The sequence below is a fragment of the Paractinoplanes hotanensis genome (genome assembly GCF_023717965.1).
Lineage (GTDB): Bacteria > Actinomycetota > Actinomycetes > Mycobacteriales > Micromonosporaceae > Actinoplanes > Actinoplanes polyasparticus.
This window is the reverse complement of sequence record NZ_JAMQOL010000034.1, coordinates 1-54,699: the sequence shown is the minus strand read 5'-3', so window position 1 is coordinate 54,699 and position 54,699 is coordinate 1. Positions and strand designations below refer to the sequence as shown.

Genomic DNA, 54,699 nt, shown 5'->3' with positions numbered 1-54,699 from the left:
GCGGCAGCGACCCGGCCCACCTGGCGGTCACGCCCGACGGCCGGCACCTGCTGGTCGCCAACTACGGCACCGGTTCGGTCGCCGTCTTCCCGCTCGACGACGAGGGCGCCCCGGGCGAGCATTCCGATTTGCTCGATTTGAAGGGCAGCGGGCCGGTGGCCGACCGCCAGGCCGGGCCGCACGCCCACATGGTGTTCCCCGTCCGCGACGAGGTGCTGATCGCCGACCTCGGCTCCGACAAGGTCTGGCGCGCCCGCCTCGACCCGGTCCTGGGCCGTCTGACGCTGCTCGGAGCGGCCGTCGCCGCCGAACCCGGCACCGGCCCGCGTCACGTGCGCTTCTCGCCCGACGGCGCCCTGTTCGTCGTCGGCGAGCTGAGCGGCGACCTCACCTGGTGGCGCCCGTCGGCCGACGGCTCGCTGGCCCCGGCCGGCCGGGCCGCGACCACCGCGGCAACCGGCGAGAACTATCCGTCCGAGATCGTGGTGCGCCCCGACGGCCGGTTCGTCTACGTCGCCAACCGGGGAGCGAACACGATCGCCACCTTCACCTGGGACGGTGAGACGGCCGCCCTGGTGGCCGAGACGCCCACGGAAGGTGACTGGCCACGCCACATGATCCTGACTGGGGATCACCTCTACGTAACCAATCAGCGATCACAGAGCGTGACGACGCTCCGGATCGACGCCGAGACCGGAGTGCCCGTGCCGCAGGGTGCGCCCATGGCTGAGCCCACGCCGACCAGCCTGCTGCGCTGGAGCGTCATCGGGCGCAGCTGAGGCACGGAAGGGCATTGATGCCTGTCTGGGTACGGCGGTGCGCAATTCGGGCACGAGCCGCAACTGATCGAGATGACATCACTACGGTTGGTCACGCAAGATGCCAAGAATCCCAATCCGAGTAACTTTCGACCGAACGTATATGGCGTTCGGGTTCGGCGATGCGCACTATAGAGCGCGTGTCTGGCCGCCATCGTAGAAACTTCAGTCTCAGGGGAGCGGGCGTCGTCGGAGCTGCGATGGCGATCGTTGTCGTCATGGGTGGGTCCTATTACGGATACCAGCAGCTCGCGGACGACGGTTGCACCGGTTCGATCCGGTTGACCCTCGCGGCGACCAGTGAGGTCGCCCCCTCCATCGACCAGGTAGCGCAGCGTTGGGTGCAGGAAGGCGCGAACGTCGACGGCACCTGTGTCGCCGTGACGGTCTCCGACGTCAACTCCTCCACCATGGCCGCCGCCGTCGCCGGTGAACACAAGGTGGTCCTGGCCGGTGTGGGCACAGCGCCCGAGGCCGTCAAGGTTCCGGACATCTGGGTTCCGGACTCCTCGACCTGGCTGCTGCGCCTGAAGTCCGAGGCGCCCGGCTTCGTGCCCTCCGACAGCAAGCCGATCGCGCAGAGCCCGATCGTGCTCGCCATGCCCAAGCCGGTTGCCGAGCAGGTGGGCTGGCCCAACAAGAAGATGGGCTGGGCCCAGCTGCTGCAGCTCATGCAGACCAGCACGACCCTGAACACCGGCATCGCCAACCCGACGCTCGACTCGACCGGCCTGGCCGGGCTGCTGGCGATCGGCCAGGCGGCCGGCGCCGGCGAGAAGGCGCAGGCGGCCAAGGTCAAGGCGATGCAGGCCCTCGCGGGCAGCGCCTCGGCCCTGCGCGACGAGCTGATCCAGCGGTTCCCGCGGTCGAACGACCCCAACGACATCGGCACCAGCCTCAGCGCGGCGCCGGTCTCCGAGGAGAACGTGGTCTCCTACAACGCCGCCAAGCCGCCGGTGCCGCTGGTCGCGCTCTACCTCGACCCGAGCCCGATGCCGCTCGACTACCCGTACGCGATCATGCCCGAGGTCGACCTGCAGAAGCAGAAGGCCGCCGCGGGCCTGCGCACCCAGCTCGCCAGCGCCACGTTCAAGAACGCTCTCGGCGCGGCCGGCCTCCGCTCGCCCGACGGCTCGTTCGGCGCCGGCTTCGCCCGTCCGCTGGGCGCTCCCGACGCCTCGCCGCCGGCCAGCAACACGGTCGGTGGCACGGGTGACAACGGCGGCACGGCCGCGGCCGGCTTCGACGCCAGCGCGCTGAGCCAGGTCATCGGCAGCTGGAACGCCATCACCCAGCCCGGCCGGGTGCTCGCGGTCTTCGACGTCTCGGGCTCGATGAACACCAAGGTGCCGACGGCCAACAACCAGAGCCGTGCGGCGGTGACCCGCCGGGCGGCGGCGGCCGGTCTGTCGATGTTCAGCGACAAATGGGCCGTCGGCGTTTGGCTGTTCTCCACCGAGATGGTCGGCAAGCGGCCGTGGAAGCAGATCGTGCCGATCAGCCCGCTCGCCTCGAGCCGCACCACCTTGCAGGAGTCGATCGGCCAGATCGTGCCCAAGGAGGACGGCAACACCGGCCTCTACGACACGGTGCTCGACGCCTACAAGGAGGTGAAGAGGACGTGGCAGCCCGGCAAGGTCAACTCCGTCATCCTCTTCACCGACGGTAAGAACGAGAACGACGACGGCATCAAGATCGAGAAGCTGCTCAGCGAGCTGAAGCGGCTGAACGATGCCCGCAAGCCCGTCCGCCTCGTCATCATCGGCATCGGCGACCAGGTCAGCGAGACCGAGCTCCAGACGATCGTGAAGGCGACCCCCGCGGGCGGCGTCTTCGTCACGAAGGACCCGGCGAAGATGAGCTCGATCTTCGTCGAGGCGATCGGCCGGCGCACCGGCGCCACCGGCGGCTGACCCACCGCGTACGAGAGAAGGCCGTCACCCCGCGCGGGTGGCGGCCTTTTCCGTGTCGCCTCACCTGCCGTGTGAAGTGGTGCCTCACCCGCATGGGAGTGGCGCCTCACATGCCGTGGAAGTCGAGGCAGACGGCGATCGCGTCGTCCTCGAGGTCGGCGTCGCCCACGAAGGCCCGCAGGTCGCCCAGCAGCGACCGCACGGCCTGCAGCGGGGCCAGGGACTGCGTACGGCGGACGAAGCGGGCCAGAGCCGCATCCCCGTACCGCCCGGTCGCCGTGACCGCGTCGTAGACGCCGTCACTGGCGAGCATGAGCCGGTCGCCGGGCTCCATGCGGAAGCTCTGCACCTGGTAGTCCGTCTCGTCGAACATGCCGAGCGGGAACTCCTTGCGCAGCTTCTGCTCGTGCACCGCGCCGTCGCGCAGCAGCAGCAACCGGGGCGAACCCGCGTCGACGACGGTCACCTCGCCGGTTGTCAGGTCGAGCTCGAGCAGCAGGGCCGACACGTGCGCGTGGCCCCGGTGCTCGGCATAGATCGCCTGGTCGGCCAGTGCCGCCTGGTCGTCGAGGGAGATGCCGCCCCGGCGGGCGTTGCGCAGCGCGAAGGTGGCGAGCGAGGTGAGCAGGGCCGCCGACACGCCCTCGCCCATGCCGTTGAGCACGCTCAGCGAGAGCCTGCCGTCCTGATCGGCCCAGTCGAAGCTGTCGCCGCGCACCGCGTACGACGGTTCGAGCTGCCCGGCCAGGCCGAACGCGGGCCGGCTGCGGCTGCGCGCGGGCAGCAGCTCCCACTGCATCTCGGCGGCCAGGGTGAGCCGGCGGGTGCGGGCCACCGCCTGATAGCGGTCGGTGCCGTCGGACGCCGCCTGAAGCTCGTGGGCCAGCGCCACGGCGACCTCGATCAGCTCGCCGGCGGCCTCGGGGTCGCCGGGTGCCGGCTCGCAGGCCAGCACGCCGATGCGTTCGCCGCGCGACGAGACCGGAAGAAACATCACATCTTTCTCTTGGACCGCGGTCTGATGGTCGAAGCAGCGCCAGGCGGGATCGCCGGGATGGGTGCGCGGGTGGTCGCCGAAGATCGGCACGAGAGCCGCCAACCGGTAATCGACCAGGTACAACTCGGTGCGCAAGAGCCCGTACTGCGCGGCCAGAGCCTCGGCCAGACGCTCCGGAACGGCATCGGCGGCGGCGTCGGTGAGAATCCGCCGGAGCACCAGTAGCCTGTCGATCAATGGCGACCTCCTCGAACAGACCTGCCCGTACGAGTAGTCTCTCCTGCACCATGGCCGTTCACCATGGGCCGGATGGGCCGGACCCGATGCAGACCGCGGCGATCGACGACGCCGCGAAATCCTTGCTGCTCGCGTGGGACGCGGCTCGCGAGCAGGTGACGCCGCGCATCTCCTCGGTCCAATTGAACGCGTTGCTGGCCGTCGAGCGGGCCGAAGGCATCAATCTGGGCGGCCTCGCCGCCGAACTCGGCATGCTGCTCTCCTCGGCCAGCCGCCTGTGTGACCGCCTGGTCGCCTCGGGCATGGTCGAGCGGGTGCCCGGCCGGGCCGACCGGCGCGAGATCGCTCTCTACCTCACTCCCTCCTCCCGCACGCTGCTGGGCGAGCTGCGCCGCATCCGGCGTCGCGCGCTCACCGGCGTGCTCGAGAAGATGTCGGCCGGCGGCCGGGCGGCCCTGCTGCGCGGGCTGAGCGAGTTCTCGGCCGCGGCCGGCGAGAACGGCGAGTCCGCTTCGGCTCAGACGGCCTGAGCAGGTCGTGAGCGGGCCAGCCAGCTCGCCGGGTCGTCGCGTACGCTGCCGATCACCACGTCGGCCGCCCCGCGCATGGCCGCGTCCGGGCCCAGCGTGGCTGCCCGCAGCGCCACCGGGGCCAGGCCGGCTGTGAGCACCCGGCGGCGCAGCTCGGCGTCGATGCCGTCACGCAGCCGATCGAACTCGGGCGCGTAGCCGCCGCCCAGCACGATCACGCCGAGGTCGAGCAGATTGACCACGGCCGACAGTGCGATACCGAGGGCGGCGGCGGCCAGGTCAGGGTCGGCCGCGACCGCCTCCTGGCCCGCGTACTGCTCCAGGCAGCCGTTGGCGCCGCAGCGGCAGGGCCGGCCGTCGGGATAGACGGTGACGTGCCCGATCTCGCCGCTCCAGCCGCGCCCGCCGCGGTAGAGCTCGCCGTCGAGCACGATGCCGGCGCCGATGCCGATCTCACCCGAGACGTACAGGAAGGTGGGGGTGCCGCCGTCGGTCCGCAGCTCGCCCAGCGCCGCCAGGTTGGCCTCGTTGTCGACGGTCAGCGGCAGGCCGAGGTTCAGCAGGGCCGGCACGTCGACGTCCTGCCAGCCCAGGTTGGGCGCCACCCGCACGAGGCCGTTCGCCGCGACCAGGCCGGGCACCGCCAGTGCGGCCCCCGCGAGTTCGATCCCGTCGGCGTCGGCCGCCGCGCGGGCCAGCGCGGCCAGCTCGCCCAGCGCGGCCAGGGCTTCCGCGGGCGGCAGCAGGCGCTGGTCGGCCCGGGTGACGAAGCGGTGGCGGACGACGCCGGTCAGGTCGACCACGCACGCGGCCAGGTAGTCGACGTTGATCTCGAGTCCGAGCCCGCCCGGGCCGTCGGGAGTGAGCGCCAGGCCGGCGGCGGGGCGGCCGGCGCCCGTACGCGGCGCCGGATCGAGCTCGGTCAGCAGGCGCCCGGCTATGAGGTCGTCGACCAGGGCCGACACCGTGGCCCGGGTGAGCCCGGTCGCGGCCGAGATGGCCGCCCGGGATGGGCGATCTGCGCTGTTCGCCACTGTCTGCAACACGAGCGCGAGATTGTGGGCTCGCACGCTCGATTGCCGGACGGGGCTGCGGGAAGCATTCATCAAGCGGCCGCTCACGGCCTTGACAATGCCACACGGCCGCCAAATAATTCAACTAATAAACAAATCCGAGCTGTTACGTGGAGGTAACCGTGCCGGTCCAACCCGCTCGTGAAGACAAGTTCTCCTTCGGCCTGTGGACCATCGGGTGGCAGGCCGTCGACGCGTTCGGCTCGGCCACCCGCCCGCCGCTCGACCCGATCGAAGCGGTGCACAAGCTGGCCGAGCTCGGCGCCTACGGCCTGACGTTCCACGACGACGACCTGGTGCCGTTCGGCTCCGACGCGTCGACCCGCGACGGCATCCTCGCCGGCTTCAAGAAGGCGCTGGAGGAGACCGGCATCGTGGTGCCGATGGTCACCACCAACACCTTCAGCCACCCGGTGTTCAAGGACGGCGCCTTCACCAGCAACGACCGCTCGGTCCGCCGCTACGCGCTGCGCAAGGTGCTGCGCCAGGTCGACCTCGCCGCCGAGCTGGGCGCCGAGACCTTCGTGCTCTGGGGTGGCCGCGAGGGCGCCGAGTACGACGCGGCCAAGGACATCAACGCCGCGCTCGACCGCTACCGCGAGGGCCTCAACCTGGTCGCCCAGTACTCCGAGGACAAGGGCTACGGCCTGCGCTTCGCGATCGAGCCCAAGCCGAACGAGCCCCGCGGCGACATCCTGCTGCCGACCCTGGGCCACGCCATCGCGTTCACCTACGAGCTCGAGCGGCCCGAGCTGTTCGGCATCAACCCCGAGGTCGGACACGAGCAGATGTCCAACCTCAACTTCACCCAGGGCATCGCCCAGGCGCTGTGGCAGAAGAAGCTCTTCCACATCGACCTCAACGGCCAGCACAGCGTCAAGTTCGACCAGGACCTGGTCTTCGGCCACGGCGACCTGCTCAACGCGTTCTCGCTGGTCGACCTGCTCGAGAACGGCCCGATCGGCGGCGGCCCCAAGTACGACGGCCCCCGCCACTTCGACTACAAGCCCTCCCGCACCGAGAACATCGACGGCGTCTGGGAGTCGGCCAAGGCCAACATGCGCATGTACCTGCTGCTCAAGGAGCGGGCGCAGGCGTTCCGGGCCGACCCGGTGGTGCAGGAGGCCCTGCGCGCCAGCAAGGTGCTCGAGCTCGAGACCCCGACCCTCAACCCGGGCGAGACCTACCAGGACCTGCTCAACGACAAGAGCGCCTGGGAGGACTTCGACGTCGACGCGGCCGGTGCTCAGGGCTACGGTTTCGTGAAGCTGCACCAGCTCATGATCGACCACGTTCTGCGCGCCAACTGAAGCGTCGAGCCAAAGGGAAGAAATGACTCTCGTAGCCGGAATCGACAGCTCCACCCAGTCCTGCAAGGTGGTCATCCGCGACGCGGAGACCGGCCGGTTGGTCCGGCAGGGCCGCGCCGCGCATCCGGACGGCACCGAGGTGCATCCGGACGCCTGGTGGGCCGCGCTGCAACAGGCGATCGACGAGGCCGGCGGCCTCGACGACGTGGCCGCCGCGTCGGTGGCGGGTCAGCAGCACGGCATGGTGGTGCTCGACGAGAACGGCGAAGTGGTCCGCCCGGCGCTGCTGTGGAACGACACCCGCAGCGCCGGCGCGGCCGCCGACCTCATCCAGGAGCTCGGCGGCGGCGACAAGTGGGCAGACGCGGTCGGCATCGTGCCGGTCGCCAGCTTCACCCTGACCAAGCTGCGCTGGCTGGCCCGCAACGAACCTTCGAACGCTGAAAAGACAGCGGCGGTCTGCCTGCCGCACGACTGGCTGACCTGGAAGCTCTCCGGGTCGACCGACATCGGCACGATCAAGACCGACCGCAGCGACGCCAGCGGCACGCTGTACTGGTCGGCCAAGACCAACGAGTACCGTCCCGACCTGCTCGAGCTCGGCTTCGGCCGGCTGATCAGGACGCCCGAGGTGCTCGGGCCCACCGGCATCGCGGGCCGGCTGCCCAACGGCGCCCCCCTCGGCCCCGGTGCGGGCGACAACGCGGCGGCCGCGTTCGGCACCGGCGCCGGCACGGGCGACGTGATCGTCTCGATCGGCACGTCGGGCACCGTCTTCGTCTCGTCCGACGTCTCGCCCAACGACCCGACCGGCACGGTCGCCGGGTTCGCCGACACCACCGGCCGGTTCCTGCCGATCGTGGTGACGCTGAACGCGGCCCGGGTGCTCGACGCGGCCGGCAAGCTGCTCGGCGTCGACCACGAGGAGCTGTCCCGGCTGGCCCTCAGCGCGCCGGCCGGCGCCGACGGGCTCGTCCTCATCCCGTACCTGGAAGGCGAGCGCACCCCGAACCGCCCGAACGCCACCGGCGCCATCCACGGCCTGACGCTCAAGACCTCCGACCCGGCCCACCTGGCCCGGGCCGCCGTCGAGGGCATGCTGTGCGCCCTCGCCGACGGGCTCGACGCGCTGGTCGCCAACGGCGCCACCGCCAACCGCATCGTGCTGGTCGGCGGCGGGGCCCGCAGCGAGGCCGTCCGCCGGATCGCGCCCGAGCTGTTCGGCCTGCCGGTGCTGGTGCCGCCGCCCGGCGAGTACGTCGCCGACGGCGCTGCCCGCCAGGCCGCCTGGGTCGCGCTGGGCAGCGACGAGCCGCCCGTGTGGTCGGCCGCGGCTCCCGAGACGTACGAGGCCACCAGTTTCCCCATCATTCGGGAGCAATACGCTGCGGCTCAGAGCGCCGTCCTCGATCGGTTTTAGTTTCTGTTTCCGCTGCGGGCAGGTTCAGCTCGGCCCCGCTAACCTTCACGGGTGACCAGGGGAGGCTCCGCCCACCGCGCTTACAGCGTCGTGGTGTTCGTGGTCCTCGCCTCGCTCGACAACGTCGCGATCGGCCTGGTGCCGCCGCTGTACGGCAGCATCGGCGCCGCGTTCGGGGTCGGCTCGGGCCACATCGCGCTCGCCACCACGATCATGTTCCTGATCAGCGCGGTGGCGGCGATCGGTTTCGCGTACGCCGGGGACCGCACCGACCGCAAGCCGGTGCTCATCCTGGGCACGCTGATCTGGATCGCCGGCACCGCCTGGTCCGGCTTCTCGGAGAGCTATCCCAGCTTCCTGACCAGCCAGATCGTCGCCGCGTTCGGCCTGGGCGCCGTCGCCTCGGTCAGCTTCGCCGTGGTCAGCGACCTCATCTCGCCCCGGCGCCGCGGCCTCGTGATGAGCTTCTGGGGGCTGTCCCAGGGCGTCGGCACGCTGGCCGGCACCCTGATCGGCGGCCTGCTCGGCCACGCCGACTGGCGCCGGCCGTTCCTGATCACCGCGGTCGTCGGCGTGGTGGCCACGGTGGCTTACCTGTTCACCTACAACGTTCCCCGCGGCGACAGCCAGCCCGAACTGGCCGGCGTCGAGTACGACGAGCGCATCCACCACGACCACCTGCCGCTGATCCTGCGCCGGCGCACCAACATCTGGCTGATCCTGCAGGGCAGCACCGCCCAGATCGCCCTGGGCTCGCTGGTCTGGCTGCCGGTGCTGTTCCAGGTCCGCGCGGAGGACCAGGGCTATTCGGCCGGCACCGCGATCGTGATCGGCAGCGTCTTCGCCACGCTGTTCCAGGCCGGCGGCGCCCTGTCCATCCTGGGCGGCCTGGTCGGCGACCGCCTGCAACGCCGCACCCCTCGCGGCCGGTCGCTGGTCGCGGCGGTGGGCGTTCTCGCCGCCGTGCCGTTCTACATGGTGCTGTTCTTCGTGCCGATGCGCATCGACGTGCCCGACGGCGCCGGCACGGGCGGAATCATCCAGGCCGTCCTGGCCGACGTCTTCACCGAGCCCACCGTCGGCCTGTGCCTGGCCGTCGCGGTGTTCGCGCTCATGCTGACGTCGGCCAACTCGCCCAACTGGTTCGCCCTGATCGCCGACGTCAACCCGCCCGAGCACCGCGGCACCGTCTACAGCCTGGGCAACCTGGTCAACGGGTTCGGCCGGGCCGGCGGCAACATCATGGTCGCGGCGGCCTTCCGCGGGCTGGCCGGCGCCTTCCCCCCGCCGCTCAACTACGCGGTCGGCCTGGCCGCGTTCCAGCTCTTCTGGGTGCCCACCGGGGTCATGTTCTGGCTGGCCAGCAGGACGGTCGCGCGCGACATGGCCGACACGCACGCCGCCCTGCTGGCCCGGGCGGCTCAGCTCGAGGGGGCTCAGCTAGAGGGTGGCCCAGACGGTGACGTCGGTGGGGACCCGCCCGTCGCCGTCGAGGGGCTCGCTGCTCACCAGAAGCCGGGCGCCGGGCGGTAGCTTCACCGCCTCGGAGCCGAAGTTCGTCAGCACGAGCACGTCGCCGTTGCGGAAGGCGAACGCGTCCTCCTGCCACACCACCGAACCGTGCCCCAGGCCGTGCTCGCGCCGCAGGCTCAGCGCGGTCCGATAGAGCTCCCAGGTCGAGCCGGGCACGCCCTGCTGGCGGTCGAGAGCGTACTCGGCCCAGGTGGCCGGCTGCGGCAGCCAGGAGGCGTCGGTGGGACCGAAGCCGTACGAGGGCGCGTCCGCCTCCCACGGCAGGGGCACCCGGCAGCCGTCCCGCCCGCGTTCCGCGTGTCCCGAGCGCTCCCATGCCGGGTCCTCGCGGAACTCGTCGGGCATCGTGGTGTGCTCGGGCAGCCCCAGTTCCTCACCCTGGTAGAGGTAGGCCGAGCCGGGCAGCCCGAGCATCAGCAGCGTGGCGGCCCGGGCCCGGCGCAGGCCGAGCGCGGCGTCGGGCTGCGGGTCCTCGGCCCCGATGCCGGGCATGCGAGGCGTGCCGACCGGGAACCCCAGCCGCGAGGCGTGCCGCACCACGTCATGGTTCGACAGCACCCAGGTGGTGGTCGCGCCCACCGCGTCGTTGGCCTCGAGCGTCTCGTCGATCACGGCTCGCAGCTCCGCCGGCCGCCACGGCGCGTCCAGGTAGGGGAAGTTGAACGCCTGGTGCATCTCGTCGGGGCGCACGTAGCGGGCCAGCCGGCTGGCCGGGGCCACCCAGGCCTCGGCGACCAGGATCCGCCCGCCCGGATACTCGTCGAGCACCCGGCGCCACGACCGGTAGATCTCGTGGACGCCTTCCTGGTCCCACATGGGCGGCGGCGGGCCGGCCGGGTCGAGGCCGCCCAGGATCGTGCTGGTGGTCGTCCAGTCGGTCAGGTTCGCCTCCTTGACCAGGCCGTGCGCGACGTCGACGCGGAAGCCGTCGACACCGCGGTCGAGCCAGAAGCGCAGGACGTCGAGGAACTCGGCCCGCACCTCCGGGTTGTCCCAGTTGAGGTCGGGCTGGCTCACGTCGAACAGGTGCAGGTACCAGTCACCGTCCGGCAGCCGCTCCCAGGCGCTGCCTCCGAAGACGCTCTTCCACGAGTTCGGCGGCTCCTCCCCCGAAGAGCGGAAGATGTAGCGCTCCCGCTCGGGGCTGCCCGGCCCGGCGGCCAGCGCGGCCTGGAACCACGCGTGCTCGCTCGAGGTGTGGTTGGGCACCAGGTCGACGATGACCTTGATGCCCCGGCCGTGCGCCTCGGCGATCAGCTTGTCGGCGTCGCCCAGCTCGCCGAAGCGCGGGTCGACACCGCGGTAGTCGGCCACGTCGTAGCCGGCGTCGTGCTGCGGTGAGGGATAGAAAGGGGAGAGCCACACGGCGTCGATGCCGAGCTCCTGAAGGTGCTGCAGGCGCCCGGTGATGCCGGGCAGGTCGCCCATCCCGTCGCCGTCGCTGTCGGCGAACGAGCGGGGATAGACCTGGTAGATGACGGCGTCGCGCCACCAAGCGTCGGTGTCGAGCATGGCCTCCAGGCTATCCGTCGAGGATGCAGGCGAAACGTTCCTCGGCGAGGTCGAGCTGGTCGAGGATGTGGTCCTTGGCGGCGATCGACAACGGCGTGTCCGGCCGCCCGACCAGCTCGCGCAGTTTGGGCACGAGCGGGCGGTATTTGCGGGCGGCCGAGACCGCCTTCTCCGGGGTGGTGTGGACCACGCCCACGCCGTTGTCGGTGAAGTCGGAGACCTTGATCACCCGGGCCCACGGGTCGCGGTCGAGGCTGGCCGCCACGTGCGCCCGGTACTGCTCGTGGCGGTCGCGCTCGGGGTCGTACTCGGGGTTGGTGACCGACCGGACCAGCTCGGCCACCCGCGGGCCGAACCGGGACGCCAGTTCGGCGATCGCCAGCTCGGTCAGCTCGGTGTACGAGCCCTCGGCGGTGCCGGCGAGCTCGTCCGGATGGTCCTCCACCGCGTCGTGCAGCAGCGCCGCGGTGAGCACGTCCACATCGCGTACGCCGTAGTACTTGATGATCCGGATGGCCACCCGCAGCAGGTGGTTGAGGTAGGGCTCGCGCACTCGGCGGTCATTCGCGTGCAGCCGCGCGGCCAGGTCGAGCGCCACGATCAACTGCTTGCGCTCGGTCTCGGGGAAGGTCTCGAGCTCGAGCAGGAGCCGCTCACGCAGACCCGCCTCGCCGTACACCTCGGTGATCGCGTGCAACGGCATCGACAGCAGCATCCGGGGCGCCATGCCGAGAACGTACCGGAGCGTCAGCCGTTGGTGGTCGAACGGATCGGAACCGGGCGGGGCGAGGGCCGGCGGACGGCCGTCGCGATCGTCGCCTGCTTGAGCGACCACGGGTTGCCGGCCTCGGCGTGCACGCCCCGCCGCGGGGTGCCGGCGCCGTCCGTGAACTCCTCTTCGGTCATCGCCTGGAGCGCGCTCAGCGCCACTCCGATGATGGTGGCCGCGGTGATCAGCGTGATGGGCAGGATCAGGGTCAGCGGCCGGAAGCCGACGACCCGATCGAGCGCTCCCGCATCGAGTTGCACCGACAGGGCGGCCATCCCGGTGTAGTGCATGCCGCACACCGCGATCGCCATGATGGCCGCGGCGCCACCGATCGGCGCCCAGCCGCGCACCGAGACGGTGAACCAGAGGGCGATCGTCGACGCCACCACCGCGATGATCACCGAGGCCGCCACCAGCGCCACGTCGTACCGGATCTCGCCCGCCACGTGCATGCCGAGCATCCCGGTGTAGTGCATGGCGAGCACCCCGCCGCCGGTGAGCCCGCCGGCCACCAGCGTCCGGGGCAGGCTGCGCCGGCCGTGACCGACCATCAGCAGCCCGGCGCCGACCGCGACGACCGCGAACACCAGGCTGGCCAGCGTCATCGGGACGTCGAAGCGGACGGGGCTGGCCGGCACCTCGAAGCCGAGCATGGCGGCGAAGTGCATGAGCCAGATCGCACCGCCGCCGATCGCGAAGGCGGCGATCAGCAGCCAGCGGTTGCGCCGCCCCCGGGTGCGGGCGCCGCGGGCCCGGGCCGTGCTGAGCAGGCCGAAGAAGGACCCCAGGAAGGCGAGCAGGAAGGCGGCGATCGGATTGAACGCGCCGTACGTGAAGTGATGGACTTCGGCCACCGGCACACCTCGCGGAGATAAAGATCGAAGACTTTCCGCGAGTGATTCAGTCATTCCTGTTCAACGGTTCATCGCACGGCGAGTGCGGCAAGGCTGACAAACGGAACCGGGCCACCCGTTGGGGTGGCCCGGTTCTCGGTCGTGGGGAATGTCGTGGGGGATGGAGTCGTGGAGAGCCTCGTTACCGATCAGGTGAAGATGCTGACGCCGCCGGGGCCGACCAGCAGGCCGACGATGATCAGCACGATGCCCCAGAGCAGCTGCCGCCGGAAGAGCGCGAGAATACCGGCGACCACCAGGATGACTGCGATGATCCAAAGAATTAGGTCCATGAACATCGGATACCCGGACGCCGAAAAACCAAAACCTGCCTATCGAGCGCCGATCAATGTGGTATCGACCTCGTCGGACAGCAGCTGGTAGACGTTGTACGCCTGCTTGATCACGGGGTGGGCGACGTTGCGTACGGGCACACCGCCCGGGGTGCGTCCGCGCTCCGACCCGTGGTGCGCGTGCCCGTGCAGGGCCAGCGCCGCGTGTGCCGCGTCGATCGAGCGTCCGAGCTGGTAACAGCCGAGGAAGGCATAGATCTCGAGCGGCTCGCCGACCAGCGTCTCGGGCACGGGGGAGTAGTGCGTGAGCGCGACCAGGGCGTCGCACTCCACCGACTTCAGCGCGCGTTCCAGGTCGTCGGCGTAGCGCTCGGCGGTGCCGACGAAGTCCTTCATCTCGCGTTCGCCGAAGTTGCTGGCGCAGGCCCCGGCGAACCCGCCGCCGAAGCCCTTGGTGCCGGCGATCCCGAGCCGGTGCCCGCGGATCTCGAGCACGGTCGCCGAGCCCTCGAGCACGGTGATCCCGGCGTCCTCGATGGCCCGGGTGAGCTCGTCCTGCTGGTCGCTCTGGTGGTCGTGGTTGCCGAGCACCACCACGACCGGCACGTCCAGCCCGCCGAACTCCTCGGCGAAGCACTTCGCCTCGTCGACGGTGCCGTGCCGGGTCAGGTCACCGGCGATCAGCAGGGCGTCGGCCCGGTCGGGCAGCTCTTCCAGGGCGGGCCGGTAGCGGCCCACCACGTCCTTGTCCACGTGGACGTCGCCCACAGCGGCGATCCGGATCATGAAATCTCCTCCACCTCGCTGGGCGCCTGCGCCCGGGTGATCCCGATGTCACACGTGATCTCGAGCTCCGGGAAGCGCGTGGTGATCTGCTTGCAGATTTCGTCGCGGCGCTGGCTGCTCTCGACCTCGCCGCCCAGCACGATCAGGTGATCCCGGCGCTGCACGGTGATGCCCTGCTCGGCTATCCGGTCGTGCTCGGTGAGCAGGCGCTGGATCTCGGCCTCGAGATCGGTGTCGTTCGTCATCTGATCCCCCTACTTGGTGGCCAGCGCTTCCTCGTCGTCCGCGAGCGGGACGACGTCGAGCCGGTCCAGCAGAATGAGAAAGGCTTCGGCGTACGGTGACTTGCTGGTCTCGCGCCGCACCCGGGCCCAGTCGATCTGTTCGCGGAGCGAGCGGGCCACCGGCAGACCGGTCGCGAAATCGCAGTAGTGCTGGCTGTAGCTGAGCAGCTTGTGCACCATCAGCTGGGTTGCCGAGAGCACCGGCATGAAGATCGCCTCGACCGAGATCTGCTCGGTGTCGGCCAGCGTCTCCATCGTCACCGGCGTCTCCACCGGCCGATAGATGAGATCGACCATCCGGTCCTCGTCGTAGACCTTGACGAGCCAGTCCTCGGGCGGCTGCTCGGTGCGGAAGCCGACCGCGGCCAGCTCGGCCAGCGCCTGGTCGCGGTCCTCCTCCCGCAGCAGGAAGTCCACGTCGTGGTCGCTGGAGTGCCCGCCGTGCGCGTAAACCGCGAAGCTTCCACCGAGTGCGAACGGTATGCCGGCCGACTTCAGCGTCGAGGCGACCTTCTTGAGCGTGGTGGCCAGGCCCTCGTCCACGCGGTGCGGCATGACGTCCCCCTGTTCGACGGGTGCGGTTCGGTGTGTCGGATACGACTACCCGGCCCGCTTGACGTTGAACCGCCGCCGGGGCGAGCCCACTGCAAACAACGGGTATGTGGCTGATGCAAACCCCATTTTGGTACGCGGCGAGCGTCGCCGCCGGAAAATGCCGGGCGGGCCGATCGACCCCGCGGCCCGCCCCTCAAGAAACCCGAGGACCACCCGGAAACGCAGCCCCCGCTCCTTCCCCGCCCCCCGCTCCGCCGTGGAGAAACCCGCGCCCGTGCTCCGCGGTTGAGAACCGCGCCGTGCTACGCGGTTGAGAACCGCGCCGTGCTACGCGGTTGAGAACCCGTGCCGTGTTCCGCGCTGAGAACCGCGACGTTCGGCCGAGTCCTTCGGTGCGCCAGGCGGTTAACGTTGGTCGGTATGACCCTTCGCACCGTCGCCCTCGTGGGTATGGACGGCTCCGGCAAGACGACGCAGGCCCACCGCCTGGCCGACGAGCTGGAGGCTGCGGGTCTGCGCGTCGCCTACCGCCGTAACGCCGGCGGCCGCCACTGGTTCGGCAAACTGGCCGTCCGGCTCGGCAAGCGCGACGCCGAGGATCTGCTGGGCCGCCGCGGCACGCTGTTGGTCGAGTCCGTGCTGCGCTGGCTGGCGATCTTGCGCACTCTGGTGCGCCGCCGCTTCACCGGCGGCACCGTGGTGATGGACCGCTACGCCGTCTGTCAGTACGCGAGCCTGCGGGCCCGGCACGCCGCTCCGGCCGCCGAGCGGCGCGCCCGCTGGGCCTACCACTTCTTCCCGAAGCCCGACCTCACGTTCCTGCTCGACGTCGACCCCAAGGTGGCCCACGAGCGGATCGAGGCCCGCGGCTACGACAGCGAAACGATGGACTACCTGGAATCGGCGCGGGCCGCCTACCTCTCCCTGCCCGAGTTGGCCGACTTCGTGGTCATCGACGCCAACGGCACGCCCGACGAGGTCTCGGCCGCCCTGCACGCCGAGCTCCGCCGCCGCGCCGACCTGCCCGAGCCGGTTCGCAGCCGGCTGGGCCGCAGTATGCTGCTGGCCGGCGGCCCTTTCGTGGCCGCGCTGGCCGCGGCCGGCTACCAGCTCGCAGAAACGCTTTGAGACAGGCGCTGCCGCCGCGCCGGCTCGCGGTTGATCGACTTCCGTCTGCGGGCGGGCCTCAGGCCTGCCCGTAGACCGGGATCTGCGCTCCGCTGGTGGGTGCGGACGCGTCGGAAGCGAGGAACAGGATCGCCGGGGCGATCTGCTCGGGCCGCACCCAGCGGTTGAAGTCGGCGTCGGGCATGGCCGCACGGTTGGTGGCGGTGTCGATCACGCTCGGCACGACGGTGTTGCAGCGCACGTTCCGCTTGCGGTAATCCACCGCCACCGAGTTGGCGAAGGCGATCACGGCCGCCTTGGCGGTGGAGTAGCCGACGGACCCGGGGAAGGGCGACAACGCGGTGCGGGACGAGACGCAGACGACGCTGCCGCCGCCCGCCTCGACCAGGTGTGGCAGGGCCGCGGCGGTGACCAGGTAGGTGGGCCGCAGATTGGTCAGCAGCTGCGCCTCGAAGTCGCTCCACGGCGTCTCGCCCACCAGGGGCCCGCTCGCGAAGCCGCCGATCAGGTTGACCACCGCGCGCAACGGCGCCGCCGGATCGCCCGCCGCGACCGCCACCGCCGCCGTGACATCGGTCTCACGCGACATGTCCCCGTCGACCGGCGCCGCGCCCTTGGGCAGCCGATCGGCTCCTCCCGGCCGCACCGGCGCGACCACGCGCCACCCGTCGGCGACGAAAGCAGCCACCGTGGCGGCGCCGAGGCCGCCCGTTCCACCCGTGATCAGAGCCGTGCGCCCAGCAGACATGGTGTTCATGGTGCCTCGCGTCACCCGCCGGTCACTGTGGTATTCGTCACCTCACCAACCGGATGGCCAGCCGGCTCCGAACCGTTGTGGAAGGGGACGTCATCCGCAGGGATGTCACCCGGACGGGCTAGTGAACTGCACGGCCGCGTGCCGCATTGTGGCAGGTGGTCCCGTTCGGTGAAGTGCGGGATCTTTTTGGTGGTGGTTTGTTTCAGCCCTGTCCCGCAGCTGCCGATCCAGCACGGTGAACCTGGCGCGCCCCGGGAACGTACTGGGTGGTGACGGACGTCCCAAGGTCTTTGGTGATGGGCGTCGCTGTGAGGGACGAGGGGCCGATGGTGTCATGAAGCGAGCGACGGGTATGAGTCTGTCTGCGCGACGCACCTGTCGCGGGGCCGAATGCCGTAACGCAGGAGCCCTGTTCAGCAACTACGCACTCGGCTCTCAGCTGTCACCCAGGCATTCGTGACACTTTCGACCCACCAGCCGGAATCAGTGCAGCCAACCATTTGTTGTGTAGATGCCAAGCAACCGCAATGTGCAAACTGCGGACGTTACGGGGAGGAACCGATGAACACAGGTGTCACCCGTAACGGGGTAAGTAGTGATGGCAATGAGGGGACCGTGGGCAACGTGGAGAAGAACACCGTGATGCGGACCGACCAGGTCGCCGAGGAGCGTGACCTTGTCGGCGTCTACCTGCACGAGATCTCCCGGACTCCGCTGCTGGACGCCGCCCGGGAGGTTGAGCTCTCCAAGTCGATCGAGGCCGGCCTCTACGCCGAGCACCTGCTCGAGTCGGGCGAGGTCCGGCGCGGTGTGAGCCGGGAGGAACTGGAGCGCCTCGTCACCGAGGGGCGCAAGGCGAAGGATCTGTTCATCCGGGCCAACCTGCGACTGGTCGTGTCGATCGCCCGGCGCTACGTGCGCTCCGGCATGCCGATGCTCGACCTGATCCAGGAGGGCAACACCGGCCTGGTCCGCGCGGTCGAGAAGTTCGACTACGAGCGCGGCTACAAGTTCTCGACCTACGCCACGTGGTGGGTGCGCCAGGCGATCAGCCGGGCCATCGCCCAGCAGGAGCGCACCGTGCGCCTCCCGGTCCACCTGGTCGAAGACGTCAACCGCATGCGCAACGTCACCCGCCAGCTCGTCCGCGAGCTCGGCAGTGACCCCGAGCCCGAGCAGATCGCGACCGCTCTCGGCGTGACCGTCGAGCGCGTCAACGAGCTCACCCGCTGGGCCCAGGACACGGTTTCCCTCGACACCCCGGTCGGCGACGACGGCGACACCAACCTCGGCGACCTGGTCGCCGACAGCGACGCCCCCTCGCCGGAAGAGATCGTGCTGACCGCCCTGGAGCGCCAGCGCATCGAGGGTCTGCTCAACCACCTCGACGACCGGTCGGCCGGCATCATGCGGGCCCGCTACGGCCTCGAGGACGGCCGCGAGCACTCGCTCACCGAGGTGGCTTCCCGCTTCTCGCTGAGCCGTGAGCGCATCCGTCAGCTCGAGATCCAGGCGCTCGGCCGGCTGCGCGAGCTGGCCCGGGCCGAGGGCCTGCAGGCCGCCTGACGTTCCGCCTTCCTTCCCCCCGTTACTCACAAGACGCGAAAGGCCGGTACCCCGAGGGGTACCGGCCTTCTCCGGTTCTCGAGCCGGTCTAGTTGACCCGGCCGTAGCCGTACGGCGTCATGATGTTCATGCCGCGCTTCTTCACCACCGTGCCCGAGTGCGGCGCGTCGATGATCTGACCACCGCCCACATAGAGGGCGACATGGCCGAGACTCCGGTAGAACACGAGGTCACCCGGTTGCAGGTCGCCCTTGCTGATATGGGTGACTTCGTTCCACTGGGCCTTGGTCTGGTGCGACAAGGACTTGCCGGCCGCCCGCCACGCCGCCGAGGTCAGCCCCGAGCAGTCGTAGCTGCCCGGACCGTCCGCGCCGAACAGGTACGGCTTACCGAGCTGGTTGTACGCGAACGTGACAGCGGCACCAGCCTTGCCGGAGATCTGCGGGATCGGGCCGGTGTACTTGCTGCCCTTCTCCTGCCCCTGGCCGAAGGCCGCCTCGCGCATCGCGAACAGCTTCTTGAGGTCTTTCTGGATCGACCCCTTCTGCGCGTTCAGCGCGTTCACCTGGGCCGTCTGCTTGACCTGGGTCGCCTTGAGGGCGGCCTGCTTCTCGGCGAAGCCCTGGGTGGCCGCGGTGAAGGTGTCGATGTCGCGCTGGTTGGACTTCGTGATCAAGTCCAGGTACGCCATGCGGTCCATCATGCTGTCCTGGCCGCCGCCGGTGAGCAGCGCGCTCATCGGCCCGACGCGACCCTGCTTGTAGGACGTGGTGGCCAGATTGCCCACCTGGGCGCTGGCGGCCTTCAGCTTCGCCTGAGCGGGCTTGAGGGACGCCTGGAGCTTGACCTGATCAGCCTGGGTCTTCTTCAGGTTGATCCGCATCTGGTTGTACTTCTCGGTGATGTCCTCGAGCTTGTTGGACGCCGTCTCGATCTGCTTCTTCAGCTCGCTGGCGGACGGGGCCGCGTGTGCGGCTGTCCCCAGCGAGCCGGTGATCGCGACAGCGAGCGCCGCGACGACGAGGACCCGAAGCCTCGTGCGGGGGTGGGGCACCGGTCAGTGGCCTTTCTTCCGCTCGGCCGCCTACCGGGTCAGCTGACGGGCTCGGGTGGGAAGAACACCCTTCCGCTCGCGCGGATTCGCCCCGATGACACGGTTCCCCGGTTCTGTCGGACGCGCATGGCGCCACGAAGATTCGGCGGCGTTGGCCGGCGCCACGGGAGGGGGAGTGGCTGCGGACCGAACCAACCGCATTAACTTATCGGCGGGATCATCAAAAGCAAGGGCCCACAGAGTGATTTAAGACAATGGCCCGATACGCGTTAATGATCCCGATAACAGCAAGTGATTCGACGACCGCAATGCGTGCGGCCGGACTGTCAAACGGGACTTTTCGTCAACTCGGCGGCGGGCACCCATTCCCGGGTCACCTTACGCTCGGCCCAGAAAGACAGGAACGGGATCGTGCCGCTCAACATCACCAGGATCATGCGGCCGAACGGCCAGTGGGCCCGGCGCGACAGATCGAACGTGGCGACCAGATAGACCATGAACAGGAAACCGTGCGCGGGCCCGACGGCCGCGACCACGACCGGGTTGTCCGCGAGATATTTCAACGGCATGCCGACCACGACGAGCGCGAGCAGGCAGACGCCGACGATCCACGCGATGATCCGGTAGCGGGTCAGGGCACCCTGCACTTTGCTTCTGTCCTATCCGGGATAGTCGCCCGGGCGGGCGCCGGGGTGGGCGTTGAGCCAGGCGAGATAGTCGTTGTAGGCGACCAGTTCGGGGTCGTCGGCATCCGGGGTGGAGCGGACGGCCACGCGTACCGGCCGGCCGACCGTAACAGCCTTGCCTGGGAGCTGTTCCTGGGCCTTTTCCGGCGGAGCGGGCTCTGCCGGGTGGCCGCCTTTCCGACGGGCGAGTTGAACCTCGCGGAACCAGAGGAACACGACGAAGGCCGCGAAGACCGGCCACTCGAACATGTAGCCCCAGCTGATCGCGTTGCCCTCCTGGGCGCGGCTGAACTGCCACCAGCCCAGGATCAGGCAGCCCGCGGTCAGCACCACCGCCAGGACATGCCGGACGATCCACGCCGGCGTCCACAGGCCCTTCATGCCCAGAAGCGTACCGGCGCGTGTTTGGCCGCGGCCCGCACGGGCAACCGTCCTGGCGTTCGCCACACCCCTCGGTGGCTGTCCTGGCCCGAAACGACCGGAGGTGCACGATGACAGAAGCTCACGGTGACTCACCGTTGATGGAAACCGGGATCGACCCCGCCTCACTGAGCGAGGACGACCTGTTCCGCGAACTCAGCAGCCTCTACCGGGCCCGTCTCGCGACGCTCCGCCACGGCCCCGACGCCGCCCTGTCGAACCACTTCAAGCGGACGGCCGACCTGGAGACGGAGTACATCACCCGCTATCCCAGCCGCGAGGTCGACACCGACCGGCTCACCCAGGCGTTCTAGGGAGAATCTTGACCGAGTCGCTGGGCGCGCGGCTGACGCGCGTCGGACAGTCGTATGCCCCCCACGAGCATCGCCCGCTGGTCGGCTACGTGACGGCGATGGGCGGTTTCACCGCTCTGGCCGCCGCTCTGGCCGCCGCGGCCAAGGTGACCGGAAAGCCGGCCCCCGCCCGCCCGGCCACCGCCGATGTGGTGCTGGTGTCACTGGCGACCCACAAGCTGAGCCGCCTGATCGCCAAGGACTCGGTGACCAGCCCGCTGCGGGCCCCGTTCATGCGTTACGCCGAGCCGGCCGGCGCGGCCGAGCTCAACGAAGAGGTGCGCGACCACGACAATGCGCTGAAGCATGGGATCGGCGAGCTGATCAGCTGCCCGTTCTGCCTGGCCGTCTGGGTCTCGACGGCCCTGACCGGCGGCCTGGTGCTGGCCCCCCGCCTGACCCGCCTGGTCGCGGTCGCTCTGACGGCCACCGCCGTCTCCGACTTCCTCCAGCTGGGCTACGACGCCGCCAAGAAGGCCGCCGAGGGCGACTGAGGTAGGTGTCGAGGCCGCCTTGCTTGCTGCGGAGCGGGTCTGAGGTACGTGTCGAGGCCCGCCCCGCTTGCTGCGGAGCGGGCCTGTCGCTGTTGTCAGGGCGGGCCGTCGCGGTCGAGTCCGGACCAGCCCTCGGGCGTCTCGGGCTCGGCGTCGTCGTCGCGGTCGGCCGTCACGTCGTCGTCGACGGCGGTGGCGTCGTGCTCGCCGGCGAAGTTCTCCTGCTCGTCCGGGTCACCGATCGGTTCCATGAGCCAGATCCTTTCCGTCAGACTTCGAGCGCCCGCACTGCCTCGGCCGCTTCGTCCTGGGCGTACTCGCCTTCCGGCAGCGCGTCGATCCGGGTGAGCGTCGTGGCGCTCAGCTCGGACGCGATGGCCCGCCGCTGCAGGTCGGCACTGCTGAGCCGCTCCTGCCCGTCGAACGCGTCGTCGAGAAAGGCATCCAGCTCACGCATCTCATCGGTCACGGATCTCGGGCTACCCGGCCCGATCCGCCCCAAACTATGTGGCACCCGTCACATGTCCTGCCGGAATCGTGGCCGCCACCCGACCGTTGAGAACAGATGTCAGCGTGCCCAGTGTCCCCGGGCCTCACCCTTTGCCTTCACGGAATACCGTTCGGCTGGAGCCGTGTTGTGCCACTCGCCGCGAGGCGACCTGCACGTTGACATCCGCGCCGCCCCCGGCTCTGCCGAGGGCGGCGCTCTTTTCTCCCCAGTGCTTTTCTCCCTGGGCCCGGCCTCCCGGCGCTTCCCCGAGGCACGGCCTCCCGGCGCCTTCTACGGGCTCAGCCTCCTGGCGCTTTCCCCCGGCGCTTTCCGCCGGGCCAGGCCTCCGTCCGCTCTTCTCCGGGCCCGGCATCCGACGCTTTCGCCGGTTCGGTCACCCGGCGCGGCCACGGGGTTTCCTGGGCCAGGGGGTGGGTAGTCGATCTCTCATGAGTGATGACCGGATCGGGCATCGGGCGGCGGACCTGCTCCCCGAGGAGCGGGTGGCCGGCAGCGAGGATCCGCGGGGCCAGGCCGAGGCGATTCTCGCGGATTCGGACGAACGTGAGGCCGGCCCCGAGGCCGCACCGGACTCGTTCGTGGAGCGGCGGCGTTCCGACCAGACGGTCGATCCCGACGAAACCACTCGGTAGAGGCACAAGACTTACGTGATCGTCGATGGTCGTGACAGGATGCGCGGCGTGCCTGTCCCATATCGTCGGGTTTCCTCCCCGGACCGCGGCCCTGCCCGAGTGGTGACCCGCCCCCGGCGCACCCGCTCCTCGGCCCGGACGGCGGAACCTCTCAGCCCGCACCCCGTCGAACTGGCCGGTCTGCTGCACGAACTCACGGCCCGCCTGCTTTCGGCCGACTCGTTCACCCAGGCTCTGGAACGCCTGGCGGTCTTCGCCGCGGGCGGTGTCCCCGGCGTCGTACGCTGCTCGATCGTCCTGATCGGCGAGGGCGGCCCGCTGACCCACACCGGCTACGGTCTGCCCGGCGCCGCGGTCGATGAGATCCAGTACGCCGCGGGCACCACCGGCCCCGGCCTGGAATCCGCCCGCACCCGATCCATGGTCACCGCGCCCGACCTGGCCACCGACGCCCGCTGGCCCGATCTGGCCGAGGCCGCCGCCACCGAGGGCATCCACGCGGTGGTCGCGATCCCGCTTGACCTGCCGCGAGCCGAGGTGGGCGCCCTGACCCTGTATTTTGACGCCCCGAACGCCCCCGGCGCCGACCACCTGCTGACCGCGATGGCCCTCGCCAACCAGTCCGAGCTCCTGCTGGACGAGCTTCGCCGCCGAGATGCCCGGAGCGCCGGCGCCGCAGTGGACCGTGCCGTCGGCGTGATCATCGCCCAGCGCGGCTGCGGCGTGCAGGAGGCCTACGACGTCCTCCGCGACACCGCCCAGCGCCTGGGCCTCGACCGCCACGCCGTGGCCGACCGCCTGATCGCGGTGGCCGCCCGCAACGCCTGACCAGCGAGCGCTGTGTGCAGCAGCCGGCGTGGTACCCAGTCCGGCGGCCGAGCCTGCTCGACTCGCCGGTCTCGGCCAGCAGCCGGCGAGTGCCGCGTGCCAGCGAGCGGTGTGTGCAGCAGCCGGCGTGGCACCCAATCCGGCGGCCGAACCGGTCCGACTCGCCGGTCTCGGCCAGCAGCCAGCCAGCGCCACGTACCAGCGGGTGCTGCGTGCCAGCGAGTGCCGTGCGCGGCCGCGTGGGGCTCCCGGCCGGGTGGCTTCATGCACAGGGTTATCCACAGGCCCGGGAGGTGCCTTGGGCGGGCAGTAGCGTTGGTGCATGGCTGTTGTGAAGATCAACGCGATTGACGTTCCCGAGGGCGCCGGCCCCGAGCTTGAGGCCCGCTTCGCTGCGCGTAAGGGCGCGGTCGAGAACTCGCCCGGCTTCCTGGCGTTCGAGCTGCTGCGCCCCGTCGCCGGCGAGACGCGCTACTTCGTCTACACGCGCTGGGAATCGGAAGAGGCGTTCCAGGCCTGGTCCAGCGGCAGCGGCCGGGCCGCCCACGCAGGCGAACGCGCCCGCCCCGCGGCCACGGGCGCCAGCCTGCTCGAGTTCGAGGTGGTCCAGCACGTCGAGAAGGCCGCCGACGCCTGAGTGCGTTCGGAGGGGGCGGCCCGCGTGAGTGCGTTCGGACGGGACGGCCCGCGTGAGTGCGCCCGGACGGGTACGGCCCGCCTGAGTGCGCCCGGACGGGTACGGCCCGCCTGACGTTGATCAGGCGGGCCGTCGGGCAGGGCGGGACGTCAGCGGGATTTTGTGGAGTCCGGGCTGTGGATCTCGTCGTCGGTGAGGGGGCCCGCGCCGACCTCGCCGGGGACGCCCATGCTGTTCTCGGCGGCCAGGATGTCGTCGGCCCGCTGCTGCTGGGCCGAACGCATGCTGAGCGGGATCTCGGGGAGGAAGAAGACCACGATCAGGCCGATCACCATGACGGCCAGGGCCAGCAGGAACACCACCTGGATGCCGTCGGAGAAGCCGACCTTGAAGGGGTGGGCGACCACGTCCGACAGGCGGTTCAGGAACGATGTGTCGCTCAGGGCGTCGCCGCCGGTGGCCTGCTGAAGCGTCTGGGCCTGGGCCGGGTTGGCCGCCAGTGCCTGCTGGAACTCGGGGGTGCCCTGAGCCTGCTGGAACGCGCCGCTGATCTTGCCGGGCAGCACGTTGAAGAGGACCGAGAGGAAGACGGCGGTGCCGAGCGTGCCGCCCATCGAGCGGAAGAACGTCACCGAGCTGGTCGCCACGCCGATCTCGCGCGGGGAGACCGCGTTCTGCACGGCGGTGATCATCGGCTGCATGTTGCCGCCCAGGCCGAGGCCCATCAGCACCATGATCAGCATGACCCGCCAGAGCGGGGTGTCGGCGCCGATCGTGGCGAACAGGGCCAGCGAGGCGACCATGAGCGTGCTGCCGATGATCGGGAAGATGCGGTAGCGGCCGGTGCGGGCGATCAGCTGGCCCGAGATGATCGAGCCGGACATGATGCCGAAGACGAACGGGATCATCTGGAGGCCGGCTGCCGTGGCCGACGAGCCCTTCACGATCTGCAGGTACAGCGGGACGGTCATCAGGCCGCCGAACATCGCCATGCCGAGGATCGTGCTGGAGGTGGCGCCGACGGCGATGGTGCGGTTGCGGAACAGCCGGATCGGGAGAAGGGCCTCGTCCCCGTACGCCCGTTCGGCGAGCACGAAGGCGACCAGGCCGATCGCGCCGATGATGTAGCAGAGGAACGCGCGGCCGGAGTCCCAGCCCCAGGTGCGGCCCTGCTCGGCGATGGTCAGCAGCGGCACCAGGCCGACGATGAGGGCGACCGCGCCGGGCCAGTCGATGCGGTGGTCGACCCGCTGGTGCGGCAGGTGCAGCACCCGGGCCACGACAACCATGGCCGCGATGCCGATCGGGACGTTCAGGTAGAACACCCAGCGCCAGCCGTCGACCCACAGGATGCTGTCGGCGCCGGCGAAGAAGCCGCCCAGGATCGGGCCGAGCACGCTCGCGGTGCCGAAGACGGCCAGGAAGTAGCCCTGGTACTTGGCGCGCTCGCGGGGCGGGACGATGTCGCCGATGATGGCGAGGGCCAGCGACATCAGGCCGCCGGCGCCGATGCCCTGGATGGCCCGGAACGCGGCCAGCTCGTACATGTTCTGCGAGAGGCCGCACAGGAACGAGCCGACGATGAAGATGCCGATCGCGAACAGGAAGAACGGACGCCGGCCGTAGAGGTCGGAGAGCTTGCCGTAGAGCGGCGTCGAGATCGTCGACGTGATCAGGAAGGCCGTGGTGGCCCAGGCCTGGATGTCGAAGCCGTGCAGGTCGTCGGCGATCGTGCGGGTGGCCGTGGCCATGATCGTCTGGTCGAGCGCGGCCAGGAACATGCCCATCATGAGGCCGCCCAGAATCGTCAGGATCTGACGATGGGTGAATTCCGTGGACGCCCGCGCGGGCGCGGCGGCGGTGGAGTCGGAGTTGCTCACGGGTTCTCCCGAGGTGTGGCGAGGCGAGCCTCGACCGAGCTGTTGAATTCTGCGAAGAGGCCGGCGAACGTGGCGGCCTGATCCGGGGACCAGTCACCCAGCACGTCGCGCAGCCAGGCCTGACGGGCCTCCTCGAGCTGCCCGACGGCGGTCAGGCCCGCGTCGGTGATGGCGAGCCGGGAGGCGCGGCCGTCACCGGGGTCGGCCTCACGGCGGGCGAGACCGGCCTTGACCAGCTGGGCGACCTGCCGGCTGACGGTGGACGGGTCGGCCTGCTTGATCTCGGCGAGATCGGTGGCCCGCATCGGGCCCCGGTAGCGCAGCGGGAACAGAAGCATCAGCGCCGAGTACTCCGCACCGAAATCCCCGACGTTGAGCATGCTCCGGGCCCGGGCCATCAGCCGGTGGAACCGCACAAGTTCGTCGGCGATCCGTGGGATGGCGTCACCGGTGTCTGATTCGCGCACGTGTCTGCCCCGGAGAGGTGGGAGGAGGTTGCGTGTAGCGTACAACTGATTGGTCGATGAAACTAACTCATCGCATCCGCCAGACGGCTGTGATGAGCGTCTCGGACTCTTCCAGGGCCGGCGGAACCGGCACGGAGTATTCGGCCATCCGCTCGAAGAGCCGCTCGGGGAAATACCCCCGGCCCGGGTCGCCCACCAGCACCTCGATCGATTGCCGCCGGGCCGCGCGCAGGCGTTGCGTCATGTCGGCCGCGACGGTGGGGCTGTAGAAGACGTCGCCGGCCAGAAGCACGTCCAGCTTTCCTGGCGGTTCTTCACGGAGGGTGACGTTGTTGGCGGCGGCGTTGCGCTGGGCGGCGGCCACGGACGCCGGGTCGAGGTCGGTCGCGGACACGTCGGCGGCGCCGGCCCTCGCGGCGGCGACAGCAGCGACCCCGCTGCCGGTAGCCAGGTCGTGGACGCGCCGACCGGCGACCGCTTCCGGATGGTCGAGCAGGTAGCGGGCCAGCGCCTGGCCACCCGCCCAGGCGAAGGCCCAGAACGGCGGCGGCTCGTCGCTGTGGAACTCGCCACCCGCGGCGTCGAACAGACCCGCCGACGAGTCGGCCAGAAACAGCAAGATCTCCGGTACGAAGGGCAGGGGGCGCAGGACGGTCAGCGGTGCGGGCACGCGGCGATTCTGCGTCGTCGCGCGGGCCACCGCTCGCAATATGGAGCGTGTCGCATGTCAGCCTTTGTCGCGCGTCGCCCTGGTCGCGCGTCTGTCTTTCTCGCGCGTCGGCCTTGTTGCGCGTCCGGCCCTTCTCGCGTGTCGGCCTGTGTCGCGCCTCGGCCTGTGCCGCTTTTTAGCCGACCCGCGTCTTGTCGTCGAGGCGGGCCGTGGCCAGCTTGGCGCGGTATTCGGCGCGGGCCTCGGCCGCCCAGGGCTCGTGCTCGTCCTCGAGCAGGGGGCGGGTGGCCAGGAAGGCGGCCGCGGTCAGCGGCTTGACGGCGCGTTCGGCGGGGCGGCCCTGGGCCGCGGCGACCAGCTCGTCGAAGCGGGCGACGTCGACCCGGACGCGTTCGGGGTTGAGCGACCAGCGGTCGGCTTCCCGGCGGACGACGGAGTCGCGCGGCGTCGCCTCGGGCTCGAGCCGGCGGCGCAGGACCGACATGTCGCTTTCGACGTTGTTCTTCTTTTCTCCCAGCAGCCCGGCCAGCTCCGAGGTGGACATTTCGCCACGCAGAGCGAGAAGAGCCAGGAGGTGCCGGGGGTGGTCGCCGCCGAAGTCGGTTCCGGCCAGGACGACGCCCCTGGTCCGGACCTCGACGCGACCGAAAAGCTGGATGTCGAACATGTTTCGGAACTCTGCTGGTGAGGGAGTCTCAGCAGCAAGCCCCAATGCGGGGGGTGGCCTCACCCGAAAGACTGGTTATCGCGTCCGCTCGGACTCAACCGGCCGTCGGGTGTACCGGCGGGGCCGAGCCGGGGCGGTGCACCCCCAGCCTGTTGGTACGGCAAAGATAAAGGCTGATACTCCTTAGAATTCCACGGTCGGGTTCGGTGAAAGGTGGCGCATGAGTAACGGCGATGCGATCAGCGTGCTCGTCGTCGACGGCCACCAGACGTTTGCCGAGCTGCTCGGACACGCTCTGGCCGGCCAGCCCGACCTCGAGTACGTGGGCCATGCGCTCACCGGCGCCGAGGCCCTGCGGCTCGCCGCCGAGTTGCGTCCCGACGTCATTCTGCTCGACCCGGATTTGTCCGATGCGGACGGAATTGCCATCGCGGAACTGCTCCGCGTGCGTCAGCCGGACACGCGTGTGGTGATCCTCACTGCCAGCGATGAATCGGCGCTCGTCGGCCGGGCCACCGCGGCCGGTGCGGCCGGCTTCCTGTCCAAGAGCGGTGCGCTCGGCGACGTGCTGAATGCGCTGCGTACGGCCCATGGTGGCGGCATGACCGTGTCGACCGACATCCTCGCCCGGCTGCTGCGCAGCACCAGCCCGGTGGTCGGTCCGCGCGGCGGCGGCCTCACCGCGCGTGAGGACGAGGTGCTTCAACTGATGGCGGCCGGCCTCGACGCCCGCGCCATCGCCCGGCGTCTCGGCATCAGCCTGCACACGTGCCGCGGGTACGTGAAGGCTGTGCTGGCCAAACTGGGCGCGCACAGCCAGCTCGAGGCGGTGGCGATCGCCACCCGGCGTGGCCTGGTGCGACCCGGTCGACAGTAACTGTAAGTAGTTCTGCTCAGTACTCATCCGGGAAGACGTGAGATCCGTACCTGTTTGCGGGCACGGCGCGAGTCAGAGCGCCGACAGGGGAAGGGCTTCGCGTGGACCGAACAGCAGCTGACCGAGCAGCGGCTGGTGGGACACCGTCCGATGTGGCGGTGGCCGAGCCGTCGGCACCGGGATCGCCTAGCGGCGGTTCCCGCGACACCGTGTACCGGCGGCCTCCCGCTCGCCCGGCAACCGACCCGCCGATGTGGTTCGGCGACGCCGGAGCGACCGCGACGGGTGAGACCGCGACCAGCACCACGACCACCGGCGAGACCCCGGCGGTGAAGGCCCCCGACTACGGGCCGGCCACACCGGGCGGGACGAGCCGCATCTCCTTCGGCGTCACGTCGGGGCCGATCTCTCCCGTACGTCACCCGGCGTCACCGACCTCACCGGCCGCGCCATCGGCGCCGCCGCCGGTCCCGACCGGGACGACCCCGCCCAGCCTTCCCGTGCGGCGCGTCGCCACCCCCGATTCCGGCAGCGCAAGTTCTGGCAGCACCGGTTTTGGTGGCGCAGGTTCTCGCAGTGCCGGCTTCGACAGCGCGGCTTCTCGCAGCGCCGGTTCGGGCGGTGCCCCGTCTGGCAGTGCTGGCTTTGGTGGTGCGGGTTCTGGCAGTGCTGGCTTTGGTGGTGCGGGTTCCAGTAGCGCCGACTTCGGTGGTGCGGGTTCTGGCAGCACTGGCTTCGGTGGTGCGGGTTCCGGTAATTCCGGTTTCGGCAGTGCGGGCTCCGGCAGCGCCGATTTGGGTGGCGCAACTGCTGGCAGCACCGGTTTCGGCGGCGCGGGCTTCGACAACGCCGGCGAGCAGCGGCGCTTTGAGAGCACGGGGGAGCAGCGGCGGTTCGAGAGCACGGGCGAGCAGCGGCGGTTCGAGAGCACGGGCGAGCAGCGGCGCTTTGACAGCACGGGGGGCCAGCGGCGGTTCGAGAGCACCGGCGAGCAGCGGCGTTTTGACGGCACGGGCGAGCAGCGGCGGATCGGCAGCACGGGCGAGCAGTGGCCCGTCGGTGACACCGGGGAGTTCCGCCGGTTCCTCGGCGAAAGCGAGCCGACCGGCGCCCCCGAGATCGCCGACCGTCGTCACGCCGGGCAACCGCCCCGCGCTGTCGCGATACCCGAACCGCCGCGTCAGTCGCGTGCGGTCACCGTGGGCATCGTTCTGATGAGCCTTGTCGTGCTGATCGCCGGCGGCATCGTCGGCGTCGTCTACTTCACCGGCAACGACGACGACCTCGACTCGGTGCTGCAGCTCGGCGCGGGCGAGTCGGGCAAGCGCACGGTGACTGCCCCGCTCGACAACCGCAGTCAGGCCAGCTTCGAGATGCTCGCCGCGACCAACCGGGTCAACCTCACGATCGGCGAGCTCGGCGACGACCTCTACCGCATTTCAAGCCCCGAGGACGCCGGCTTCCTGCCCAGCCCCGTGCTGCGCAACGACGACCTGAAGCTGCAGGTCACCAAGGACGGCGACGGCACCGGCGGCGTGATCGACGTCGTGCTGGCGGCCAAGGTGCGCTGGTCGGTGCGGCTCTCCGGCTATGCCGAGGAGCAGATGATCGACCTCAGCGGCGGCCAGGTCAGCGCGGTCGAGATGGTCGGCGGCATGCGCACCGCGCAGCTGACGCTCGCCCGCCCCAACGGCACCGTGCCGATCAAGGTGAACGGCGCGGTGGAGAAGCTGGTCGTGACGTCGCCGTCGGGCAGCCCGGTGCGGGTCAAGGTGGGCGGCGGGGCCAAGACCGTGGTGGCCGGCAACCGTACGATCAAGGACGTTCCGCCCGGGTCGACGCTGACGCCGAAGAACTGGGCGGTGCCGAACCGCTACGACGTCGGGGCCGGCGCCCCGATCACCGCGCTGACCGTCGAGAACGGCTGAGACTGACAGTAAAGGAGCGCTCGGCCTCGGCCGGGCGCTCCTTTACTTCGTACGAAATTATGAAAGCACGCGCAGGCGGACGGTCTGCTCCATCGAGCGCAGCCGCTCCAGCACCTCGTCGCTGAAGCCGCCGCCGATGTCGGTGATCAGGTAGCCGTACTCGCCGCGGGTGCTCAGCAGCTGGCCCTCCACATTGACCTTGTGTTCGGCCAGAATGCTGTTGACCTGGGCCAGTACGCCCGGGGTGTTGATGTGCACGTGGCCGATGCGGCTCTGGCCGGCCTGCTCGGGCAGCCCGACGCCGGGCAGGTTGACGCTGAGCGTGGTGTTGCCCTCGTCGAGGAACGAGGCCAGCTTGTTGGCCACGAAACCGCCGATGTCGGACTGCGCCTCCTCCGTCGAACCGCCGATGTGCGGGGTGAGGATGACGTTGGGCAGGCCCCGCAGCTCGGAGACGAACTCGTCGCCGCGGCCCTTGGGCTCGGTCGGGAAGACGTCGACCGCGGCGCCGGCCAGGTGGCCGCTCTCGAGCGCCTCGCGCAGCGCGACGTGGTCGACGACGATGCCGCGCGACAGGTTGAGGAACAGGGCGCCCTCGCGCATCCGCTTGAACTGCTCGGTGCCGAAGAAGCCGGCGTTGCCGGGGCGGCCGTCGACGTGGATCGTCACGACGTCGCTGGTCTCGAGCAGCTCCTCGATGGTCGCGCAGCGGTGGGCGTTGCTCAGCGCGAGCTTGTCGGCCGTGTCGTAGAACGACACGTACATGCCCAGGTTCTCGGCGAGCACGGAGAGCTGCGTGCCGATGTTGCCGTAGCCGATGATGCCGAGCCGCCGGCCCCGGATCTCGTGGGCGCCGTCGGCCGACTTGTCCCAGACGCCCGCGTGCATGAGCGTGTTCTTCTCGGTCAGCCGCCGGGTCATCGAGATGATCTCGGCGATGGCCAGCTCGACGACGGAGCGGGTGTTGGAGAACGGCGCGTTGAACACGGCGATGCCGTGGGCCGAGGCCGCGGTCAGGTCGATCTGGTCGGTGCCGATGCAGAACGCGCCGATCGCCACCAGACTGTCGGCGGCCTCGATCACCCTGGCCGTGACCTTGGTCTTCGAGCGGATGCCGAGCAGGTGGACGCCGCGGATGCGGTCGATCAGCTCGGACTCGTCGAGGGCGTTGCGGACGGACTCGACCTCGTATCCGGCGGACTCGAGCCGGGACACCGCGTCGGGATGGATGCTCTCCAACAGAAGGACTCGCACCTTGGCCTGGTCGGTCATCATGTTCCGTTCCGTGTGAGGTTCTGGCCTGCCCGGGCCGCCACGCCGAAGCCCGACTTCCCAGACTAGTGCCCCGGACTGCCCGCCCCCGGCCGGTGTGCTCGACCTCCCACCTGATGCCCGTCCCCGGCGCCGGCGAGTTCTGATACGCAGTTGATCACCAGGGGGTTCAGCGGTCCAGTTCACGCCGTAGCCAGGGCAGCAGCGCGTCGGCCTGCCACCGCTGGAAGGCCCGCACGGACGGCAGTGAAGGGGGCGGCGGGCGGCGGGACATGTCGCGGAAGAACCCGGCGAAACCGGCGAAAACGTCGGCGACGGCGGTCCGATCGAGGCCCGCGATCACCCGTTCGGGATCGCCGCCGTCCCCGGGGAGAACCCGCCGTTCTGCGAGGCGGCCTCGACGACCCGGCCGCCGATGATCCCCTCGATCTGTTCGCGCACGCCGGCGGGCAGATCACCCCATCCGATCCTCGTTCCCGCGGCCGGCACCATGGTGTGATCGTGACAGCCGGTCCCTTCCCGTGCGAAGCGGATTTTCTGTCGTACCCCCGCGGAACAATGCCTTCATGTCACCGAGAAGCACCTGGAACGAGCCCGAGACCTGGGACGAGCGTTTCCGCGCCGTCGTCGAGCAGTCGGCCCGCCGGCGCCGCGCACGCCTCGCCGAGCGGCAGGAACTCGCCCGCCGCCGCGCCCACGGCCTGATCGACCGTAACGCCGCCCGCCTGGCCGAGGTCCGCCGCCGCGCCCGGGTGAGGCGCGACACGGGCTGAGCACCGGCTTCGTCTGGCAGACTCGGGTTGGGGGTGCAGATGGGGTCGCTGGGGTGGGCGGTCGCGTTGTCGGTTCTGTCCGCGGCGAGTTACGCCGCCGCGGCGGTGGCCCAGGAACGTCTCGCCGAGCACGGTCAGCGCGGGTGGTCGCGGTGGGCTGTCGCCCTGCTGCTCACCGGCGGTGGCGTCGTGCTGCACGTGATCGCGCTCAACTTCGGCACGGTCGCCGTGGTGCAGGCACTGGGCACGCTGACCCTGCTCTTCGCGTTGCCGATCGCGGCCGTCCGCCTGCAGACGCCGATCAGCCGGGCCGCCTGGACCGACGCGCTCCTCACCGTGATCGGCCTCGCGCTGATCCTGTCGCTGTCGGTCGAGCCGTCCGAGCCCCGGCGGCTCGTCGCGCCCGACGACCGTAACCTCGTTCTGATCACGCTTGCGGTGGTGGCGGCGCTGGCGCTGGGCGCCTGGTCGGGCGGGCCGCGGATGCGGTCGGTGTTGCTGGCCGCGGCGGCCGGCACGGCGTTCGGCATCTCCTCGGTGCTGTCGAAGGCGGTGCTGGCCGCAGTCACCGACGGCGGCGTCCGCACGGTGTCGCCGGTCGGCGCCATCGCGGTGCTGGTGTTCGCCACGGGCGGCTACCTGCTGAGCCAGCTCTCCTACGGCCGCGCGGGAATGGCCGCCCCGCTGGCCACGGTAAGCGTCTCCAACCCGATCGTGGCCGCGACCACCGGCGTGGTCGTCTTCGGCGAGGGCTTCCGCTTCGGCGCGGCCGGTCTGGTCGTCATCGCCTTCGCCGCCGTCATGATGACGCTCGGCGTGATCGGCCTGGCTCGTCAAGCCGCCACCCGGTCCTCATCGGACGGCTCCGCCGACCCCGCCACCCGAGCCGACATCCCCGCCTGAGCGCCGCACCGGCCGTTCCCGAGCCGACATCCCCGCCTGAGCGCCGCACCGGCCGTTCCCGAGCCGGCGTCTGAGCTTGGCCGTTGCGCTGGCCGCTTTCGTGACGGCTCGGTCGGCCGCTTCCGAGCCGGCATCTGCGTCTGACCGCTTCCGTTCGGGCTGGGGCTGCCTGCTCCCGTTGGGGCCGCTGCTCGGCTGGGGAATGTCTTGCTCGGCGCTGCGAGTATCGGCTCATGACGGTCGATGCAGCGGCTCGGGTGGGTTGGGGGCGCGGCGGGCTGGTCTGCGGGGCGGTCACGGTGGGGGCGCTCGCGCTGGTGTTCGGGCAACTCGGCGAATACCAGGTGATGGACTACGCCGACCAGGACGCCTCCATCGGGTTGGCGGGGGCCTTCCTCGGGTCCATCGGCGCGGCGGGCGTCATTGCGGTGATCAGGATGCTGCCGCGGGGGAAGCGGTGGGCGCGGGGACATGTGGTGGTGCCGCTGGTGCTGCTTCCGGTGGCTGTGGTGCCGCTGGTGGTGGGGCTCGAGCGCAACAACGTGGAGGCGGTGGTGATCTGGGGATCGGCTGCGCTGGCTACGCATGTGCTGCTCGAGACCGCGCGACGTGGTGCTGTGGACGGTCCTGCTCGCGGCGGAGGAGACGTCGGTCTGCCCGGGGAGTCCCGGGAAGTTGCCTGGTGGGGATTGGTCTTCAAGGGGCGAGTGACCGAAGGGATCGCCCTCGTGCTGGTTGTCGCCGGATTGCTCACGTGGGCTTGTCAGCATCGCTGGCGGGCGCAGAAGTTCGAGGCGGTCGGGCTGCCACTCTATGTGGCGGTGGTGCCGGGCTACAGCGTGAGCGGCACCTGGGCGGGGCGCTACACCGTGTCGATGCTCCTGAAGCCGGATGATCGGGACACCGTCCACTTCGTCGACGCGGTCATCCGGGCCAACCCACGCTGCCGGAACGGGAACACCGACCGGTGGATCATCGAGCGCGAGACCGGGCCGAGCGCGCTGGGCATCTGCCTGTCCGGCGGGGACAGTGCCGCCATGACCGTGGCACCGGGCTACCAGGCGCCCGATCTGACGCCGTTGTTCGAGCGAATCACGGTACGCAAGGTCGACGGCGCGGTGCTGGCCGACCACCGTAACGGCGGCGAGATGGAACCGGACTGACCATCGCAACGGTGGCGAGATGAGACCCGGCTGACCATCGCAACGGTGGCGAGATGAGACCCGGCTGACCATCGCATCGACGGCGAAATGAGACCCGGACGGGCCACCGCATGACGGCCAGATCGGACCGGACGGGCCACCGCATCGGCGGTGAGATGGGACCTGACTGACCCGCTCAACGGTGGCGGGATGAAACCGGACCTACTACCGCCTCGACGGCGTGACGGAAGCGCACTGGCTACCGCAGCGGCGGCGAGATGGAGCTGGGCTGACCCTAGAGCGCCCGCGGCAACGTGACTGTCACGATCAGGCCGCCCTCGTCGCGGGCGTCGGCCCGCGCCTCGCCGCCGTGGGCTCGGGCCACGGCGCGGACGATTGAGAGGCCTAGTCCGGCGCCGGGGGAGTGGAGGCGTTCCGTGCCGTAGCGGTGGAAGGGTTCGAACAGGCCGGGGACCTCGTAGCGGGGGATGATCGGGCCGGAGTTGCTGACCTCGAGCACCGCCCAGCCGTCGGGCCGGGAACCCGTACGTACGCGGACCCAGCCGTTGGCGGGCACGTTGTGCCGTACGCCGTTCTCGACGAGGTTCTGGACCAGCCGTTCGAGCAGCACCGGGTTGCCGGCCACGGTTGCCTCGCCGGGTTCGGTGGTCACCTTCACCGTGTCCGAGACGGCGACGTGGTCGACGATGTCGGCCAGGTCGACATAGGACCGTTCGGCCACCGGCCGTTCCGACTGGGCCAGCAGCAGCAGGCCGTCGATCAGCCGCCCGTGCCGGTCGTTGATCGCCAGCAGGGTCGTGCCGAGCAGGCGCACCTCCTCCGACGCGGCGTCCTGGGTCAGTGCCACCTCGAGCAGCGTGCGGTTCAGGGTGAGGGGAGTGCGTAGTTCGTGCGACGCGCTCGCGATGAACCGCCGCTGGCCGTCGAAGGAGTGGTCGAGGCGGGCCAGCATGATGTCGAACGTGTCGGCCAGTTCCTTGATCTCGTCCGGCGGGCCGGTCAGGGCGATCCGCTCGTGCAGGCCGCGGTCGGCGTCGGGCGCGTCGGCGATGCGCCGGGCGGTCGCGGTGATCTGTTGCAGCGACTGGAGCATGCGGCCGGCGATCAGCCAGCCCAGCGCGATGGCGATCGCGCTGACCAGGGCGAGCGCGATCGCACCCTGGGACAGCAGCGTGTTCAGGGCGTCGTCGCGGGTGCCCTCGATGAACTGGCGTACCTCGACCGTGCCGCCTGCCCCGGCCACCCCTGCCGGCGGCACGGTTGCCTCGGCCCGCGCCAGCACTTTCGGCAGGCGCTGGGAGACCAGCACGTACGTCGCGCCGAGCAGCACCAGGCCGGCTGCCACGAACAGGCTGCCGTAGACGAGGGTCAGCCGGCCCCGCACGGTGAGTCTCATGGGATCCGATACCCCACTCCCGGTTCGGTGAGCACCACGGGCGGGTCACCGAGCTTCCGCCGTAGTTTGAGGATCGTCATGCGTACGGCGTGGGTGAACGGATCGGCGTTCTCGTCCCACGCCTTCTCGAGCAGGGTCTCGGCCGACACCGCCGTGCCGTCGGCGCGCAGCAGTTCGGCCAGCACGGCGAACTCCTTGCGCGACAACGGCACGTACCGGCCCTCGCGGTAGACCTCGCGCCGGTGCGGGTCGAGGCTGATGCCGGCCCGGCGCAGCACCGGCGGCACGGCCGGTCGGGCGCGGCGGCCCAGCGCGATGACCCGCGCGCTCAGTTCCCGCAGCGCGAACGGCTTGGGCAGGTAGTCGTCGGCGCCCAGGGACAGCCCGGTGACCCGGTCGTCGACGCCGGCCGCGGCGGTCAGCATCAGCACCCGTGTGTCGCCGTCCCGTTCGACCAGGGCCCGGCACACGTCGTCGCCGTGCACCACCGGCAGGTCGCGGTCGAGCACCACCACGTCGTAGTCGTTGACGCCGGCGCGTTCCAGGGCGGCGGCGCCGTCGTAGACCACGTCGACCGCGTGGGCGTCGTGCCGCAGGCCCTGCGCCACCGCGTCGGCGAGCAGCGGCTCGTCCTCGACCACCAGGATCCGCATGGTGCCCATCCTGCCGCGCGGCTGTGTCACCTGGGCGTCACTTTTTTCCGTGACGGCCGCGAAACCCGGCGCTCGCTCTACTTCGAAGCCGTGGCAGCGCTCCGGCTGCCCGGTGAGGAGAGTGTGATGCGTACCGGAAAGGTATTGCTCGCCGGATTGATGCTGTTGGTCGCGTCCGCGGGCTGCGCGGCTCGCTCCGGCGACGGGGACGGGGTGGCCACCGCGCAGAGCGGCGTCCCCACGACCAGCAGCCCGACCGCTTCGAAGACGCTCGACGAGGATGCGCCGATCAAGTTCGCGCAGTGCATGCGTAAGAACGGGATGACCTGGTTCCCCGACCCGGACGCGGACGGGCGGACGGCGATCCGGGTGCCGAAGAACATCGACCCGAAGAAGTTCGACGCCGCGCAGGAGGCGTGCCAGGAATTCGCGCCCGACGGCGGTGACGGCGCCGGTCCGGCCGATCCCGAGATGCTCGAGATGGGCCGCAAGCTGGCCAAGTGCATGCGGGAGAACGGCGTGCCGGACTTCCCGGACCCGCAGCCCAACGGTTCGATCCAACTCGGCCGGGACAAGTCCGGCAAGGGCATCGGCCCGGGTGACCCGGCGTTCGACAAGGCCGAGGAGAAGTGCTCGCAGTTCATGCCGGGCGACCGCGAGGGGCGTAGCGAGTCGGGCGCCGGCAGCCGCGGGGCCACGGCATGAAGCGCGGGCTGCTGGCGGGAGTCGTCGCCGGAGGGCTGACCGTCGGTGCGGTCGCCTTCTTCAACCTGCCCGAGGCCGAGAGCCGCGACCAGCCGCAGGCCGGCGGTCCGGCCGAGACAGCCGAGGTGACCCGGGAGACGCTGATCGACCGTGAGTCGCACGACGGCACGCTGGGTCACGGCGACACGGCCACGGTCACCGCTCGTGGGGCCGGCACGATCACTGCCCTGCCGGTCGGCGGCGCGATCATCACGCGGGGTAAGTCGCTTTACCGGCTCGACAACAAACCGGTTCCCCTGCTGTACGGGGCACTGCCCGCGTACCGCACGCTGCGCCCCGGCGTCGAGGGAGCCGACGTGCTCCAGTTCGAGAAGAACCTGCGGGCGCTCGGCTACCAAGGGTTCACGGTGGACGACGAATACACGTCGGCCACCGCCGAGGCCGTCGAGGACTGGCAGGACGACCTGGGACGGGCCGAGACCGGCCGGGTGACGACGGACCAGATCGCGTACGCCGAAGCGCCGGTCCGCGTCGATTCGCTCAGCGTGGAACGGGGCGCCGTCGTGCAACCCGGCACGGAGCTGTTCAAGACGACCGGCACCTCGATGGTGGCCACCGTCGCCCTCGAGGTCGACGACCAGCGACTCGCCCGCAGGGGCGCGGCGGTCGACGTCGAGATGCCCGACGGCAGCACGGCCAAGGGCCGGATCGCCGAGGTCGAGACGGTCGTGGAGCCGGGCGAGGGCAACGAGTCCGACAGCACCCGGATCGACGTGACGATCACCTTCACCAAGCCGCCCAAGGACCTCGACGAGGCCGCGGTCAGCGTCGACTTCGTCTCGTCGCAGCGGCCGGACGTGCTCACCGTGCCCGTGCCGGCGCTGCTCGCGCTGGCCGAGGGCGGCTACGGCCTGCAGATCGTCGAGGCCGGCGGCACGCGGATCGTCGCGGTCAAGACCGGCCTGTTCGCCGACGGCCGGGTCGAGGTGTCCGGCGGTGGCCTGCAGGCGGGTCAGAAGGTGGGGATGCCGTCGTGAACGCCGTGATCGAACTGGCCGGCGTCACCAAGGCGTACCCGGGCGGGGTCACCGCCGTGCGGTCGGTCGACCTCACCGTGGCGTACGGCGAGCTGGTGGCGATCGTCGGCCCGTCGGGCTCCGGCAAGTCGACGATGCTGCACCTGATCGGCACGCTTGATCAACCCACCCACGGCACCGTACGCATCGACGGGCACGACGTGGCCACGCTGACCGACCGGCAGCTGTCGGAGTTGCGGGCGCACCGGATCGGCTTCGTGTTCCAGCAGTTCCACCTGGCGCCGGGGCGCAGCGCGGTCGCCAACGTGGCCGACGGGCTGCTCTATGCGGGCGTACGGCGTAGGGAGCGCGAGTGGCGCGCCGAGGCCGCCCTGGCCCGGGTCGGCCTCGGCGACCGGCTCGGCCACCGCCCGCATCAGCTCTCCGGCGGCGAACGCCAGCGGGTCGCCATCGCCCGGGCGGTCGCGGGCGACCCGGCTGTGCTGCTGGCCGACGAGCCCACCGGCAACCTCGACTCGGTGTCCGGGGCCGGGGTGGTGGAGTTGCTGCGCGAGCTCAACGCGTCCGGCACCACGGTCCTGGTGATCACCCACGACCACGAGATCGCGGACGGCCTGCCCCGGCAGGTCCCGATGCGCGACGGGCAGGTGGTGCCGTCATGACCCGGCTGCGCGTGCCGGATCTGGTGCGTCTGGGCGGGTACGGCCTGCGGTCCCGCCCGTTGCGGGCCGTGCTGTCGGCGCTCGGGATCGCGATCGGCATCGCCGCGATGACGGCGGTCGTGGGGATCTCGGCGTCGAGCCGGGCCGACCTCGACCGTGCGCTGGCCGCCCTGGGCACCAACCTGCTGACGGTGACACCCGGGCAGACCATGTTCGGCGACGAGGCGGTGCTGCCGGACTCGGCGGTGGGGATGATCCGCCGGATCGGCCCGGTGCAGTCGGCCACGGCCACTGGCAAGGTGCCGTCGACGGCGGTCTACCGCACGGACCGGATACCGGCGGGGGAGACGGGCGGGCTGGCAGTGCTGGCCGCGCAGCCGGACCTGTTGTCGACGGTGGGCGCGTCCTTCACCCACGGCAGCTGGGTCAAGCCGTCGTACCCGACCGTGGTGCTCGGAGCGACCGCGGCGCGCCGGTTGGGGAACGTGCCGGCGGTCTACATCGACGGCCGGTGGTGGACGGTGACCGGGGTGCTGGCGCCGGTGCCGCTGGCGCCCGAACTCGACTCGGCGGTGCTCGTCGGCTGGCAGGCGGCCGGGTCGTACCTCAGCTTCGACGGCCACCCGACAACGGTCTACACCCGATCGCAGGACGCGCACGTCTCGGCCGTACGGTCGGTGCTGGCGCCGACGGCCAACCCGTCGAGCCCGGACGAGGTGAAGGTGTCGAAGCCGTCCGACGCGCTGGCGGCGCGGCAGGCCACCGACCAGACGTTCACGGCCCTGCTGCTGGGCCTGGGAGCGGTGGCGTTGCTGGTGGGCGGCATCGGAGTGGCCAACACGATGGTCATCTCGGTGCTGGAGCGCCGGGCCGAGATCGGCCTCAGACGCTCGCTGGGCGCCACCCGGGGCCAGATCCGGACCCAGTTCGTCACCGAGTCGCTGTTGCTCTCCCTGCTCGGCGGCGCCGCGGGGGTGCTGCTCGGCTATCTGGTGACGGGTCTCTACGCAACGACCCAGGCGTGGCCGACCGTGGTGCCCCTGTGGGCCCTGGCCGGCGGGGTCGGCGCGACCGTGGCCATCGGGGCGATCGCCGGCCTCTACCCGGCCATCCGGGCCGCGCGGCTGGCGCCGACGGAGGCGCTCGTCGCGGCGTGACCGTCGGGACGTGCGGGACGGCCGGAAGCCGCCGTCCCGCACGTCCGAAACGGTGGCCACCAGCTGGAACACAGGTTGTGGTGGCAGGGTCAACGGGATGAAGAGTCGGTCTCGGACCGTGGTGGCGCCGGCGGGGCTGGGCGTGGCCTGCGTGGTGGCCGCGCTCGGTTTCTATGCGGCGCTGCACTTCGTCCCGCCCTCGGCCGAGCTCGACTGGAGCCGGCGCACGATCAGTCACTACGCGCTGCTCGAGAACGGGTGGTGGTTCGACGCGGGCACGTTGCTGCTGGCCGCGGGGTCGGTGGGTGTGCTGGTCGCGGCCCTGCGGGCCGGTGTGATGCGGGGCGGGGCGGCGGTGGCTTTCGCCCTGTGGGTGGCCGGGCTGGTCGGGGTGGTGTGGTTCGAGAAGCACAACTGGTCCGCCGGTCCGTCGATGAGCGGCGACATTCACCGGATGGCCAGCGTGGTGGCGTTTCTGAGTCTGCCGGCGGCGGCCCTGCTGGCCGCGGCGCGGTCGCTGCGGGATGCCGCGGCCCGCTGGGTGGCGTTCGGCGGGGTGCTTTCGCTGCTCTGTTTCGCCCCGATCCTGTGGGCCGTGCTCGCCGAACCCTGGACGGGTGTGCGCTGGTGGCGGGCCATTCCGCTGGGCGGGGTCGAGCGTCTGCTGGGCCTGGCCGAGGTGGTGACGCTGCTGCTGATGGCGTGGTGGGCCGTGCGGGCCGTGGTCAAGCGGCCCGGACAGCCTGCTTGACCAGGGGCACCAGGCCGGGCGCGACACTCAATTCCCGTACGCCGGAAGCCAGCAGCTTCGGCACGGCCGCCTCGTCGCCCGCGAGTTCGCCGCACACCGCGACCAGCACCCGGTCGCCCGCGGCCCGGCCGACGTGGTCGATCAGCTGGGCCACGGCCGGGTCGAGCCCGCTCGTCAGCGACAGCAGGGCGGCGTTCCCGCGCTCCGCGGCCAGCGTGTACTGGGTCAGGTCGTTGGTGCCGATGCTGAAGAAGTCGACGTACGGGACGAACTCCGCCGCCCGCAGCGCCGCCGCCGGCACCTCGACCATCATGCCGACCTGCAGCCCGGGGGCGTCGCCGGCCTCGGCCAGCATCGCGCGGGCCGCCCGCAGTTCGTCCGCAGTCGTCACCATGGGGAACATCACGCTCACCGGCGTCTCCCGGGCCACCCGGACGATGGCCGTCAGCTGCTCGGCGAACATGGCCGGGTGGGCCAGGGAATGCCGCAGGCCACGCACTCCGAGGAACGGGTTCGCCTCGGCCGGCGGGGGCAGGTAGCGCAGGGGCTTGTCGCTGCCGGCGTCGAGCGTGCGCAGCGTGATCCGGCGGCCGCCCAGCGCCTCGGCGATCGCGCGGTAGACGGCAACCTGCTCGTCCACGGTCGGCGCCTCGTCGCGGTCGAGGAAGAGGAACTCGGTGCGGACCAGACCGGCCAGGTCGGCGCCGTTGGCCGCGGCGGCGCGCGCGTCCTCGACCGAGCCGATGTTGGCGCCGACCTCGATCGGCACGCCGCCGGTGGTCACGGCCGGGGCGGCGGCGCGGGTGAGTGCCTCGGTCCGCCGTACCCGCTGCTGTTGGGCCCTTGCGCGGAAGGCCGCGAGCACCGGCTCGGACGGGTCGGCCACGACCTCGCCGGTGCTGCCGTCCATCGCGATCAGGGTGCCGTCGGGGATCTGCAGGATCTGCGGGCCGGCCCCGACCACGGCCGGGATGCCACGGGTGCGGGTCAGGATCGCGGCGTGCGAGGTGGGGCTGCCGGCGGCCAGCACCACGCCGGCGATCCGTTCCGGGTCGAGGGCGGCCGCCTCGGCCGGGGTGAGATCGGCCGCCAGCAGCACGCCGTCGCCGTCGGGGGCGGGCGTGGGCAGCTTCAGGAGGGCGCGTAGCACCTGCTGGGACACGGCGCGGACGTCGGCGGCGCGGCCCCGCAGGTAGGGGTCGGTGAGGTCGTCGAACGCGGCGGCGGTGCGGGCGGTGGCCGCGGACCAGGCCTGCGGTGCGGCCTCGTTCCGGTCGAGGCGGGCGTGGACGTCGGCGAGCAGGTCGTCGTCGTCGAGCAGCAGCCGGTGGGCGTCGAAGATGGGGCTGTGCAGGCGGGCGATCTCCTGGCGGACGTCGGCGAGCGCGCTTTCCAGGCGGCGCCACTCGGTCGCGGGGCCCTGCGAGGGCACGTCGGGGAGGTCGATCGCGCCTTCGCGGATGCGCAGGGCGGGGCCTGTGCCTATGCCGGGGGAGGCGCCGCCGCCAGGGGTGTGATCGGCGTCTTCTGCGTCTGTTTCACCGAAGGCAGCGGCGGCCAGCGCGACGACGCGGTTCACCGCCTCGATTGCTTCGCGGCCCTCGCCGCGTACCTCCAGTATGTGATTTTGCAGTGCACCCAGGGTGGCCACCCGGGTCAGGCTGGACGCCGGCACCCAGCTGGTGCCCGTGGTCGCGTTGCGGAGCTCGACGCGGGCGTCGAAGGCGCGGATCTCGGTGACCAGGCGGGCTGCGGGGCGGGCGTGCAGACCGTGCTTGTTGATCACCTTGACGGTGGTTCCGTCGGCCGGTGTCTGCTCGACCGTCACGTCCTGTTCCAGATGGGACTGCTTGCCGGCCAGGCCGTTCCTGGCTTCGTCGGCCACCTCGTGCCGGTCGGCCCCCGACGCGGCGGCCACCGCGGCGGCGACCAGACCCTCAACCAGCGGAGCGGGCGAGAGGACGACGCGGCTGGGCTCGTCGACCATCTCGAGCGCCAGTTCGGCCGAGAGCACGGCGCTGCCCAGATCCATCAGGACGACGACGCCGTCCCCGCTGTCGGCGGCCGCGATGGCCTCGCTGATCGCCACCGCGTCGGTGCCGAACGTCGTCTCGTCCAGACCCGCCGCGACCTCGACCGCCAACGGCCGCCCCTGCGTCATCTCGGACGCCAGGGCGACCGCGGCCCGGGCCAGGGGGCGGCTGTGGCACACCACCACCAGGCCGACCATCAGCTCTGGTCGCCGAGGGTGGTGGCCGCGGCCGTGAGCAGCAGGGTCACCGAGGTGGCGCCCGGGTCGGCGTGCCCGGCGCTGCGTTCACCGAGATAGCTGGCCCGGCCCTTGCGGGCGACGAGCGGAATGGTCGCGTCCCGCCCCTTGACCGCGGCGTCGGCGGCCGCGGCCAGACCCGAGCCGGCCTCGAGCGCGTCGACGGCCGGGGCCAGCGCGTCGACCATGGTCTTGTCACCCGGCTCGGCCTTGCCCCGGGCGATCACCCCGTCCAGCGCGGCCCGTAGCACCTTGGCCAGGTCGACCTCGTCGCCCGTGGCCGCCGCCATCCGCAGGAACGCCGTGCCGTAGAGCGGCCCGCTCGCCCCGCCGACCTTGCTGATCAGCGTCATGCCGACCTTCTTGAACAGCGCCGACGGCGTCGCCTGAGGCTCGGCGTCCAGCATGGACACGACGGCGGTTAGTCCGCGGTCCATGTTCGTGCCGTGGTCACCGTCGCCGATCGCCGAGTCGAGGGCGGTGAGCTCGTCCTTGTTGGCCGCGATCAGCCGGGCGAACTCCCGGATCCACGCGTCGACCGCCTCGGTGCCCACGCTCAGACCCCGCGCCGCAGGGCCGGTGTGTTGACCGGTGCGTCCCACAATCGCAGCAACTCGTCGTCGGCCTTGAGCAGCGTGACCGAGCACCCGGCCATGTCGAGGCTGGTGATGTACGGCCCCACCAGCGACCGGGCGACCGGGATGCCGGCCTTGGCCAGAATCTGCGTGACCTCGTTGAACATGACGTACAGCTCGATCAGCGGCGTGCCCCCCATGCCGTTGACGAAGGCGATCACCCCGTCGCCGCCGGTGAAGTCGAGGTCACCCAGGATCGGGCTGACCAGCATGTCGGCGATCTCGTTGGCCGGCGCGACGGGCACCCGGCGGCGGCCCGGCTCCCCGTGGATGCCGATCCCGACCTCCATCTCACCCTCGGGCAGGTCGAACGTCGGCCTGCCCGCCGCCGGCACGGTGCAACTCGTCAGGGCCAGACCCATACTGCGCGCGTACGCGTTGACCTTGCGCGCCACGTCGGCCACCTCACCGAGGGAACGCCCCTCCGCGGCCGCGGCCCCCGCGATCTTCTCGACCAGCACGGTGGCCCCGACCCCGCGCCGCCCCGCGGTGTAGAGGCTGTCCTGCACCGCGACGTCGTCGTCGACCACCACCGAGACGACCTGGGTGCCGCTGTCGGCCTCGACCATCTCGGCCGCGAGCTCGAAGTTCATGATGTCGCCGGTGTAGTTCTTGACGATGTGCAGGACCCCCGCCCCGCCGTCGACGGCCTGGGTGGCGGCCACCATCTGGTCGGGCACCGGCGACGTGAAGATCTCGCCCGCACAGGCCGCGTCGAGCATGCCCGGCCCCACGAACCCCGCATGCAACGGCTCGTGCCCCGAACCGCCGCCCGAGACCAGGCCGACCTTGCCCCGAACCGGAGCGTCCCCGCGCACGACGATGCGGTTCTCGTGGTCGACGCGCACTTCCGGGTGGGCCGCGGCGAAACCGAGGAGCGCATCGCTGATGACGTTGGCGGGATCGTTGATGAGCTTCTTCATCGGTTGGCTCCCTCACCGCTGGTGACCTTCTGCCAACCTCAAGCTACGCCGCTGATCGCCGGGTTTCGAGACCGTTGTTCAGACGTCGAACCACCTCCGCTTGCCGTGGCGTGAACCACCGTGGCCCGAGCGTCTCGTCTTGAGGGATTGTGCCGCGCAACCATTGCGCACAGGGAGCCCGCACAGCGACGATCTCCGATAGGCGGTATTTCTCCACCCCGAAGGACGTGGATGCGGCGAGACGAGTTGATCAAAGCCCTCGAAGCCCAGCCGCACGACACCGACATCCAGGTCGACATCAGCGATTTCCTGCTGGACGTGGTGCGGGTCAGCTACAACGAGGAGCGCGCGGCCATCGTGCTCTCGATAGCCGCCGAAGACCTCGAAGACGTGGTCTTCCACCTGGCCCGGCGCCCGTGGCGACACGATCGCTGACCGAAGCACCTCATCGGCTTGTACGCAATCTGCAACATGGCAGTTTGATGGGTGGCGAGCCGGCCGCAGGCATGTTGTACTACCTAAAGAGCAACAAGGGCGAAGTTGAAGCAACACGATCGAAACAACGGCATCCGGCGGCAACCGGGTGCCGTTCTCGTCTTCCAGAACGCCATCGTGGCCCCCGCCCTCTCTCCCGCGCAAGGAGCAGTGCGCCATACGTAATCGGCCATTGATCAAACGACGCGACCGCGCCCTGCCGGAACCGGCCCGCAGATCAGTTCGGGTCAGGCGTACCACCTGTCGTGGGGGTGTCGACCGGGACGGAAGCTCAGCGCTTCGACAATGGCGATGCCGTCGCAGCGCCCGGACAACAGCTGGGTGGCGTAGCGGGTCTCGATGTACTGGGAGAGGACGAGCACCGCCACGTCGGGGTGGTTCCTGCGCAGTGGGAGCGCGGCCCGCATCGGCTCTCCCCGCTCAGGCTCGTACCGGAAGGTCCACGGTCGCCACCGTAGGCCCACCGTGCGGGCTGGACAGGTCGAGGCGGCCGTCGGCGGTGCCGACCCGGTGCGTCAGTCCGGTAGCCTGCTTGGCGCCCTGGTGCGCGGCAGTCGGATCAGCAGGTCTACGTTGCGCCGAGGTAGCGCAGCGGCTGAACGTTGCGATCGGGCTCCCTCCCGCACCTGACCTGGCCGTCGTACGGGCACGCGGGACCGGTCAGGATTCGAAGAGCTCGATGATCTCGCCGTTCGGGCCCCGCACATGGGCGGCGCGCGCGACGAACGAGCGCTCGAACGGTGCCTTGGCTTTCAGCGTGATCGTGGTAATGCCGTCCCAGACGGTGCCGTCGGCGCCTTGGATCGGATAGGGCTCGGCTCCGGCGGCAAGCGCCTGGGCATAGACCTCGTCGAGGTCGGGAATGCGCAGGCCCACGTGATTGAAGCTGGCGGTGTTCTCGTCCTTGGGCGCCGCATTGGGTACCGGTACCAGTTCCAGGATCTGCCCGTCACCCATGTCGAGGTGCGCGCCCTCCAGCGGGTTGTAGAAATGATGTGCGCCATCGCGGACGCCGTCGACGCCCTGCCAGCGGAAAACCAGGCGGAAGCCGAACGCCTGCTCGTAGAAGGCGATGGTCTTGTCGATGTCGAACGCAAACACGTTGATGTGGTGAAAACCGGTGTTGTGGCTGATGTGGAACGGCTTGGGTTCCGCCGAGTGGTGGGACATTGGAGACTGCCTTTCGGTCATTGATCATTGCGGGGGCGTAGGTCGTGCGGGCAGGTTGCGATGTCCGTCGCCGCCGGTCCAGCAGCCCGCCGTCACACGTCTGTGTCACCGCCAGCGGTCGGTCTTACCAGGAAACCGGGAAACTTCACCGCGGCGGCTGAATCGGCCTTGTACTCCAGCAGGGGATCCTTTCTGACCTGCGGTGACTGCGGTTTCGTCCGTGGAAGGCAAGCAGTCACCGTCGAGCCTGAGGTTTGTGAGGACCAAACAGGACGCGGTGGCGGCGGCCGCCTACGGAGTAGATGCCCGGCGAAGGTCTGCGCTGTTCGGCGAGTTGATGGCCCCGATCGAGACATGTTTCCCGCGGCCTGAGCCACGGCGGCGGGTCCGGGACTTCGTAACGGGCTGCATACCGCGTTGCTCGCCTATAGCGGCGATCTCCAGTTGCTTGATGGCGAGTTCCTCCTCACCCAGCGTGACCTGTCAGCTCGGCCCCGGCGCGGCGCCGATCGTAGGCCGGCCGGCACCATGGCGATGGGGGATCCGGGGGGCTTGCCCCCACGGCGTGGGGTCTGGGGCTCGGGCCCCAGGGAGGCTCAAGCGCGCCCGGCAGGATTCGAACCTGCGACCGACGGATTAGAAGTTCCATACAACCCGTGTTGATCAACACCCGGTCGTCCGCAGCGGTGTCTATCCATCCAGGTGGACACCGTTGTCGGTGCCGGACCATGACCGGTCGTGATGACGCGTCCAGTGGCGTCCGGGCACACATCGGGCACACGCGAGTGCATCCTTGGCTCGCCGTGACCTGGTTCATCCGGCCGCGTCCACAGGTCTGAATCGCCCTTGGTCTTGAGTTGTGGCCCCTGGATCTATTTGAGGCATTGACTCAACTCTGTGCGTCTTGTTAGCTACGCGCTGTGACCCGAAATGCCAAAGGGCGTACGTCTCGCATCGCCACCGTCGCTTTGGCAGGCGGGTTGTTTGGTGCTGCGTTGTGCCTGCTGCTGCTAGCGCTCGTGCTGCGAGCCAGCGGTTTGCAGACCTCCGCGAACGTCGCGCAGCTGATGTCAATCCCATTGGGGTTGCTCTCCCCGCTGGTGCTGCTCCTGCTCTGGTGGCGCCGCGTGCGCCAGCCAGCTCCGGTCACTTCGACTGATGTGGCTCAGTTGCGCGAACATCTTGTCCCGCTGGTTCTTGAACGATGGCGGACGGAAGCGCGGGTACGCGCGCTTGACGACCCTGATCCGATCCCAGTGCAATGGGGAGTCACGGACGATCACCGGCTCATCGACGTTCCTGGCAACCTAACCAGCGGTGCGCTGACCGTCGCGTCCAGCGCTGACATCGCCACGCTGGTCGGTGAGTTCCGGCGCCTGCGCCGCCGCCGGCTGGTGATCCTCGGCGGTCCCGGCGCCGGAAAGACCACGCTAGCCATGCAAATTCTCCTGGAGCTCCTACGGGTACGTGAAGGGGGCGACGCGGAAGCGGTGCCGGTACTGCTTTCCGCAGCGAGTTGGAACCCTTGGCGCTACGAAACCTTGTGGGAGTGGGTGGCCGACCGAATCGAGCAGGACTATCCGGAACTGGCTGCCGCGAACCATGGCGTACAGACCCTGCAGGTGTTCGCGAAGCAGGGTCACGTGCTGCCGGTGGTCGACGGATTAGACGAGACCACACCTCAGGTGCGGCCTACCCTGCTAGCAGCCCTGCATAGCGCGATGGATGCCCACACGCAAATGATCTTGACGAGCCGCGGCGATGAGTATCTGGCCACGGTCGAGGCGTATGGGCGGGTATTGCCGTCTGCGGTAGTCATCGAGCCGGAACCGCTGTCGGCTGGCGCGGCCGCTGACTATATCCAGCGATGCCTGCCCGCCGAGCCGGGACCAGGGTGGCGAGCAGTTTTGAAGCGACTGCGTAACGCCGGGAACTCGTGTGACTCCGCCCATGCCCTTGCCGAGGTTGCCTCTGCTCCGCTCGGGCTGTGGTTACTCCGGGCGTCATACGTAACGCCGCGGGCAGATCCGGCGCCCCTAATCGACGACGAATATTTCGGTGAGGCCGACGCGCTACGGTCCCATTTATTCGACCGGCTCGTCGAAGCCACGATCAAGGCACGGCCGCCGAGCGACAGTCCGGCCGACTTCTTCAGGCCGAAGCAGCAGTACGAGACTGCCGACGCCGAGCGTTGGCTCCACTTTCTTGCAGTAAACCTGGACCGGCACGACACCCGAGACTTCGATTGGACACGAGATGTCCCTGCGTTGGCTCAGGCAGTACGCCCGGACAGGCTTACTCACCTGGTGGAGGGAGCCGCTGCGGTTACCAAGACGTACGTTGACCAGCTACTGTCCCGAAGCCCACGCCAGGCCTTTCCCCTGATCGTTCCACCGCTGGCGGTGGCCATTCTAATAATTCTGTTACTGGGTAAGGCCACGACGGCCTTGAGCGGGCTCGTCCTTGGCAGCGTCGCAAGCATCGTGCTCGGTTTGATCGCTGGCGCTGGTGCGGCGGCTGGTCTGCTCGCCGTAGCGTTTCGGCTCTACGAGACCGCCGAGTTCTCCGACCGATACGGTCCCGCCGACCTGGCGAATGACCTCATCGAACGCTGGCAGGGCATCAAGCGGTTCGTCCGGGCGGCCGTCCCTACTGTCACCTACGGGCTCATCTATGCCACGCTGACCGGCGTATGCGCCGGCGTGCCTTTGGCGCTACTCGCCCCACACGTAAATGTCGGCTTGGCCAGCGTCGTCATCGGCGCGACGTTCGGCGTCCTCGCCGGTTTTCGTTACCAGATGGACCTGCCGATTCCTCCCGGCGGCGGCACTCGAACGCTCTGGTACGGCCTCGGGCCTTGGCCAGGCCTGCGAAGCGGAGTGCTTCTAGGGTTGCCTTTCGGCGTGCTCGGTGGCACCGCCATCACGCTCATCTACGATCAGCAAAGCGCCTTCCTCCCGCTGGTCTTGCTCACGACATCGGTGGCATGCGCACTGATCGTGCTGTTTCGCGCACTACTCATTCCGGTATTCTGCAGCATCACCAGTCTTTGTGTGGCGATCTTGAGAAGACCGCAGCACCACACGCATAACGACGGCTCGCTCGGTTTGTGGCACGCCGCCGAGTCGGGCCAAAAGACCCGATTCCTCTACGCGGCAATATTGACTGTATTCCTGAGTACAGCGGCCGCTATCGGCTGCCGGATTCTGTGGTCGACGCCGGCGTGGATTGCGTTGCGGCAGTATGGCCCTGCGGATTGGCTCGCTGCTCGAGTACATGACTTCGATTTCGTTTGGACTGGTCAATTCCGGTACATCGTCGCGTTGATGCTGGCGTGGATACTTACCCGACTACTTCCATCTCGCCGCGGAAAGTGGTGGAGATGGCTACCCTTCCTGGCGATCGGCGCATTAGTGATCAGACTCTGGCCGCGATGGGCGCCGCCGGACGCGTTCCGTCTGGTGCTGACCGGCCACTTCCAAGCGTTGGAAGTTGACTTCCGGCTGCAGGCATCAGCCAACGTTGCATCTCGATTCGGCTCGGGCACCGTACTCAGCAGGCTAAATCTTGCAGACTTGGTCAACCCTGGCACGCTCCGGCAAGCGTTGTTGTTCTGGCTTGCGCTACTCGGCCTTGGCATCGCCGGCACCTTGCTCGCACGCGTTGAGGCGGCGAAACCCAAAATCTGGTGGACCAATCGCGTAACCATCCTCCCTCACGTACTGGCTGGCCGGCTCCCGACAAACCTGATCGACTTCCTGGACGACGCACACCGCCTCGGCCTCCTGCGCACAGTAGGAACCACTGTCTACCAGTTCCGGCACGCCGAATTTCAAGATCACCTTGCTCGCGACGACGGCGACCATGAGTGGCGGACCTAGCACACGAGATTTTTCCGGCTCCCCGAAGGAGCTATCCGGCGTTTGATTAACGTATCGCGGACCCGGCAATGTGTCATCTGTGGCGCTGCACCGTGGCTGCGAGAGATGAGTAATCCCCGACCGGGCGCACTATGGATCGGCTCGCCCGGTCTCAAGGGTGCTAATGGAGATGAACATTAGTAGGGTTGTGGGACGGCGGCTGCGTTCCAGTCAGTCCAGACGCAGGGTCGGAGGGGTTGAATAGTGGGGGGAACCGATACCATCCGGGGCATTGCGTTCCAACTTGCTCAAACACTCAGCGATGTTCTTGACTTTCTTGTGGCCGGTGACGCTGTGGCCGTGGTTGTTGAGGGCGCGCAAGATGTCGTCGACTACGAGTTTCTTGGTGGAGATGGACAGCGCGTGGCGGTTCGTCAAGCCAAGACGCGCCGTGAACCCGGAACCTGGGGCGCGTCAGAGCTCGCCAAGATCCTCTGTTCGTGGGGCGACCTTGCCGACGCCGCGGATGCAGACTTCGCGTTCGTTACCGATGCCTCGCTGAACCAGAGTGGTCAGAAGCTACTTGACCTGATCCGGGCTATGCGGGACAAGCCGGATGAAGGTTTCCTACGCCAGTCTGCACAGGCGCTCGTAAAAGGTGGGCTGCGCCTACCGGCGCTTGATGTGGTCCGGCGAATCCAGATCCTGACTCGAATGGGGGATGCAGATCGCATCTTGGCAGTCGCCGAGTCGCGCGTGCTCAGCCTTCTCAGTCGGGGACGCCTCGCGACATTAGATGACGCCACTAACGCGGTTAATGCGCTCTACCGGCACATGTTTGTAGTGGGAGGCAGCGTTGAGTTGAGTCGTCGCACCATCAGCAGGCCACAGGTCCTGGCTGCTCTAGGAATAGATGATCGATGGCTGGCGGGCGGCCTCAGCTGGTCAACGGCCGTCGCAGAGAAGTACCGGTCGGTGATGGCGGAACCGGGCAGGCGGGCCCACGGATTCGTGCCGCTAGGCTTGAAATCAGTTGCCGCGACGCCTTTGGTACTACGGCTGCTAGGGCCATCCGCCGCATCCGATGCCTCGGTGAACGCAGTTGTGCGCTGCGAGATTCTGCTCGACCAGAGGCGCGCGGTTCTAGTCGGAGCCACCGGGCAGGGTAAGACGAGCACGCTCATACACCTGAGCGCGGTCGCAGCGGAAATGGGTCGTTTTCCGGTCGTGCTGAATGCGGCTGGGCACGTCTCGGGCGCGCTGCCTCGCCGAATAAAGCAGGAGGTCGAGGTCCGACTCGGCCAGATTCTGACAGCAGGGGCACTCGACAGCATTCTGTTGGATCCGGCCCTGATGCTTTTTATTGACGGAGTGTCCGAGGTCGATGACGATACGCGGGAGGCACTTCGTGAGGACCTGGGGCGCATTACTGCGCAGCGAAATCTGAGGATCATCGCCACCGGGCGGGACCTGAACCTAACCATCGCAACTACGGCTGCTGGGCAGCAGCCGGAGGCATATAGGCTGGCCGATCTCGACGGAGCTGCAAGGCGCCAGCTCGCCAAGGCCAACGGCTGCAGTGATCAGACGGTCGGCCTGATCGAAGATCGCCTGGGCGATGCCGCCGGAAACCCCATGCTCTTCCTAATGGCGCTGAGCGTGTCTGCTGAGGGTGTCCCAGAGACAAGGGCAGCCGTATATGACCAATTCATGCGAGGGATCGCTTTCAGAGCGGGTCGCAACCATGACGACGTGCGCATCGACGCGCTCGGCGCTGCCTGGGCGACATCAATTGGACGAGGGCAACGCACGGCCGACCACTACATGTGGCGCGTGGCCCTGGCGAACACGCTCGAGCGAGTCGGTCAAGTACCTTCCGGGTGCGGTGCCGTTGATCCACTGGATGCCTTGGACTTCATCCAATCAACCGGTCTGCTGGTGCGACTCGATCCGGACAGCGGCCTAGCTCCCATGCATGACTCCGTGGCCGACTATCTGGCCGCTCGCGCCATCCACCGCAAGCAGGCAGACCTGCCGGTGGTGTTCGGCGAGGGATACGACGAAACGCTCCTCTTCCTCGTGGAGATGTCCGGATTAAGTAACGAGGTGGCGATTCGTCTCGCACAAGAGAGCCCCTTGCTGGCAGTCCGTATAGCGAGTCTTCGCCATAGCTGCGGTGAAGCCCACCCCGAGATCGTCAGCAGAATCTTGACGGCGCTGACGGACGAGTGCTCAGGTCTGCAGGCAAGCGAGCTAGTGTCAGCTGCGTTTCGCCTGTGCACAAGCCGTCGCTTCACCGGCGTGGTCTTTGCTGGTGTTGGTCGTGGGACCGTCGACGAAGCCACCTTCACCGCACTAGCCGTGGATCACCCAGCGCTCGTGATGCCGCCGAACACCGGAAGCCTTCAACTCGCTATCAGGCTCTGGTCGGAGGTTATTCGCCGTAAGCACCAACCGGCACACCGCGTGTTCCAGCCGGCGCCTCCAGCGGATCCTCCGGTTGCTGTTGAGCTGCTAACCGCTTACCTCAGCGAGCTTGCCGCCGAACGCCACCGGTTGGTAACCACAACGCTGCCCTACTGCATACGGGAGAAAGTTCTAATAGCGATGGGCCCAGCTGGCATGGTCGCCTACATTGGCGATCGAGAGCCCGGTTGGCTGGGTGGCGTCGAGCTGCCGGTACTCTATCGGCCAGCATCCGAAATTCATGTCGAACGTTCCGGTCGATGGCCAGCAGCCGGACTGGATGAATTCGGCACCGGATACTTGTCGCGGATCATGCGCGAGCATCCAACGATTCAAGCTGCACGAGATATCGCCGGCGTACTGAACGCCCTAACGGACAATCATTGGCCTGAATCGTGAGTGCACCTGTCTGGGACGCGGTCGATGGATTGGCAGCTGCATGGAGAGAATCCGCCTTCATGCAGGACTATCTACGCGGCGCGCAGAGGGCGTTGAGCCTGTGTAGAACGTCGGGCCAACATATCGCGGCACAGCCCTTTTATCTCGTCCGCTATCTGCCAACGCATCTAGCGTATGACCAGTTTGCCAGCGCACCCTGGGTGAACCCGTGGCTCCAAAATTGCGCTCACGTCGGGGATGCATTCGATAATCTAATAGAGTGGTTGCGGTCCAGAATTGAGGGATACCCATTTCTCGGGGCGCCGCAACTCACGCGCGGCAGTCCATGGTGCGAATTCAACGTATCTATGGAAATACCGTGGCTGTTGAGGCTGCGCCGGTTGTCCCTGCAGAATAAGAGAAACCCGCCGGTCATCCCATTCTTGAACATTAACCCTTTGGTGCAGACCGAGCTAGGCGCAGCCCTGGGTGCAGCCGTAGCTGCCAGTCCGGACGCGCAACGCCTTAGCGAAACATGGCGAGTGCTTGACCCCGACGACAGGCGGCAACTATCCGCTGTGTGCAAAGAATTTCGAAATTCGGCATACCCTGAGCCGGCAGACGTGACCGGCGCCGAGGACTTCAGGGCGCTCGCCTGGGCTGAAACTGCGCTCGACGCAGCAACTCGCGCGCTAGACGACCGTCCGACCGAATTTGTTAATGCGCTGCAGGCGGCTGACCAGATGCTACAGCAGGCCGGCGCCCTGTTCGTTCAGATGATCGTACACAACCAAGTTCGCCGACTTGGCAACGTGAAGATCGTCGAGCAGTACAACGGCGGAAAAGGCTGGCAGAGTGTCTCGTCGGAATCGATTGCCACGGAACATTTCCGGCAGCGTGAGATCATCGCATTCGACCATCCCTTCCCGCGTGGCGCGATGATGATTTACGGATCCGCAGAACGCTACGGATCGCGGCGCCAGGGGACAACGGTTCGCGGATACATTCTGCGAGACAGTGAATCCCTCGCCGCGTTCGCGGCACCGGCTCACGTTTTTGATGCGTAGAGCGTCTGACTTCAATTGCATAAGGCCGAGAGTTCCAGGTGTCTCTTCTCTGCCGCACCAGTGCTGGGCGTCGACCAGTTTGCTGGCGACACCCCAAGCTCGTATCCGAGCTACCACCGCAGTCCAGGCGATGTCGGCCGAAAGGGGGCCTGAGCGAAGGTTCACCTCGGCATGGGCGTGCGCTGGGGCCGCCTCCGACGTGCATCCGCCGCGTTACAGCTCACCGCCCGGCCGACGCGCGCGGTCAGCGGCAGAAGAGTGCGCGTCCGAAATGCAACAGCGATCAGGCGATATTAAGAATGTGGCCGAGGTGCTGTTCGAGGCGGGTACGGGCAAGATCGTCACTGATGTTCAGGCCAACTTCGCGCCAGGGTTCAGCAACCTTAACTGGGTCAGGAAGGTAGCCGACGATGTCCATGATGTCCCAGTAGAAGCCTTCATCCTGGCGACTGCACGCTTCCATAAAGCGTATTGCGGTCTCTGGAC

General features: G+C 69.3%; 57 protein-coding genes and 1 riboswitch (1 of these 58 only partly in view). Of the genes, 27 read left to right on the top strand and 30 right to left on the bottom strand.

Annotation, left to right across the window (positions count from 1 at the left end):
- Window positions 1-779, top strand: the 3' portion of a protein-coding gene (locus LXN57_RS24155) for a lactonase family protein (RefSeq protein ID WP_251800456.1). Its footprint begins 274 nt before the window's first position; 779 of the gene's 1,053 nt are visible here — the last part of the coding sequence; the start codon falls outside the window, past its left edge; its stop codon occupies window positions 777-779.
- A gap of 239 nt (window positions 780-1,018) precedes the next feature.
- Entirely contained in the window at window positions 1,019-2,731 is a 1,713-nt protein-coding gene (locus tag LXN57_RS24150; protein WP_251800455.1) for a substrate-binding and VWA domain-containing protein, read from the top strand.
- A 106-nt stretch (window positions 2,732-2,837) separates the two neighbouring features.
- On the opposite strand, the gene LXN57_RS24145 is transcribed toward LXN57_RS24150, so the two are convergent.
- Window positions 2,838-3,965 (bottom strand): PP2C family protein-serine/threonine phosphatase, encoded by a 1,128-nt coding sequence (locus LXN57_RS24145; protein WP_251800454.1) that lies wholly within the window; start codon window positions 3,963-3,965, stop codon window positions 2,838-2,840.
- Window positions 3,966-4,015: 50 nt separating this feature from the next.
- Here LXN57_RS24145 and LXN57_RS24140 point away from each other — a divergent pair, with 50 nt between their 5' ends.
- Window positions 4,016-4,495, top strand: coding sequence for a MarR family winged helix-turn-helix transcriptional regulator (locus LXN57_RS24140; protein ID WP_251800453.1), 480 nt, complete (start codon window positions 4,016-4,018; stop codon window positions 4,493-4,495).
- Here LXN57_RS24140 and LXN57_RS24135 read toward each other — a convergent pair.
- On the bottom strand, window positions 4,483-5,601 hold the full coding sequence (locus LXN57_RS24135) for an ROK family protein (RefSeq protein ID WP_251800585.1): 1,119 nt from the start codon (window positions 5,599-5,601) through the stop codon (window positions 4,483-4,485). The genes LXN57_RS24140 and LXN57_RS24135 overlap by 13 nt on opposite strands.
- Window positions 5,602-5,690: 89 nt before the next feature.
- On the opposite strand from LXN57_RS24135, the gene xylA reads away from it, so the two are divergent.
- From xylA to LXN57_RS24120, 3 genes are read left to right on the top strand one after another with little or no spacing between them, the layout of a single operon-like run.
- Window positions 5,691-6,878 carry a xylose isomerase gene (gene xylA / locus LXN57_RS24130; RefSeq protein ID WP_251800452.1) on the top strand — a complete coding sequence of 396 codons (1,188 nt, stop codon included), beginning with the start codon at window positions 5,691-5,693 and terminating at the stop codon, window positions 6,876-6,878.
- Window positions 6,879-6,900: 22 nt separating this feature from the next.
- The gene (xylB, locus tag LXN57_RS24125; protein ID WP_251800451.1) at window positions 6,901-8,298 is read left to right on the top strand and encodes a xylulokinase; all 1,398 of its coding nucleotides are present in this window, start codon (window positions 6,901-6,903) and stop codon (window positions 8,296-8,298) included.
- Window positions 8,299-8,349: 51 nt separating this feature from the next.
- Complete coding sequence (locus tag LXN57_RS24120) at window positions 8,350-9,831, top strand: MFS transporter (protein ID WP_251800450.1); 1,482 nt, start codon at window positions 8,350-8,352, stop codon at window positions 9,829-9,831.
- Here LXN57_RS24120 and LXN57_RS24115 read toward each other — a convergent pair.
- From LXN57_RS24115 to LXN57_RS24085, 7 genes are all read right to left on the bottom strand, one after another.
- Window positions 9,739-11,343 carry a glycoside hydrolase family 13 protein gene (locus tag LXN57_RS24115; RefSeq protein WP_251800449.1) on the bottom strand — a complete coding sequence of 535 codons (1,605 nt, stop codon included), beginning with the start codon at window positions 11,341-11,343 and terminating at the stop codon, window positions 9,739-9,741. The genes LXN57_RS24120 and LXN57_RS24115 overlap by 93 nt on opposite strands.
- A gap of 10 nt (window positions 11,344-11,353) precedes the next feature.
- Window positions 11,354-12,070 (bottom strand): HD domain-containing protein, encoded by a 717-nt coding sequence (locus tag LXN57_RS24110; protein ID WP_251800448.1) that lies wholly within the window; start codon window positions 12,068-12,070, stop codon window positions 11,354-11,356.
- Window positions 12,071-12,090: 20 nt separating this feature from the next.
- Window positions 12,091-12,966 carry an MHYT domain-containing protein gene (locus tag LXN57_RS24105; RefSeq protein WP_251800447.1) on the bottom strand — a complete coding sequence of 292 codons (876 nt, stop codon included), beginning with the start codon at window positions 12,964-12,966 and terminating at the stop codon, window positions 12,091-12,093.
- 188 nt (window positions 12,967-13,154) lie between these two features.
- Window positions 13,155-13,298 (bottom strand): GPGG-motif small membrane protein, encoded by a 144-nt coding sequence (locus LXN57_RS24100; protein ID WP_251800446.1) that lies wholly within the window; start codon window positions 13,296-13,298, stop codon window positions 13,155-13,157.
- A gap of 39 nt (window positions 13,299-13,337) precedes the next feature.
- The gene (locus LXN57_RS24095) at window positions 13,338-14,084 is read right to left on the bottom strand and encodes a metallophosphoesterase family protein (RefSeq protein ID WP_251800445.1); all 747 of its coding nucleotides are present in this window, start codon (window positions 14,082-14,084) and stop codon (window positions 13,338-13,340) included.
- Complete coding sequence (locus LXN57_RS24090; RefSeq protein ID WP_251800444.1) at window positions 14,081-14,329, bottom strand: hypothetical protein; 249 nt, start codon at window positions 14,327-14,329, stop codon at window positions 14,081-14,083. The genes LXN57_RS24095 and LXN57_RS24090 overlap by 4 nt, the downstream gene beginning before the upstream one ends.
- A 9-nt stretch (window positions 14,330-14,338) precedes the next feature.
- Window positions 14,339-14,923, bottom strand: coding sequence for a nucleotidyltransferase (locus LXN57_RS24085; protein ID WP_251800443.1), 585 nt, complete (start codon window positions 14,921-14,923; stop codon window positions 14,339-14,341).
- A 420-nt stretch (window positions 14,924-15,343) separates the two neighbouring features.
- Here LXN57_RS24085 and LXN57_RS24080 point away from each other — a divergent pair, with 420 nt between their 5' ends.
- On the top strand, window positions 15,344-16,051 hold the full coding sequence (locus tag LXN57_RS24080; protein WP_251800442.1) for a dTMP kinase: 708 nt from the start codon (window positions 15,344-15,346) through the stop codon (window positions 16,049-16,051).
- Window positions 16,052-16,109: 58 nt separating this feature from the next.
- Here LXN57_RS24080 and LXN57_RS24075 read toward each other — a convergent pair whose 3' ends face one another.
- Window positions 16,110-16,799, bottom strand: a complete 690-nt coding sequence (locus LXN57_RS24075; RefSeq protein ID WP_251800441.1) for an SDR family NAD(P)-dependent oxidoreductase — start codon at window positions 16,797-16,799, stop codon at window positions 16,110-16,112.
- A gap of 570 nt (window positions 16,800-17,369) precedes the next feature.
- On the opposite strand from LXN57_RS24075, the gene LXN57_RS24070 reads away from it, so the two are divergent.
- Window positions 17,370-18,374, top strand: a complete 1,005-nt coding sequence (locus LXN57_RS24070) for a sigma-70 family RNA polymerase sigma factor (protein WP_251800440.1) — start codon at window positions 17,370-17,372, stop codon at window positions 18,372-18,374.
- Window positions 18,375-18,462: 88 nt separating this feature from the next.
- On the opposite strand, the gene LXN57_RS24065 is transcribed toward LXN57_RS24070, so the two are convergent.
- From LXN57_RS24065 to LXN57_RS24055, 3 genes are all read right to left on the bottom strand, one after another.
- Window positions 18,463-19,428, bottom strand: coding sequence for a C40 family peptidase (locus LXN57_RS24065; RefSeq protein ID WP_251800439.1), 966 nt, complete (start codon window positions 19,426-19,428; stop codon window positions 18,463-18,465).
- A gap of 12 nt (window positions 19,429-19,440) precedes the next feature.
- Window positions 19,441-19,586, bottom strand: a riboswitch (cyclic di-AMP (ydaO/yuaA leader).
- Between the two features lie 168 nt (window positions 19,587-19,754).
- Entirely contained in the window at window positions 19,755-20,075 is a 321-nt protein-coding gene (locus LXN57_RS24060; RefSeq protein ID WP_221381187.1) for a DUF3817 domain-containing protein, read from the bottom strand.
- Window positions 20,076-20,087: 12 nt separating this feature from the next.
- Window positions 20,088-20,495 (bottom strand): hypothetical protein, encoded by a 408-nt coding sequence (locus LXN57_RS24055; protein WP_251800438.1) that lies wholly within the window; start codon window positions 20,493-20,495, stop codon window positions 20,088-20,090.
- Between the two features lie 140 nt (window positions 20,496-20,635).
- Here LXN57_RS24055 and LXN57_RS24050 point away from each other — a divergent pair, with 140 nt between their 5' ends.
- Window positions 20,636-20,848, top strand: a complete 213-nt coding sequence (locus LXN57_RS24050; protein ID WP_438872905.1) for a DUF6158 family protein — start codon at window positions 20,636-20,638, stop codon at window positions 20,846-20,848.
- Between the two features lie 5 nt (window positions 20,849-20,853).
- Window positions 20,854-21,381, top strand: coding sequence for a DUF1360 domain-containing protein (locus tag LXN57_RS24045; RefSeq protein ID WP_438872909.1), 528 nt, complete (start codon window positions 20,854-20,856; stop codon window positions 21,379-21,381).
- Window positions 21,382-21,476: 95 nt separating this feature from the next.
- Here the strand turns inward: LXN57_RS24045 and LXN57_RS24040 are convergent, their stop codons facing one another.
- Entirely contained in the window at window positions 21,477-21,632 is a 156-nt protein-coding gene (locus tag LXN57_RS24040; RefSeq protein WP_251800436.1) for a hypothetical protein, read from the bottom strand.
- Window positions 21,633-21,649: 17 nt separating this feature from the next.
- Complete coding sequence (locus LXN57_RS24035) at window positions 21,650-21,850, bottom strand: hypothetical protein (protein ID WP_438870941.1); 201 nt, start codon at window positions 21,848-21,850, stop codon at window positions 21,650-21,652.
- 470 nt (window positions 21,851-22,320) lie between these two features.
- On the opposite strand from LXN57_RS24035, the gene LXN57_RS24030 reads away from it, so the two are divergent.
- The 3 genes from LXN57_RS24030 (at window position 22,321) to LXN57_RS24020 (ending at window position 23,989) form a co-directional block, all read left to right on the top strand.
- Window positions 22,321-22,524: a hypothetical protein gene (locus LXN57_RS24030; RefSeq protein WP_251800435.1), complete on the top strand. Its 204-nt coding sequence runs from the start codon at window positions 22,321-22,323 to the stop codon at window positions 22,522-22,524.
- Between the two features lie 99 nt (window positions 22,525-22,623).
- Window positions 22,624-23,352, top strand: coding sequence for a GAF and ANTAR domain-containing protein (locus LXN57_RS24025; protein ID WP_251800434.1), 729 nt, complete (start codon window positions 22,624-22,626; stop codon window positions 23,350-23,352).
- A gap of 322 nt (window positions 23,353-23,674) precedes the next feature.
- On the top strand, window positions 23,675-23,989 hold the full coding sequence (locus LXN57_RS24020) for an antibiotic biosynthesis monooxygenase family protein (RefSeq protein ID WP_251800433.1): 315 nt from the start codon (window positions 23,675-23,677) through the stop codon (window positions 23,987-23,989).
- 149 nt (window positions 23,990-24,138) lie between these two features.
- Here the strand turns inward: LXN57_RS24020 and LXN57_RS24015 are convergent, their stop codons facing one another.
- The 4 genes from LXN57_RS24015 to LXN57_RS24000 all read right to left on the bottom strand — a co-directional run bounded on the left by LXN57_RS24015 (window position 24,139) and on the right by LXN57_RS24000 (window position 27,673).
- Complete coding sequence (locus tag LXN57_RS24015; protein WP_251800432.1) at window positions 24,139-25,869, bottom strand: MDR family MFS transporter; 1,731 nt, start codon at window positions 25,867-25,869, stop codon at window positions 24,139-24,141.
- Window positions 25,866-26,336 carry a MarR family winged helix-turn-helix transcriptional regulator gene (locus LXN57_RS24010; RefSeq protein ID WP_251800431.1) on the bottom strand — a complete coding sequence of 157 codons (471 nt, stop codon included), beginning with the start codon at window positions 26,334-26,336 and terminating at the stop codon, window positions 25,866-25,868. The genes LXN57_RS24015 and LXN57_RS24010 overlap by 4 nt, the downstream gene beginning before the upstream one ends.
- A gap of 67 nt (window positions 26,337-26,403) precedes the next feature.
- The gene (locus tag LXN57_RS24005; RefSeq protein WP_251800430.1) at window positions 26,404-27,006 is read right to left on the bottom strand and encodes a class I SAM-dependent methyltransferase; all 603 of its coding nucleotides are present in this window, start codon (window positions 27,004-27,006) and stop codon (window positions 26,404-26,406) included.
- A gap of 175 nt (window positions 27,007-27,181) precedes the next feature.
- Entirely contained in the window at window positions 27,182-27,673 is a 492-nt protein-coding gene (locus LXN57_RS24000; RefSeq protein WP_251800429.1) for an AfsR/SARP family transcriptional regulator, read from the bottom strand.
- 220 nt (window positions 27,674-27,893) lie between these two features.
- On the opposite strand from LXN57_RS24000, the gene LXN57_RS23995 reads away from it, so the two are divergent.
- Window positions 27,894-28,550: a response regulator gene (locus LXN57_RS23995; protein ID WP_251800428.1), complete on the top strand. Its 657-nt coding sequence runs from the start codon at window positions 27,894-27,896 to the stop codon at window positions 28,548-28,550.
- Window positions 28,551-29,050: 500 nt separating this feature from the next.
- Window positions 29,051-30,478 (top strand): YdhT family protein, encoded by a 1,428-nt coding sequence (locus LXN57_RS23990; RefSeq protein WP_251800427.1) that lies wholly within the window; start codon window positions 29,051-29,053, stop codon window positions 30,476-30,478.
- Between the two features lie 57 nt (window positions 30,479-30,535).
- Here LXN57_RS23990 and serA read toward each other — a convergent pair whose 3' ends face one another.
- The 3 genes from serA to LXN57_RS23975 form a co-directional block, all read right to left on the bottom strand.
- A complete protein-coding gene (gene serA / locus LXN57_RS23985) occupies window positions 30,536-31,753 on the bottom strand; it encodes a phosphoglycerate dehydrogenase (protein ID WP_251800426.1) in 1,218 nt (405 codons plus the stop codon).
- Window positions 31,754-31,919: 166 nt separating this feature from the next.
- On the bottom strand, window positions 31,920-32,093 hold the full coding sequence (locus LXN57_RS23980; RefSeq protein ID WP_251800425.1) for a hypothetical protein: 174 nt from the start codon (window positions 32,091-32,093) through the stop codon (window positions 31,920-31,922).
- Window positions 32,090-32,242: a hypothetical protein gene (locus LXN57_RS23975; protein ID WP_251800424.1), complete on the bottom strand. Its 153-nt coding sequence runs from the start codon at window positions 32,240-32,242 to the stop codon at window positions 32,090-32,092. The genes LXN57_RS23980 and LXN57_RS23975 overlap by 4 nt, the downstream gene beginning before the upstream one ends.
- 74 nt (window positions 32,243-32,316) lie before the next feature.
- Here LXN57_RS23975 and LXN57_RS23970 point away from each other — a divergent pair, with 74 nt between their 5' ends.
- The 3 genes from LXN57_RS23970 (at window position 32,317) to LXN57_RS23960 (ending at window position 34,589) form a co-directional block, all read left to right on the top strand.
- Window positions 32,317-32,523 carry a hypothetical protein gene (locus LXN57_RS23970; RefSeq protein ID WP_251800423.1) on the top strand — a complete coding sequence of 69 codons (207 nt, stop codon included), beginning with the start codon at window positions 32,317-32,319 and terminating at the stop codon, window positions 32,521-32,523.
- A gap of 39 nt (window positions 32,524-32,562) precedes the next feature.
- A complete protein-coding gene (locus tag LXN57_RS23965) occupies window positions 32,563-33,426 on the top strand; it encodes a DMT family transporter (RefSeq protein ID WP_251800422.1) in 864 nt (287 codons plus the stop codon).
- A gap of 233 nt (window positions 33,427-33,659) precedes the next feature.
- The gene (locus LXN57_RS23960) at window positions 33,660-34,589 is read left to right on the top strand and encodes a hypothetical protein (protein WP_251800421.1); all 930 of its coding nucleotides are present in this window, start codon (window positions 33,660-33,662) and stop codon (window positions 34,587-34,589) included.
- 274 nt (window positions 34,590-34,863) lie between these two features.
- Here LXN57_RS23960 and LXN57_RS23955 read toward each other — a convergent pair whose 3' ends face one another.
- Window positions 34,864-35,985 (bottom strand): sensor histidine kinase, encoded by a 1,122-nt coding sequence (locus LXN57_RS23955; RefSeq protein WP_251800420.1) that lies wholly within the window; start codon window positions 35,983-35,985, stop codon window positions 34,864-34,866.
- Entirely contained in the window at window positions 35,982-36,638 is a 657-nt protein-coding gene (locus LXN57_RS23950) for a response regulator transcription factor (protein ID WP_251800419.1), read from the bottom strand. Before LXN57_RS23950 ends, LXN57_RS23955 begins: the two co-directional genes overlap by 4 nt.
- Window positions 36,639-36,764: 126 nt before the next feature.
- Between LXN57_RS23950 and LXN57_RS23945 the strand changes: the two genes are divergently transcribed.
- The 5 genes from LXN57_RS23945 (at window position 36,765) to LXN57_RS23925 (ending at window position 40,950) form a co-directional block, all read left to right on the top strand.
- Window positions 36,765-37,343: a hypothetical protein gene (locus LXN57_RS23945; protein WP_251800418.1), complete on the top strand. Its 579-nt coding sequence runs from the start codon at window positions 36,765-36,767 to the stop codon at window positions 37,341-37,343.
- Entirely contained in the window at window positions 37,340-38,380 is a 1,041-nt protein-coding gene (locus LXN57_RS23940) for an efflux RND transporter periplasmic adaptor subunit (RefSeq protein WP_251800417.1), read from the top strand. Before LXN57_RS23945 ends, LXN57_RS23940 begins: the two co-directional genes overlap by 4 nt.
- Window positions 38,381-38,385: 5 nt before the next feature.
- On the top strand, window positions 38,386-39,042 hold the full coding sequence (locus LXN57_RS23935) for an ABC transporter ATP-binding protein (protein ID WP_251800584.1): 657 nt from the start codon (window positions 38,386-38,388) through the stop codon (window positions 39,040-39,042).
- Window positions 39,039-40,199 (top strand): ABC transporter permease, encoded by a 1,161-nt coding sequence (locus tag LXN57_RS23930; protein WP_251800416.1) that lies wholly within the window; start codon window positions 39,039-39,041, stop codon window positions 40,197-40,199. The genes LXN57_RS23935 and LXN57_RS23930 overlap by 4 nt, the downstream gene beginning before the upstream one ends.
- A 97-nt stretch (window positions 40,200-40,296) precedes the next feature.
- Entirely contained in the window at window positions 40,297-40,950 is a 654-nt protein-coding gene (locus LXN57_RS23925) for a DUF998 domain-containing protein (protein WP_251800415.1), read from the top strand.
- On the opposite strand, the gene ptsP is transcribed toward LXN57_RS23925, so the two are convergent.
- Genes ptsP through dhaK form a run of 3 tightly spaced genes read right to left on the bottom strand, consistent with a single transcriptional unit; the run spans window position 40,925 to window position 44,777 of the window.
- Window positions 40,925-43,180, bottom strand: a complete 2,256-nt coding sequence (gene ptsP, locus LXN57_RS23920) for a phosphoenolpyruvate--protein phosphotransferase (protein ID WP_251800414.1) — start codon at window positions 43,178-43,180, stop codon at window positions 40,925-40,927. The genes LXN57_RS23925 and ptsP overlap by 26 nt on opposite strands.
- Window positions 43,180-43,773 carry a dihydroxyacetone kinase subunit DhaL gene (dhaL, locus tag LXN57_RS23915; protein ID WP_251800413.1) on the bottom strand — a complete coding sequence of 198 codons (594 nt, stop codon included), beginning with the start codon at window positions 43,771-43,773 and terminating at the stop codon, window positions 43,180-43,182. Before dhaL ends, ptsP begins: the two co-directional genes overlap by 1 nt.
- 2 nt (window positions 43,774-43,775) lie before the next feature.
- On the bottom strand, window positions 43,776-44,777 hold the full coding sequence (dhaK, locus tag LXN57_RS23910; protein ID WP_251800412.1) for a dihydroxyacetone kinase subunit DhaK: 1,002 nt from the start codon (window positions 44,775-44,777) through the stop codon (window positions 43,776-43,778).
- 231 nt (window positions 44,778-45,008) lie between these two features.
- Between dhaK and LXN57_RS23905 the strand changes: the two genes are divergently transcribed.
- On the top strand, window positions 45,009-45,212 hold the full coding sequence (locus tag LXN57_RS23905; protein ID WP_251800411.1) for a hypothetical protein: 204 nt from the start codon (window positions 45,009-45,011) through the stop codon (window positions 45,210-45,212).
- A 287-nt stretch (window positions 45,213-45,499) separates the two neighbouring features.
- Here the strand turns inward: LXN57_RS23905 and LXN57_RS48195 are convergent, their stop codons facing one another.
- Window positions 45,500-45,679, bottom strand: a complete 180-nt coding sequence (locus LXN57_RS48195) for a hypothetical protein (protein WP_308206652.1) — start codon at window positions 45,677-45,679, stop codon at window positions 45,500-45,502.
- Between the two features lie 253 nt (window positions 45,680-45,932).
- A complete protein-coding gene (locus LXN57_RS23895) occupies window positions 45,933-46,442 on the bottom strand; it encodes a VOC family protein (protein ID WP_251800410.1) in 510 nt (169 codons plus the stop codon).
- A 920-nt stretch (window positions 46,443-47,362) separates the two neighbouring features.
- On the opposite strand from LXN57_RS23895, the gene LXN57_RS23890 reads away from it, so the two are divergent.
- The 3 genes from LXN57_RS23890 to LXN57_RS23880 all read left to right on the top strand — a co-directional run bounded on the left by LXN57_RS23890 (window position 47,363) and on the right by LXN57_RS23880 (window position 54,213).
- The gene (locus LXN57_RS23890; protein ID WP_251800409.1) at window positions 47,363-50,323 is read left to right on the top strand and encodes an NACHT domain-containing protein; all 2,961 of its coding nucleotides are present in this window, start codon (window positions 47,363-47,365) and stop codon (window positions 50,321-50,323) included.
- 243 nt (window positions 50,324-50,566) lie between these two features.
- Window positions 50,567-53,167, top strand: a complete 2,601-nt coding sequence (locus LXN57_RS23885; RefSeq protein ID WP_251800408.1) for an NACHT domain-containing protein — start codon at window positions 50,567-50,569, stop codon at window positions 53,165-53,167.
- Between the two features lie 602 nt (window positions 53,168-53,769).
- A complete protein-coding gene (locus LXN57_RS23880) occupies window positions 53,770-54,213 on the top strand; it encodes a hypothetical protein (RefSeq protein WP_251800407.1) in 444 nt (147 codons plus the stop codon).
- Between the two features lie 283 nt (window positions 54,214-54,496).
- Here LXN57_RS23880 and LXN57_RS23875 read toward each other — a convergent pair.
- Window positions 54,497-54,699 (bottom strand): hypothetical protein (locus tag LXN57_RS23875; protein ID WP_251800406.1); only part of this gene is annotated, 203 nt, incomplete at its 5' end.

Bases quoted from the DNA above. Each gene is read 5' to 3' on its own strand.
- LXN57_RS24150 (WP_251800455.1), top strand. From the start codon at position 1,019: ATGGCGATCGTTGTCGTCATGGGTGGGTCCTATTACGGATACCAGCAG.
- LXN57_RS24140 (WP_251800453.1), top strand. From the start codon at position 4,016: ATGGCCGTTCACCATGGGCCGGATGGGCCGGACCCGATGCAGACCGCG.
- LXN57_RS24135 (WP_251800585.1), bottom strand. From the start codon at position 5,601: ATGAATGCTTCCCGCAGCCCCGTCCGGCAATCGAGCGTGCGAGCCCAC.
- xylB (WP_251800451.1), top strand. From the start codon at position 6,901: ATGACTCTCGTAGCCGGAATCGACAGCTCCACCCAGTCCTGCAAGGTG.
- LXN57_RS24115 (WP_251800449.1), bottom strand. From the start codon at position 11,343: ATGCTCGACACCGACGCTTGGTGGCGCGACGCCGTCATCTACCAGGTC.
- LXN57_RS24110 (WP_251800448.1), bottom strand. From the start codon at position 12,070: ATGGCGCCCCGGATGCTGCTGTCGATGCCGTTGCACGCGATCACCGAG.
- LXN57_RS24100 (WP_251800446.1), bottom strand. From the start codon at position 13,298: ATGGACCTAATTCTTTGGATCATCGCAGTCATCCTGGTGGTCGCCGGT.
- LXN57_RS24095 (WP_251800445.1), bottom strand. From the start codon at position 14,084: ATGATCCGGATCGCCGCTGTGGGCGACGTCCACGTGGACAAGGACGTG.
- LXN57_RS24090 (WP_251800444.1), bottom strand. From the start codon at position 14,329: ATGACGAACGACACCGATCTCGAGGCCGAGATCCAGCGCCTGCTCACC.
- LXN57_RS24085 (WP_251800443.1), bottom strand. From the start codon at position 14,923: ATGCCGCACCGCGTGGACGAGGGCCTGGCCACCACGCTCAAGAAGGTC.
- LXN57_RS24080 (WP_251800442.1), top strand. From the start codon at position 15,344: ATGACCCTTCGCACCGTCGCCCTCGTGGGTATGGACGGCTCCGGCAAG.
- LXN57_RS24075 (WP_251800441.1), bottom strand. From the start codon at position 16,799: ATGTCTGCTGGGCGCACGGCTCTGATCACGGGTGGAACGGGCGGCCTC.
- LXN57_RS24070 (WP_251800440.1), top strand. From the start codon at position 17,370: ATGAACACAGGTGTCACCCGTAACGGGGTAAGTAGTGATGGCAATGAG.
- LXN57_RS24055 (WP_251800438.1), bottom strand. From the start codon at position 20,495: ATGAAGGGCCTGTGGACGCCGGCGTGGATCGTCCGGCATGTCCTGGCG.
- LXN57_RS24050 (WP_438872905.1), top strand. From the start codon at position 20,636: ATGGAAACCGGGATCGACCCCGCCTCACTGAGCGAGGACGACCTGTTC.
- LXN57_RS24040 (WP_251800436.1), bottom strand. From the start codon at position 21,632: ATGGAACCGATCGGTGACCCGGACGAGCAGGAGAACTTCGCCGGCGAG.
- LXN57_RS24030 (WP_251800435.1), top strand. From the start codon at position 22,321: ATGAGTGATGACCGGATCGGGCATCGGGCGGCGGACCTGCTCCCCGAG.
- LXN57_RS24020 (WP_251800433.1), top strand. From the start codon at position 23,675: ATGGCTGTTGTGAAGATCAACGCGATTGACGTTCCCGAGGGCGCCGGC.
- LXN57_RS24000 (WP_251800429.1), bottom strand. From the start codon at position 27,673: ATGTTCGACATCCAGCTTTTCGGTCGCGTCGAGGTCCGGACCAGGGGC.
- LXN57_RS23995 (WP_251800428.1), top strand. From the start codon at position 27,894: ATGAGTAACGGCGATGCGATCAGCGTGCTCGTCGTCGACGGCCACCAG.
- serA (WP_251800426.1), bottom strand. From the start codon at position 31,753: ATGATGACCGACCAGGCCAAGGTGCGAGTCCTTCTGTTGGAGAGCATC.
- LXN57_RS23975 (WP_251800424.1), bottom strand. From the start codon at position 32,242: ATGGTGCCGGCCGCGGGAACGAGGATCGGATGGGGTGATCTGCCCGCC.
- LXN57_RS23970 (WP_251800423.1), top strand. From the start codon at position 32,317: ATGTCACCGAGAAGCACCTGGAACGAGCCCGAGACCTGGGACGAGCGT.
- LXN57_RS23965 (WP_251800422.1), top strand. From the start codon at position 32,563: ATGGGGTCGCTGGGGTGGGCGGTCGCGTTGTCGGTTCTGTCCGCGGCG.
- LXN57_RS23960 (WP_251800421.1), top strand. From the start codon at position 33,660: ATGACGGTCGATGCAGCGGCTCGGGTGGGTTGGGGGCGCGGCGGGCTG.
- LXN57_RS23955 (WP_251800420.1), bottom strand. From the start codon at position 35,985: ATGAGACTCACCGTGCGGGGCCGGCTGACCCTCGTCTACGGCAGCCTG.
- LXN57_RS23950 (WP_251800419.1), bottom strand. From the start codon at position 36,638: ATGCGGATCCTGGTGGTCGAGGACGAGCCGCTGCTCGCCGACGCGGTG.
- LXN57_RS23945 (WP_251800418.1), top strand. From the start codon at position 36,765: ATGCGTACCGGAAAGGTATTGCTCGCCGGATTGATGCTGTTGGTCGCG.
- LXN57_RS23940 (WP_251800417.1), top strand. From the start codon at position 37,340: ATGAAGCGCGGGCTGCTGGCGGGAGTCGTCGCCGGAGGGCTGACCGTC.
- LXN57_RS23930 (WP_251800416.1), top strand. From the start codon at position 39,039: ATGACCCGGCTGCGCGTGCCGGATCTGGTGCGTCTGGGCGGGTACGGC.
- LXN57_RS23925 (WP_251800415.1), top strand. From the start codon at position 40,297: ATGAAGAGTCGGTCTCGGACCGTGGTGGCGCCGGCGGGGCTGGGCGTG.
- ptsP (WP_251800414.1), bottom strand. From the start codon at position 43,180: ATGGTCGGCCTGGTGGTGGTGTGCCACAGCCGCCCCCTGGCCCGGGCC.
- dhaK (WP_251800412.1), bottom strand. From the start codon at position 44,777: ATGAAGAAGCTCATCAACGATCCCGCCAACGTCATCAGCGATGCGCTC.
- LXN57_RS23905 (WP_251800411.1), top strand. From the start codon at position 45,009: ATGCGGCGAGACGAGTTGATCAAAGCCCTCGAAGCCCAGCCGCACGAC.
- LXN57_RS48195 (WP_308206652.1), bottom strand. From the start codon at position 45,679: ATGCGGGCCGCGCTCCCACTGCGCAGGAACCACCCCGACGTGGCGGTG.
- LXN57_RS23895 (WP_251800410.1), bottom strand. From the start codon at position 46,442: ATGTCCCACCACTCGGCGGAACCCAAGCCGTTCCACATCAGCCACAAC.